This is a genomic window from Streptosporangium sp. NPDC048886, from assembly GCF_055586905.1.
The window spans coordinates 1-56,686 of sequence record NZ_JBVJHH010000042.1; the positions used below are offsets into that span (position 1 = coordinate 1).

At 72.9% G+C, this 56,686-nt stretch carries 46 protein-coding genes and 2 pseudogenes (1 of these 48 cut by a window edge); 24 read left to right on the forward strand and 24 right to left on the reverse strand.

From position 1 onward, the window contains the following. The first annotated feature begins 314 nt into the window (after window positions 1–314). Window positions 315–929, forward strand: coding sequence for a TetR/AcrR family transcriptional regulator (locus tag ACZ6R6_RS38310; protein ID WP_470101844.1), 615 nt, complete (start codon window positions 315–317; stop codon window positions 927–929). A gap of 116 nt (window positions 930–1,045) precedes the next feature. Continuing rightward, window positions 1,046–3,340 (forward strand): ATP-binding protein, encoded by a 2,295-nt coding sequence (locus tag ACZ6R6_RS38315; RefSeq protein ID WP_470101845.1) that lies wholly within the window; start codon window positions 1,046–1,048, stop codon window positions 3,338–3,340. Here ACZ6R6_RS38315 and ACZ6R6_RS38320 read toward each other — a convergent pair. After that, complete coding sequence (locus ACZ6R6_RS38320) at window positions 3,315–4,136, reverse strand: alpha/beta hydrolase (protein ID WP_470101846.1); 822 nt, start codon at window positions 4,134–4,136, stop codon at window positions 3,315–3,317. The genes ACZ6R6_RS38315 and ACZ6R6_RS38320 overlap by 26 nt on opposite strands. A gap of 85 nt (window positions 4,137–4,221) precedes the next feature. Then, complete coding sequence (locus ACZ6R6_RS38325; protein WP_470101847.1) at window positions 4,222–5,175, reverse strand: alpha/beta hydrolase; 954 nt, start codon at window positions 5,173–5,175, stop codon at window positions 4,222–4,224. 193 nt (window positions 5,176–5,368) lie between these two features. On the opposite strand from ACZ6R6_RS38325, the gene ACZ6R6_RS38330 reads away from it, so the two are divergent. After that, a complete protein-coding gene (locus ACZ6R6_RS38330; RefSeq protein ID WP_470101848.1) occupies window positions 5,369–6,094 on the forward strand; it encodes an alpha/beta fold hydrolase in 726 nt (241 codons plus the stop codon). Window positions 6,095–6,098: 4 nt separating this feature from the next. Here ACZ6R6_RS38330 and ACZ6R6_RS38335 read toward each other — a convergent pair whose 3' ends face one another. The 4 genes from ACZ6R6_RS38335 to ACZ6R6_RS38350 all read right to left on the reverse strand — a co-directional run bounded on the left by ACZ6R6_RS38335 (window position 6,099) and on the right by ACZ6R6_RS38350 (window position 8,796). Then, a complete protein-coding gene (locus ACZ6R6_RS38335) occupies window positions 6,099–6,275 on the reverse strand; it encodes a hypothetical protein (protein ID WP_470101849.1) in 177 nt (58 codons plus the stop codon). Window positions 6,276–6,365: 90 nt separating this feature from the next. Then, on the reverse strand, window positions 6,366–6,842 hold the full coding sequence (locus tag ACZ6R6_RS38340; protein WP_470101850.1) for a pyridoxamine 5'-phosphate oxidase family protein: 477 nt from the start codon (window positions 6,840–6,842) through the stop codon (window positions 6,366–6,368). Between the two features lie 13 nt (window positions 6,843–6,855). Then, the gene (locus tag ACZ6R6_RS38345) at window positions 6,856–8,241 is read right to left on the reverse strand and encodes an MFS transporter (RefSeq protein ID WP_470101851.1); all 1,386 of its coding nucleotides are present in this window, start codon (window positions 8,239–8,241) and stop codon (window positions 6,856–6,858) included. Window positions 8,242–8,349: 108 nt separating this feature from the next. Beyond that, window positions 8,350–8,796 (reverse strand): carboxymuconolactone decarboxylase family protein, encoded by a 447-nt coding sequence (locus tag ACZ6R6_RS38350; protein ID WP_470101852.1) that lies wholly within the window; start codon window positions 8,794–8,796, stop codon window positions 8,350–8,352. 116 nt (window positions 8,797–8,912) lie between these two features. On the opposite strand from ACZ6R6_RS38350, the gene ACZ6R6_RS38355 reads away from it, so the two are divergent. Further along, entirely contained in the window at window positions 8,913–9,293 is a 381-nt protein-coding gene (locus tag ACZ6R6_RS38355) for a LysR family transcriptional regulator (RefSeq protein WP_470101853.1), read from the forward strand. Here ACZ6R6_RS38355 and ACZ6R6_RS38360 read toward each other — a convergent pair. Beyond that, entirely contained in the window at window positions 9,227–9,868 is a 642-nt protein-coding gene (locus tag ACZ6R6_RS38360) for a hypothetical protein (RefSeq protein ID WP_470101854.1), read from the reverse strand. The two genes, ACZ6R6_RS38355 and ACZ6R6_RS38360, sit on opposite strands and share 67 nt — an antisense overlap. A gap of 98 nt (window positions 9,869–9,966) precedes the next feature. Continuing rightward, entirely contained in the window at window positions 9,967–10,911 is a 945-nt protein-coding gene (locus ACZ6R6_RS38365) for an aminoglycoside phosphotransferase family protein (RefSeq protein WP_470101855.1), read from the reverse strand. A gap of 184 nt (window positions 10,912–11,095) precedes the next feature. On the opposite strand from ACZ6R6_RS38365, the gene ACZ6R6_RS38370 reads away from it, so the two are divergent. After that, window positions 11,096–13,138, forward strand: coding sequence for a serine hydrolase domain-containing protein (locus tag ACZ6R6_RS38370; RefSeq protein WP_470101856.1), 2,043 nt, complete (start codon window positions 11,096–11,098; stop codon window positions 13,136–13,138). Window positions 13,139–13,207: 69 nt separating this feature from the next. Further along, complete coding sequence (locus tag ACZ6R6_RS38375; RefSeq protein WP_470101857.1) at window positions 13,208–13,390, forward strand: hypothetical protein; 183 nt, start codon at window positions 13,208–13,210, stop codon at window positions 13,388–13,390. Window positions 13,391–13,490: 100 nt separating this feature from the next. On the opposite strand, the gene ACZ6R6_RS38380 is transcribed toward ACZ6R6_RS38375, so the two are convergent. After that, window positions 13,491–13,949: a GbsR/MarR family transcriptional regulator gene (locus tag ACZ6R6_RS38380; RefSeq protein ID WP_470101858.1), complete on the reverse strand. Its 459-nt coding sequence runs from the start codon at window positions 13,947–13,949 to the stop codon at window positions 13,491–13,493. Window positions 13,950–14,212: 263 nt separating this feature from the next. Between ACZ6R6_RS38380 and ACZ6R6_RS38385 the strand changes: the two are divergent. The 6 genes and pseudogenes from ACZ6R6_RS38385 to ACZ6R6_RS38410 all read left to right on the forward strand — a co-directional run. Further along, window positions 14,213–14,452: pseudogene (locus tag ACZ6R6_RS38385) on the forward strand (CocE/NonD family hydrolase); the annotation flags it as partial. Between the two features lie 40 nt (window positions 14,453–14,492). Continuing rightward, on the forward strand, window positions 14,493–15,497 hold the full coding sequence (locus ACZ6R6_RS38390; protein ID WP_470101859.1) for an FAD-dependent monooxygenase: 1,005 nt from the start codon (window positions 14,493–14,495) through the stop codon (window positions 15,495–15,497). A 161-nt stretch (window positions 15,498–15,658) separates the two neighbouring features. After that, a pseudogene (locus tag ACZ6R6_RS38395) lies at window positions 15,659–15,758 on the forward strand (IS5/IS1182 family transposase); the annotation flags it as partial. Between the two features lie 74 nt (window positions 15,759–15,832). Then, window positions 15,833–16,378 carry a hypothetical protein gene (locus ACZ6R6_RS38400; RefSeq protein WP_470101910.1) on the forward strand — a complete coding sequence of 182 codons (546 nt, stop codon included), beginning with the start codon at window positions 15,833–15,835 and terminating at the stop codon, window positions 16,376–16,378. A 156-nt stretch (window positions 16,379–16,534) separates the two neighbouring features. Beyond that, the gene (locus tag ACZ6R6_RS38405) at window positions 16,535–17,887 is read left to right on the forward strand and encodes a PepSY-associated TM helix domain-containing protein (protein ID WP_470101860.1); all 1,353 of its coding nucleotides are present in this window, start codon (window positions 16,535–16,537) and stop codon (window positions 17,885–17,887) included. A gap of 146 nt (window positions 17,888–18,033) precedes the next feature. Beyond that, complete coding sequence (locus ACZ6R6_RS38410; RefSeq protein ID WP_470101861.1) at window positions 18,034–18,990, forward strand: NAD-dependent epimerase/dehydratase family protein; 957 nt, start codon at window positions 18,034–18,036, stop codon at window positions 18,988–18,990. A gap of 145 nt (window positions 18,991–19,135) precedes the next feature. Here ACZ6R6_RS38410 and ACZ6R6_RS38415 read toward each other — a convergent pair whose 3' ends face one another. Then, a complete protein-coding gene (locus tag ACZ6R6_RS38415; protein ID WP_470101862.1) occupies window positions 19,136–20,074 on the reverse strand; it encodes a GlxA family transcriptional regulator in 939 nt (312 codons plus the stop codon). Window positions 20,075–20,160: 86 nt separating this feature from the next. On the opposite strand from ACZ6R6_RS38415, the gene ACZ6R6_RS38420 reads away from it, so the two are divergent. Then, a complete protein-coding gene (locus tag ACZ6R6_RS38420; protein WP_470101863.1) occupies window positions 20,161–21,384 on the forward strand; it encodes an MFS transporter in 1,224 nt (407 codons plus the stop codon). Between the two features lie 52 nt (window positions 21,385–21,436). Here ACZ6R6_RS38420 and ACZ6R6_RS38425 read toward each other — a convergent pair whose 3' ends face one another. Continuing rightward, complete coding sequence (locus ACZ6R6_RS38425; protein ID WP_470101864.1) at window positions 21,437–22,342, reverse strand: phosphotriesterase family protein; 906 nt, start codon at window positions 22,340–22,342, stop codon at window positions 21,437–21,439. Then, window positions 22,339–22,488 carry a hypothetical protein gene (locus ACZ6R6_RS38430; protein WP_470101865.1) on the reverse strand — a complete coding sequence of 50 codons (150 nt, stop codon included), beginning with the start codon at window positions 22,486–22,488 and terminating at the stop codon, window positions 22,339–22,341. Before ACZ6R6_RS38430 ends, ACZ6R6_RS38425 begins: the two co-directional genes overlap by 4 nt. An 81-nt stretch (window positions 22,489–22,569) precedes the next feature. On the opposite strand from ACZ6R6_RS38430, the gene ACZ6R6_RS38435 reads away from it, so the two are divergent. Next, window positions 22,570–23,172, forward strand: a complete 603-nt coding sequence (locus ACZ6R6_RS38435; RefSeq protein ID WP_470101866.1) for a CGNR zinc finger domain-containing protein — start codon at window positions 22,570–22,572, stop codon at window positions 23,170–23,172. Window positions 23,173–23,374: 202 nt separating this feature from the next. Here ACZ6R6_RS38435 and ACZ6R6_RS38440 read toward each other — a convergent pair whose 3' ends face one another. The 3 genes from ACZ6R6_RS38440 to ACZ6R6_RS38450 form a co-directional block, all read right to left on the reverse strand. After that, entirely contained in the window at window positions 23,375–26,305 is a 2,931-nt protein-coding gene (locus ACZ6R6_RS38440) for a poly(A) polymerase (RefSeq protein WP_470101867.1), read from the reverse strand. Beyond that, the gene (locus tag ACZ6R6_RS38445; protein WP_470101868.1) at window positions 26,305–28,080 is read right to left on the reverse strand and encodes an RNA ligase family protein; all 1,776 of its coding nucleotides are present in this window, start codon (window positions 28,078–28,080) and stop codon (window positions 26,305–26,307) included. The genes ACZ6R6_RS38440 and ACZ6R6_RS38445 overlap by 1 nt, the downstream gene beginning before the upstream one ends. Window positions 28,081–28,303: 223 nt before the next feature. Beyond that, window positions 28,304–29,602 carry an alpha/beta hydrolase family protein gene (locus ACZ6R6_RS38450; protein ID WP_470101869.1) on the reverse strand — a complete coding sequence of 433 codons (1,299 nt, stop codon included), beginning with the start codon at window positions 29,600–29,602 and terminating at the stop codon, window positions 28,304–28,306. Between the two features lie 174 nt (window positions 29,603–29,776). Between ACZ6R6_RS38450 and ACZ6R6_RS38455 the strand changes: the two genes are divergently transcribed. From ACZ6R6_RS38455 to ACZ6R6_RS38465, 3 genes are all read left to right on the forward strand, one after another. Further along, complete coding sequence (locus ACZ6R6_RS38455) at window positions 29,777–30,952, forward strand: sensor histidine kinase (RefSeq protein ID WP_470101870.1); 1,176 nt, start codon at window positions 29,777–29,779, stop codon at window positions 30,950–30,952. Next, window positions 30,949–31,623, forward strand: coding sequence for a response regulator (locus ACZ6R6_RS38460; protein ID WP_470101871.1), 675 nt, complete (start codon window positions 30,949–30,951; stop codon window positions 31,621–31,623). Before ACZ6R6_RS38455 ends, ACZ6R6_RS38460 begins: the two co-directional genes overlap by 4 nt. Before the next feature lie 260 nt (window positions 31,624–31,883). Continuing rightward, on the forward strand, window positions 31,884–32,141 hold the full coding sequence (locus tag ACZ6R6_RS38465; protein ID WP_470101872.1) for a hypothetical protein: 258 nt from the start codon (window positions 31,884–31,886) through the stop codon (window positions 32,139–32,141). Between the two features lie 238 nt (window positions 32,142–32,379). Here the strand turns inward: ACZ6R6_RS38465 and ACZ6R6_RS38470 are convergent, their stop codons facing one another. Continuing rightward, window positions 32,380–32,844, reverse strand: a complete 465-nt coding sequence (locus tag ACZ6R6_RS38470; protein ID WP_470101873.1) for a MarR family winged helix-turn-helix transcriptional regulator — start codon at window positions 32,842–32,844, stop codon at window positions 32,380–32,382. A gap of 349 nt (window positions 32,845–33,193) precedes the next feature. Between ACZ6R6_RS38470 and ACZ6R6_RS38475 the strand changes: the two genes are divergently transcribed. Then, entirely contained in the window at window positions 33,194–34,099 is a 906-nt protein-coding gene (locus ACZ6R6_RS38475) for a pentapeptide repeat-containing protein (RefSeq protein WP_470101874.1), read from the forward strand. Between the two features lie 33 nt (window positions 34,100–34,132). On the opposite strand, the gene recD2 is transcribed toward ACZ6R6_RS38475, so the two are convergent. The 5 genes from recD2 to ACZ6R6_RS38500 form a co-directional block, all read right to left on the reverse strand. Beyond that, entirely contained in the window at window positions 34,133–36,334 is a 2,202-nt protein-coding gene (recD2, locus tag ACZ6R6_RS38480; RefSeq protein ID WP_470101875.1) for an SF1B family DNA helicase RecD2, read from the reverse strand. A gap of 121 nt (window positions 36,335–36,455) precedes the next feature. After that, the gene (locus tag ACZ6R6_RS38485; protein ID WP_470101876.1) at window positions 36,456–37,340 is read right to left on the reverse strand and encodes an aminoglycoside phosphotransferase family protein; all 885 of its coding nucleotides are present in this window, start codon (window positions 37,338–37,340) and stop codon (window positions 36,456–36,458) included. A 71-nt stretch (window positions 37,341–37,411) separates the two neighbouring features. After that, a complete protein-coding gene (gene soxR / locus ACZ6R6_RS38490; RefSeq protein ID WP_470101877.1) occupies window positions 37,412–37,858 on the reverse strand; it encodes a redox-sensitive transcriptional activator SoxR in 447 nt (148 codons plus the stop codon). A gap of 180 nt (window positions 37,859–38,038) precedes the next feature. Further along, window positions 38,039–38,269 carry a hypothetical protein gene (locus tag ACZ6R6_RS38495; RefSeq protein WP_470101878.1) on the reverse strand — a complete coding sequence of 77 codons (231 nt, stop codon included), beginning with the start codon at window positions 38,267–38,269 and terminating at the stop codon, window positions 38,039–38,041. A 224-nt stretch (window positions 38,270–38,493) separates the two neighbouring features. Continuing rightward, on the reverse strand, window positions 38,494–40,968 hold the full coding sequence (locus ACZ6R6_RS38500) for an AAA family ATPase (protein ID WP_470101879.1): 2,475 nt from the start codon (window positions 40,966–40,968) through the stop codon (window positions 38,494–38,496). Window positions 40,969–41,366: 398 nt separating this feature from the next. Between ACZ6R6_RS38500 and ACZ6R6_RS38505 the strand changes: the two genes are divergently transcribed. From ACZ6R6_RS38505 to ACZ6R6_RS38515, 3 genes are all read left to right on the forward strand, one after another. Next, the gene (locus ACZ6R6_RS38505) at window positions 41,367–41,813 is read left to right on the forward strand and encodes a hypothetical protein (protein WP_470101880.1); all 447 of its coding nucleotides are present in this window, start codon (window positions 41,367–41,369) and stop codon (window positions 41,811–41,813) included. A 197-nt stretch (window positions 41,814–42,010) separates the two neighbouring features. After that, the gene (locus ACZ6R6_RS38510; protein ID WP_470101881.1) at window positions 42,011–44,290 is read left to right on the forward strand and encodes a HelD family protein; all 2,280 of its coding nucleotides are present in this window, start codon (window positions 42,011–42,013) and stop codon (window positions 44,288–44,290) included. Between the two features lie 39 nt (window positions 44,291–44,329). Beyond that, on the forward strand, window positions 44,330–45,685 hold the full coding sequence (locus ACZ6R6_RS38515) for a serine hydrolase domain-containing protein (protein WP_470101882.1): 1,356 nt from the start codon (window positions 44,330–44,332) through the stop codon (window positions 45,683–45,685). A gap of 173 nt (window positions 45,686–45,858) precedes the next feature. Here ACZ6R6_RS38515 and ACZ6R6_RS38520 read toward each other — a convergent pair whose 3' ends face one another. Together ACZ6R6_RS38520 and ACZ6R6_RS38525 are read right to left on the reverse strand one after the other, a co-directional pair. Next, the gene (locus tag ACZ6R6_RS38520) at window positions 45,859–48,096 is read right to left on the reverse strand and encodes a discoidin domain-containing protein (protein ID WP_470101883.1); all 2,238 of its coding nucleotides are present in this window, start codon (window positions 48,094–48,096) and stop codon (window positions 45,859–45,861) included. A 100-nt stretch (window positions 48,097–48,196) separates the two neighbouring features. Next, window positions 48,197–51,235, reverse strand: coding sequence for a discoidin domain-containing protein (locus tag ACZ6R6_RS38525; protein ID WP_470101884.1), 3,039 nt, complete (start codon window positions 51,233–51,235; stop codon window positions 48,197–48,199). A 363-nt stretch (window positions 51,236–51,598) separates the two neighbouring features. Between ACZ6R6_RS38525 and ACZ6R6_RS38530 the strand changes: the two genes are divergently transcribed. The 3 genes from ACZ6R6_RS38530 (at window position 51,599) to ACZ6R6_RS38540 (ending at window position 56,246) form a co-directional block, all read left to right on the forward strand. Beyond that, complete coding sequence (locus ACZ6R6_RS38530) at window positions 51,599–52,948, forward strand: DUF1996 domain-containing protein (RefSeq protein ID WP_470101885.1); 1,350 nt, start codon at window positions 51,599–51,601, stop codon at window positions 52,946–52,948. Between the two features lie 89 nt (window positions 52,949–53,037). Then, on the forward strand, window positions 53,038–53,652 hold the full coding sequence (locus ACZ6R6_RS38535; protein ID WP_470101886.1) for a DUF305 domain-containing protein: 615 nt from the start codon (window positions 53,038–53,040) through the stop codon (window positions 53,650–53,652). A 110-nt stretch (window positions 53,653–53,762) separates the two neighbouring features. Next, on the forward strand, window positions 53,763–56,246 hold the full coding sequence (locus ACZ6R6_RS38540; RefSeq protein ID WP_470101887.1) for a glycoside hydrolase family 3 C-terminal domain-containing protein: 2,484 nt from the start codon (window positions 53,763–53,765) through the stop codon (window positions 56,244–56,246). A gap of 148 nt (window positions 56,247–56,394) precedes the next feature. On the opposite strand, the gene ACZ6R6_RS38545 is transcribed toward ACZ6R6_RS38540, so the two are convergent. Next, window positions 56,395–56,686 carry the 3' end of a TetR/AcrR family transcriptional regulator gene (locus tag ACZ6R6_RS38545; protein ID WP_470101888.1) on the reverse strand. The gene runs 344 nt beyond the window's last position, so 292 of the gene's 636 nt are visible here — the last part of the coding sequence; its start codon lies beyond the right edge, outside the window; its stop codon occupies window positions 56,395–56,397.

Genomic DNA, 56,686 nt, shown 5'->3' on the forward strand with positions numbered 1-56,686 from the left:
CCCTTGGGGCCGAGGGTCACCTTGACGGCGTCCGCGAGCTGGTTCATACCGCGCTCGAGACCGCGCCGGGCGTCCTCGTCAAACGCGATCATCTTCGAAGCCATTCCCGCTCCTGTTCTTGATGGGGGCCGGCCGGGACGGCGCCCGCGACGGACGGTCCGCCGGCAGGCCTGCCGGCGGAGCTCACCGTCCCGGCACACGCCCTGTTGTTGGCACTCTCCAGGTGTGAGTGCCAGGCATCCCGTCGCACTCTACCCACAACTTGCGTGACACGCATACAGTGCGCGGCGCGCAGTATCGGGTAGAGTCGTCCCATGAACGACGACGCCATGGACCTCCGGACGCGCAACAGACGGGCCACCCGGGAGGCGATCAGCCACGCCGCGCTGCGCCTGGCCATCGAGCAGGGCCCCAACGGGCTGGTCCGCGTCCGCGTCCACGACATCGCCACGGCCGCGGGAGTGTCACCCCGCACCTACAACAACTACTTCTCCAGCCGGGAGGAGGCGATCTGCGCCTTCCAGGCCGACCAGTCCAGGCGCGCCGGGGAGGCGTTGCGTTCCCGGCCCGCCGACGAGCCGCTCGACCAGGCCGTCATCGCGGCCGTGATCGAGCTCTACACCGACCCCGAGCCCGACAAGGCGGGCCTGCGCATGATCATGTCGACGCCCGAGCTGGAGGGCGAGGCGCTGAAGGCGTTCACCATGGCGGAGGGCCCGCTCGCCGAGGCGATCGCGGCACGCACCGGCACCGACGCCGGCCGCGATCTGTTCCCCTCCGTCACGGCCGCCGCGGTCACCGGCGCCGTCCGGGTGGCGGGGCGGCACTGGCTCGCGCCCGGCGCCGCCGAACCCTTCGCCGCCATCCTGCGCCGCGCCCTGTCCTGCGTCGTTCCCGCCGCACCGCCCAGAGGCCCGCAGGACCAGTGACGTCGACACGGGCCCGGCTGCGGGCCCGTGCGGCAGAACATCCGCCCTCAATGGGCGGATAGGGTGGATATGCGGCGTTTGTGGTGCTTCGCCGAAGGTAATCGTGAGGGGGACGGGTGGCGGAGTCGTTCGGCAGGTTGCTACGGAGCTTGCGACACGCCGCCGAGCTGACGATCGAGGAGCTCTCCCACGCGTCGGGCGTCAGCGTACGGGCCATCGGCGACATGGAGCGCGGGACCAGCCGCGGTCCGCAACGGCGCACCGTGGAGGCGCTGGCCGAAGGGCTGGGGCTCGACGACGCGCAGCGGGGGGCGCTGTCGGAGGCGGCACGGGCGGGACGACCGCGCCAGGAGGCCCTCGCGCCGGGCGCGTGCGAGCTGCCCCGCGGAGTGGGCGACTTCACCGGACGGGCACGGGAGCTGCGCGCGCTGCGCGAACTGGCGGCTCGCACGGGGGACGAGAGGGCCTCCGTCGTGGCCGCCGTCTCCGGCGCCGCCGGCATCGGCAAGACGGCGCTGGCCGTGCGGGCCGCCGGGCAGCTGGCCGACCTGTTCCCCGACGGCCGCTTCTATCTGGACCTGCGCGGCATGGATCCGGTCCCGCTGGACCCGGGGACGGCGCTGTCCCGGCTGCTCAAGGCCCTGGGGGTGGCCGAGCGGCGCATCCCCGCCGACGAGGAGGACCGCGCGGGCCATTACCGGGCCCTGCTCCGCGGACGGCGATGCCTGATCATCCTGGACAACGCGGCGCACGAAGGCCAGGTGCGTCCGCTGTTGCCCTCGGACGGTCCGGTGATGACACTGGTCACCAGCCGCCGGCCGCTGGCCGGACTGGAAGGCGTGCACCAGGTCCCGCTGGCGCACCTGGCCGCCGGCGAGGCGGCCGCGCTGCTGCGCGCGATCGTGGGCGCGGAGCGCGCCGGGGCCGATCCGGACGGGGTGGCGCAGGTGGCGAGCCTGTGCGGAAACTTGCCGCTGGCGCTGCGCATCGCCGGGAACCGGTTGCAGAGCAGGCCCGGCTGGACGGTCGGGCAGCTGGCCGCGCGCCTCGGCGACGAGGGGCGGCGGGTGGAATCCCTGGCCGCGGGAGACCTGTCGGTGGCCGCCGCCTTCGCGCTGTCGTACCGGCAGCTCTCCCCGCCGGCCCGGCAGAGCTTCCGGCGCCTGGCGCTGGCCGCGGCGCCGGACTTCGGGGCGCCGATGACGGCGGTCCTGGCCGAGCTCGACCCGGCCGAGGCCGAGGATGCGCTGGAGGAGCTGGTCGACCTCGGTCTGCTGCAGTCGCCGTACGCGGACCGCTACCGCTTCCACGACCTGGTGCGGCTGTTCGCCCGCGCCCGGCTGTCGGAGGAGGAGTCCATCGTGGCCCAGCGGCAGGCGCGGCGGCGTATGGACGACTGGCTGCTGAAGGTCGCCACGGTCGCCGGACGCTGGTTCGAGCCGGACTACGGCGCCCCGCCGCCGGACTGGAGCTCCCCCGTCGAGCTGAACAGCTCGCAGCAGGCGCACGAGTGGCTCCAGTCGGAGGGCGAGGCGTGGCTGGCGGCGTTGAGACAGGCGGCCCGCGTCGGCGAGCACGCGCGCGTCGTCGAGGTGGCCGAGGCCATGCACTGGTTCTCGGACCTGTGGATGCACTGGGGGCACTGGCCCGAGGTGTTCGGCCTGTCCGCCGGGGCCGCCCGCGCCATGGGCGAGCGCGGGCAGGAGGCGACGCATCTCAATTACCTGTCCTGGGCGCAGACCTACTGCCAGGCCCGCTACGACGAGGCGGAGGCGACCGCCCTGCGCGCGCTGGAGCTGGCCCGCGACATCGGCGACGTGCGTCAGCAGGGCTGGGCGCTGACCTACGCCACCTGGGCGCTGTGGGCTCGTGACGACCATCCGAGCAAGGAGACCGCGCTGAGCTACACGCGGCAGGCGGCGGAGTGCTTCCAGGAGGCCGGGGACACCGAGGGCTACGCCCAGGCCGTCGTCAGTATGGGAAACTGCCTGCGCCGGATCGGCCGGGTGGAGGAGTCCGTGCAGCACAACCTGGCCCTGGTGGAGCGGCTGCGCGATCCCGCCTTCGGCGGCTCGCCGGCCATCGTCAACCACGCCGTCGGCACGGCGCTGGACCTGGTGGGTGAGGGCTACCTCGCCCTCGGACGCTGGCGGGAGGCCGCCGACCATTACCGCCAGGCGTTGCGGGAGTTGCGCAGGCGCCCGATCACCCGGGCCTTGGCGCTGTCGTTGACCAACCTGGGCAAGGCGCTGGTCCAGCTGGAGGAGGTGGAGCAGGCCCGCGAGGCGTTCCGGGAGGCCGTGGAGCTGTATGAGGCCACCGGTGACACCGACCGGGCGGCCCAGGTGCTCAAGGAGCTCGACCAGGTCGCGCAGGCGGATCCTGTCACGGGTCCACGAAGCGCTGGATGAACGTCAGGGCGGTGCCGCAGACTTCGCGCCAGCCGCTGTCGACGGTCAGCGAGTGCCCGCGGCCGGGCATCTCGATGATCTCGGTCAGGTGGTGCTCGTTGCGGACCTGGTTCCGGTAGGAGGCGTGGACGACGGCCCATGGGACGGTGGAGTCCATCTCGCCGGAGATGAGCAGCAGCGGGCCCCGATCCTCCGCGGTGCCGTCGACCTCCGGCTCGCTCCACGGGTCGAAGGCCGCGGCGGACGCCTGGAGCGGCGGCACGCCCGGTGTGGGGACGGCGAACGTCTCGTACAACCGCTCGGCCTCCTCCTCGCCGACGGCGTTGGCGAAGGAGTGGCGGAACTGGTCGTAGGTGAGCGGGACGGCGGCGCGGCCGGCGGCCGGATCGGCCGACGCGCGGGCGGGGGCGCGCGGCGGGGAGATCGGCAGCGGCAGCGCACCCCGGAAGGGGGCCGGGCCGATGGCCACGCCGGCGCAGGCCAAGCCGCGCCCGGCGAGGACCTGTGTGAGCAGGCCGCCGGTGGAGTGGCCGACCACGGCGGGCCTGCGCTCCAGCCCGCCGATCAGGTCCGCGAAATGGTCGGCCACCTCGCCGGCCGTCCTGCCGGCCGCGGCTCCGGCCGGCGGTGTGCCGGGCCAGTCCGGAGTGACGGGAGCGAATCCCGCCTCGTCGAACACCCGGGCCCAGCGCTCCCAGCTCGTGGGCAGCAGCCACAGGCCGTGGATGAAGACGACCGGGACCCGGCCGGTGGCGTTGGCGTGGCGTATCCGGGCGAGGTCGGAGGTGGATGACATGGATCCGTCCTGGAGTCGGGGAGTCGGTCCGTACGAGGGCCGCCGGGCGTGGTAGCGGCCCCCCGTACGGCCCCGGGGGAGCGCCTCAGCTCTCGGCGAGGGCCCGGCGGAGCGTGCCGACGGCCAGCTCGATCGCCGACTCGGCCGCGTAGGTCCCGCGCAGCGCGTTGAGCATGACGAAGTCGTGGATGATCCCCAGATGGCGCACGGCGGTCACCGGCACCCCGGCCGCGCGGAGCTTGTTCGCGTACGCCTCGCCCTCGTCGCGCAGCACGTCCGCCTCGGCGGTGATGACCAGCGCCGGGGGCAGCCCGGTCAGCTGCTCGGTGGTGGCCCGCAGCGGGGAGGCGGTGATCTCCGCCCGCTGGGCCTCGTCGGTGGTGTACTGGTCCCAGAACCACTGCATGCCGTCCCGGCGCAGGAAGTAGCCCTCGGCGAACTGCTGGTAGGAGCCGGTGTCGAAGGACGCGTCGGTCACCGGGTAGAACAGCACCTGCTGCCGCAGCGGCACTCCCCCTCGCTCCTTGGCCATCAGCGTCAGCGCCGCGGTCATGTTGCCGCCGACGGAGTCGCCGGCCACCGCGATGCGCGTGGCGTCCAGGCCCCTGGACGCGCCCTCGGCGACGACCCACCGGGCCACCGTCCAGTTCTGCTCGATCGCCACCGGGTAGCGGTGCTCGGGCGACAGGTCGTACTCGGGGAAGACGACGGCGGCGCCGGCGCCCACCGCCAGCTCGCGCACCAGCCGGTCATGGGTGTGGGCGTTGCCGAAGACCCAGCCGGCGCCGTGGATGTAAATGATCACGGGAAGGTCGCCCGTGCTGCCCGCGGGCCTGACGACGCGGGCCCTGACCGCACCGGTGGGGCCACCGGTGATCGTCACCCACTCCTCGTCCACGGCGGGCTTGTCGATCGGACCGGACTGGACGTCGTCCACGGCCTTGCGGCCCTCGTCCGGCGAGATCTGGAAGAGGAACGGCGGCTGGGCCGTGGCCTCGGCGAAAGCTTGCGCGGCAGGTTCCAGGACAGGCTTGTTCATGATCGCTCCAAGTGGGAAAGGCGGGGGCTCCGGCACATGGGGGCTCCCGTTCGCCTCACATCCAAGCAAGCGGCGCCGGGAGAAGACGAGGCAGAAGCACAGGCAGAAGTACGCTTCCGCCTCGCTCTCCCCCGTCGTGGCCTGTTTGGATCGCCGCTGAACAACTGACACCTTGCCGACAAGGAGCGCTTCCATGACGGAGAACACCACCCCGACAGCCGTCCTCGTGCACGGCGCGTTCGCCGACGCGGCCAGCTGGTCCGGCGTCATCGCCGAACTGCAGCAGCACGGCGTCCCCGTGGTGGCCCCGCCCAACCCGCTGCGCGGCCTGGCCTCCGACGCGGCGTACGTCGCCTCCGTGGCGGCCCAGATCGACGGCCCTGTCGTGCTGGTCGGCCACTCCTACGGTGGTGCGATCATCACCGTGGCCGGCGCGACGGAGAACGTCGTCGGTCTCGTCTACGTCGCCGCCTACGTCCTCGAAGAGGGCGAGAGCCTCGCCGAGCTGCAGGGACGGTTCCCCGAGCCGCCGCTGGGGGCCAGCCTGCGGCAGGCCACGTACCCGGTGGAGGGCGCCGAGCCCGCCGTCGAGTTCACGATCGCCCCCGAGGCGTTCCCCCGGGTCTTCGCCGCCGACGTGCCCGTCGAGGTCACCGGGGTGCTGGCGGTGGCGCAGCGGCCGCTGGCCGCCGGGGCGTTCACCGAGACCGCGAGCACGGCGGCCTGGCGGACGAAGCCCTCGTGGGCGGTCATCGCCGACGCCGACCAGGCGATCAACCCCGAGGTCCAGCGGTTCGGAGCCAAGCGGGCGGGGGCGGCCGGCGTCGAGGTCGCGGGCGCTTCGCACGCGGTCGCGGTGTCCCGTCCGAAGGAGGTCGCCGACGTGATCCGTGAGGCGGTCCGGGCCACCTCGGCCTGACGCCTCACCGCGCGCCGCCGCGTTGGTACTGCCGGATCACTTCTTCGGCGTTGTCGGTCACCGGGTACTCCACCGGCCCGTCGGGATCGCGAGGATCGACCCGTCCGGCGAGTGCCGGGAACTCCCCGTAGACGGTCAGCCCGGCGTTGACGAGGTTCAGGAGGCTCTCCTCGGGGTTCACGCCGGCGCCGGGGCCGAGCCCCGCCCACGGTGCGGCACGTCACCCGATGAGCGGCCTGCCAGCCGGTCATCGGGTGACGTGGCCCCGGGGTCAGCCGCTCCGCCAGATCCTGCTACGCAGGTCCATGCCGCGGATGACCTGGATGCGCCAGGGTGTCAGGCGCAGGACGTGGAGCTTGGGGTCGGCCGGCGAGCGCCAGAAGTTGCCCAGATCGTAGCCGGCTCCGCGCGGGCTCGTCCGCTTGTACAGGTCCCACACGTGGCTCCTGGCCGGCAGGTCGTCGACCCATGCGGCGACCGCGTCGACGGCGACGGAGTTGTTGCCCTGGGTCCAGTAGGAGAAGCTGGTGTGCGGGTTGCCGGCGATGTGCGCCGCTTTGACGGGCGTCTTGTAGGTGGCGAGCCAGCCGAGCGGACGGCCGTCGACGTTCTCCCAGACGGGGATCAGAACCCTGGTCCTGGGCCGGTTCTCGGCGTCCACGGTGACCATCGTGGCGTAGACGATGGCGCCGACGAAGGCGTTGAACTCGCTCTCGATCTCGGCGAAGGACTTCACTTTCACAGTCATGGCGTCTCCAGGTTCACAGGTGCTGCTCGATCGGGGTCCTGCTACGGCGCAGCCCGGGGGCGATGACGAGGGCGCCCAGGGCGGCGGCGACGACGGGCACGACCAGTGCGACGTGGAAACCGTCGAGCACGCCCTGCGGCGAGATGTCGCCTCCGGTCGCGGCGAGACTGACGGCGGTCACGACTGCCAGTCCCAGTCCCGCGCCGAACTGGAAGGAGGTGTTCAGCAGCCCACCGGCGAGCCCCTGCTCCTCCTCGGCGATCCCGTCGGTGGCGGCGATGGTGAGCGGCCCGTAGACCAGCGCGAAGGCCGTCCCGAGCAGGATCATGGTGGGGAACATGGCCGCGTAGGTCCAGTCCAGGCCGATCGGCTGGAAGAGCACGTAGGCCAGCACGGCCAGCAGCAGGCCTCCGAAGATCACCCGCACGTTGCCGAAGCGGTTGACCAGCCAGGGGGTCAGCGTCGGTGCGAGGACGGCGTCGATGCCGATGGCCAGCAGGGCCAGTCCGGTCTCGAGCGGCGACCAGCCGCGCAGTTGCTGCAGGTAGAGCACGGCGATGAACTGGAAGGCGAAGAACGAGCCGGAGAACAGGATCGCACCCAGGTTGGCGCGGACCAGCGCTCCCGACCGGAAGATGCCCAGGCGCACCAGGGGGGAGCGCGACCGCCGCTCGATGGCCACGAAAGCGGCCAGCAGAGCCAGGCTCGCGGCCAGCAGCAGGAGCGTCTGCGCCCAGCCCACGTGAGCTGCCCTCTCGACGGCGAGGACGAGCAGCAGCACCGAGCCCGTGACGCTGATCGCGCCCGCGAAGTCGAAGCCCTGGGCGGGACGGTCGCTCCGCTCGTCCCTGGGCACCAGTGCGACGGCGGCGGCGAGAATCGCCGCGGTCAGCAGGACCGGGGCGAAGAACACCCACCGCCAGCTGATCGTCGTCAGCAGGCCGCCGACGACGAGCCCGAGGGAGAACCCGGCGGCAGCCGTGCCGGCATAGACGAGAAGCGCCTTGTTGCGCAGCTTGCCCTCAGGGAAGCTCGTGGTGATGATGGACAGGCCCGCGGGGGTGAGGAACGCTGCGGCTATGCCCTTGACCAGCCGGGACAGGATCAGGATCCAGCCCTCGCCGGCCAGTCCGCCCAGGCCGGAGAAGACGAGGAAGACCGCCAGCCAGAACAGGAACATGCGCCTGCGGCCGAGCAGGTCGGCGGCCCGGCCGCCCATGAGCATGAAGCCGCCGTAACCGAGCACGTAGGCGCTGACCACCCACTGCAGCTCACCGGTGGACATGGCCAGCTCCGCCTGGATCGACGGCAGGGCCACACCCATCATCGAGACGTCCACCCCCTCCAGGAAGATGGCGCCGCACAGGACGAGCAGCATGCCCCACGCTCGCCCGCTCATGCGGTCGGTCTGTTGAAACATCATTCTTATTCCGTTCTTGTCGCGTAGCCGGGCAGCGCGGATCGGCCTCGCGGCATCCGTGCCGCGAGGGGGTAGCACCGGGGAAGTTCAGCTCGGGGGATGCAGCCGAGCCGTCAGGCACATGCGATCCAGTGCGTTGCACAGGGAGATCGTCATGATGAGGTTGCCGAGGTTGTAGGGTCCGAGCAGCCGCTCGGCCTCGCCGTACTCCTCCTCGGACACGCCTTCGGGCCGCAGCCGGGTCATGGCCTCGGCCAGGGCCAGCGTGGCCCGTTCGGTCGCGGAGAACAGCCGGGAGTCGCGCCAGCCCGCCAGTTGGTGGAGCCGCTCCTGGGTGTCGCCCAGGCGCAGGAGCTCCGTGGAGCGCCTGCCGAGGAAGTACGCGCACCCGTTGATCTGGGAGACGCGGATCTTCACCAGCTCTCGCAGCCGGTCGTCGACCAGCGTCTCCCGCCGCAGCACGCAGTCGAGCTCGGCGATGATCTCGACGGCGCGCGGCGACACGGCACTCAGAGCGATCCGCTCGTGGTCCATCGAGCCCTCCTCTGACTCCCGCTGACTGGTCAAGCATCGATCACGCCGCGACCTGGAACAACAGCGAAATCCTCACCTATCGGTAAGGCAGCCTTACCGATAGGTGAGCATGCGAGATGTACTGGCAGGGACTTGAGGCGTTCCTGACGCCGGCCGAGGAGTTGCACTTCGGCCGCACCGCGGAACGGCTGCGCGTGTCACGGGCGCGGGTAAGCCAGATGATCAAAGTCCTGGAACGACGCATCGGCGGCCCGCCGTTCGACCGGACCGGTCGCCGGGTGACGCTGACGCCCGTCGGACGGCGGCTCCGCCAGGACCTGACACCTCATCACCGCGGTATTCACCAGGCGATCGCCAGAGCGGCCGACGCCACGCGCGGCATCGGCGGCGTCCTGTCCGGCGATCCGCCCGCCGCGGAAGCCGTCATGGCTCACCGCCCGGGTCGGCAGACTCCGGGCAGCGCGCATACCTTCGCCGCCATTTCGGCGGCGGTGTGACGCAGGGTCTTGACGGCTTGTTTCTGCGGGTGGCCGAGGGCGTCCGAATCGCCGGAGTAAATCATCAGCGCGCTCCCCTTGCGCGCCACGAGGCCCGACAGCAGGGGAGACCATTCCTTGTTGAGCCTGTCGTACATCATGATGCGCATCAGCGCGGCCTCGTCCGCGAGCCGCGTACGGTTCACCACCCACCGGGTTCTCCCGTCGTCGGCCCAGCTGTACGGCTTGCCGTACGACGCGGCCGCGCACCGCTTGGCGTCGGCGAACAGCTTCCTCATGGCCGTCCTGGCCGCCTCGGCGTTCCGATAGATCACGAGTTGTTCGCTGGAGTACGACGGCGCGCTGTCGGTGCGGACGATGGTGCGCGCGGCCGCCCGGTCTGCCGTCGTGGCGTGCTTGCGCCCGCAGGGGTTCAGCTCCAGGGGCCTGTTCGGCCTGTCGCTGATCTCCCACCAGATCTCGTCCTTCTCTATCTCCGACAGGGGCGTACGGGCGGCCCTCTCGCTCAGAAGGAAGTTCTTGGGGATCTGGGCGGGAGGTGAGGACCAGAGAGAGGCCGCGAGGATGATGATCATGCTGGGTTAGATGGACGGAACGCCCGTCAGGTTCGCGCGAGCACGGCGGCCGCCCGGGCCCCGCGCGCCGACCGAACTCGGACCGCTCAAGGTAGCGATCACCATCGGCAGCGCGCGCCCGGGACGCAACGGAGGCTGTGGCCCATTGGAGCGCCGTCTGCCAGGATGCGCTCCAGCGTGCGCCGGCCCATCCGGCTCATGGCCGGATCGGTTTCGAGGTAGTACCAGACGAGCCCCATCGCCTGCACGAAGGCCCAGGCTCTGCCTCGCTCCCACTCAAGATCGTCGCACCCGAGATCCAGGCGGAGCACCTGCCGCGGCCCGGCCTCGAGCAGATGCCAGGCGCTCACGAGATCCAGAGCGGGATCGGCCGGCCCGAAGCCGCCGACGTCGAGGATCCCGGCCAGCCGGCCGGCGGACACGAGCACGTTGCCGGGGATGAGGTCGCTGTGGGTCATCACGTCGGCCGCATGGCGCGGCAGGCCCCGAAGGTCTTTCCACATCCGGCGGAGCCGACGGACGTCCAGAAGTCGTTCGCTGTGCCTGAAACAGGTCTCCATCCACGCGTCGTGAGACCGAAGGTCGCCGCCTCGGCCTTTGCCGGCGAAGGTGCGGCCACGCGTGTCGACGGCACGCAGGTCGTTGATGAGATCGGCCATGTCGTGGGCGAACGCGACCGATCCGCCCGGATCCTCGTCGGTGGCCACGACGCCGGGCAGCCAGGTCTGCACCGACCACGGAAGCGGGTATCCCGCCCCGGGCTCACCGAGCGCGACCGGCTCGGGCGTGGGAAAGCGCGTGCGGCCCGCCAGCTCGCGCGCCGCCTCCGCCTCGGACTCCAGCCAGCGCCGCGCCGAGTCGACGTGCCGGGGTTGCAGAGGGAACCGGGCGGTGAAGCCGTCGCCGATGCGGAAGATGGCGTTGACCGTCCCACGGGCGGCGATGCCCGTGATGGGCATGTTCCGCCACTCGGGATATTGCTCGTCCACCAATGTGCGCACCGTCTCGGGTGACACCGTCAGCTGGTCGGGGTGCGTCTTCACGCCGGGATCGTCGCGCGTTCCGGCCTTTACCGCAATGTGTTTTCGGCTGCGGGAGGTGGCCGCGGGCCACGGCGCCGACTTCGGTGATCCGCCCGGCCCGCGGGGCCGGCGTCCGACGGATATTGAACAAGCGACCGCTTTGGTTGATCATGTCAGTTATCACTCGGAGAGAGGTGTGCGTCCTGTGAGCCGACGACTGCTGTCCCTGCTGGTGATACCCCTGTTCCTGCTCGCGCCGGCGGTGCCCGTCCGGGCCGCCTCCGGACCCCCGCCCGGCGTCGTCGTCGGGCAGCAGGACGGCCGGGTGGCGGGGGCGACGCCGAAGGTCCCCGCCGTCGGCGAGACCCGGTCGGGCGGGCACCTGGTGAAGACCACGACGGAGGCGCCGCGGCGCACCGCGGACGGCACGGGCGCCATGGCGCGGGCGACCGCGAGGGCCGGCACCGCCGCCGCGTTCAACGAGTCCTACGGGGACGACCAGTACCTCACCGCGCCGACGCAGTGGTGGACCGTCAACGGCTGGACGATCGAGCAGATCCACGACTACGCGCAGAGCCAGGGCGCGCGGGTCAGCGACATCGCCCACCAGCCCGGCACCCAGCTCACCTTCACCGCCACCCTCGTCAAGAACACGGGCGCCTACTGGGTGCGGTCCTGGGGGCTCTACTACGGGCTGACCGACCAGGGCGTGGTCGGCCTGGCGAACTACACCGGCACCCGGCCCGCCTCGGTCGCCCGCTACTGGACCGTGGACGGCTGGCGGTTCGCCGTCGCGCTGGTCGACAACACCGGTGACGGCGCCCGGCCCTGGTGGTGGTACTACGGCGACACCTCATTCGTTCTCGCGCAGCAGCAGGCCACCGGCGCCCGGCCCGTCAAGCTGCGGCCGTTCGACGCCGGCGGCGGCGCCCGCTGGTACGACCTGCTGCTGACGGGCTGGAGCTCGCAGCACTTCTGGTGGTGGCTGGGCGGTAGCGACGCCCAGGTCAACAACCTGGCGGAGCAGAACGGCGCGCGGCTGGTGGACGCCAGCCGCAATGCCGACGGCACCTTCAACGCGATCATGTTGCGCAACACCTCCGGTCCGGCGCCGGGCTGGTGGTACGACCTCGGCCACGATCAGCTCAACCTCAAGACACTACGCAAGGGCGCCCGGCTGATCAGCGCGCAGGGATACGTCGCGAACGGTCAGACGCTCTTCGTCGGCGTCATGACCCGGGAGATGACCGGCGCCGACCAGGCCCGTGCCATGGTGCAGAACACCACGCTGCACACCGCCTGGTTCAACGGCGCCTCGGCGGTCGCCGAACTGTCGGACGGCACGCTCGGCAAGTTCCAGGCGCACTACGGCGACGTCTCCGGCATGGACGCGCGGGTACGCATCGCGAGCGTCTCGAAGACCTTCGCCGCCGCCGAGCTGCTACGGCTCGCCGCCGCCGGGATGGTCTCGCCGGACGCGCGCGTCTCGCAGTACCTGCCCGGCGTCACCGGCGGCGACCAGATCACCCTGCGGAATCTCCTCCAGCACACCAGCGGGCTGTACAACTTCACCGACGACCTGCCCGGCTTCGGGACGACGATGACGCAGGGGTTCACCAACCAGCAGTTGCTGGACATCGTCAACCGGCACGCACGGCTGTTCACGCCGGGCTCCCGCTACTCCTATTCCAACAGCAACTACCTGGTCATCGGCATGATCATCGAACGGGTCACCGGCCGGTCCTACCCCGACCAGATGAGCCGTGACCTGATCGGCCCGTTCGGGCTGGCCGGCACCGCCGTCCCCACCGACACCGCGCTCTCGTCGGTGCGGCTGCGCGGTTACTGGTGGAACCCCGACACCTCCACCCGGGTCGAGACCACCGGCCAGAACGCCTCGCGCTGGGCGCCGGGCGGCCAGATGGTCTCGACCATCCCCGAACTCAACCTCTTCTACAAGTATCTGCTGGTCGGGTATGTGACCGGGACGAGCTGGCTCAACGAGATGAAGAGCAACCTCGTCTACACCGGCGAGGGCTCCAAATGGGCCGGAATGGGGATCTTCCGGACCACCCTGAGCTGCGGCAAGAATGTCTGGTGGCACGACGGCCGCATCCCGGGCTACCGGACGTGGTCGGTGCACTCGGAGAACGGGCAGCGCAGCCTGAGCTGGGCCTACTCGGAGGGATCAGCCAACCCGGTCAACTTCGACGACGAGTTCATCGACAACGTCTTCTGTCTCCTCTGATGAGGCGCGTCCTCGCGTACGGACGCCATCGGGACTCGACGTGCTCGCCGGCACGGCGAGGCGCCCGGCATGCACGCGATCGTGCGGGGAGTACTGCTGGAACTGCTCCCGCTGGACGAGGAGCGGCGCAACCGGCACCTGGTGTACGTCGCCTATTTCGTCCGCTTCCTGACCGACCCCGCGCTGGCCGAGGCCGCCCGGGCACGCGTCACCCCGCCGCTTCCGGCCGACCCCGGACGCGGTGGCCGCTGACGCGATCACCGCCAGGTGCCAGGCGGCATTATCCGGAAGATCCGCGAATTCCTCGCCGCAGGCTGAGCGCGGCTGCCGCTTCTCGACTCTCGGGCTGAAGTCAGCCGGTCTGCTGGTGCCAGCGGTGCAGCAGGGCGGGGAGCTCGCCGAGCAGGAATTCGTAGAAGGCGTGCATCTGCGCCAGGCGCTGACGGGCGGGATCGCCCTCATCGGTGGCGGCGATCCCGGCGGCCGCGGCCTGGAGCATGGCCTGGATGACGGTGTTCTGGCTGGTGAACAGGGTGGCCCAGGCATCGTCGCGGAGCCGGTAGTGCTCACGGCGGCTACCGGGCGATGGCAGGCGTTCGATCAGCCCGACTGTCAGCAGGGATTTGACCGCGCCCGAGACCGAGCCTGCGCTGGCCTCCAGCCGCATCGCGATCTCACCGGCGGTGACACTGTCCTGGTCGGTGAACAGGAAGACCGCCAGGGTACGCGCGGCCATGCGCTGCAGCCCGCCCTCGATCAGCGTCACGGCCAGCCGTTCCGCCGCCTGCCACTGCTCATACCGGTCATCCATGTGTCCGCCTCCTTGAGGAGAAACAGAATACCGAATATTCCGACTCTTCAGAAATTTCTGAAAAGTCGGAATGGTGCTGGCATCGGCCTCTCGCGAGAGGTTCGATGGTGTGCCGGGAAGTCTGGTCGGCGATGTGACATCTCATCAGCGTCGACAGGAAGTTGACCGGCCATGACCTGCTCAGCCGTCTGTACGGCGTGCGCCCCGCCCTTCGTCACCGGGTGCCCGTCCGGCGGAACGTGGAGATCCCAACCGCCGACGGTGTGCGGCTGCTGGCCACGCACTACTACCCGGCGGGTCAACGGCGGCCGCCACTCGTGCTGCTGGGCAGTCTGTACGGCCGCGACAACGCCCTGGACCGGCTCCCGGCGCCGCTGGCCGAGCGCGGCTACCGGGTGCTGTACCAGAACCTGCGCGGCACGGCCGGGTCCGGTGGCCGCTCCGACGGGTTCGTCATCGACCCGGCCGACGGCGACGGCACGCTGAGCTGGCTGCGCGCCCAGCCGTGGTTTGAACGTCGACCACTTCGCCCGGGTGTGAGAGGTGGACGCACGCGGCCGATCGGTCAACATGTGCGACGGCATCGTCCGGCTGCAAGAACCCGGCGCAATCCGGGCGGGCGACGTCCGGGTGGCCGGCATCGCCCTGTGGCCGGTGGCCCACCGCATCCGGCTGCAGGTCTCCAGCGGCGCCCACCCGCGCTTCGGCCGCGACCCCGGCACCGGCGGGACCGAACGCGGCCTGAGCGGCGCCTTCGCCACGACCGGCCCGCCGGGCGCGATCACCCTCGGCGGCCCGCTCACCACGGCGCTGAAAATCACCGGCTTCGACACCGAACTGGTGTGGGCGCCGCCGGAACTGCTCCTGCGGCACACGGCCACCCGCGCCCTGCTGTTCGGCCCGGAGGAGGACTTCCTGCTCGACCTGGAGCACAAGGTCGCCGTCTACATGCTCGACCGGCGGCCCACGGCCATAGCACCCGGCGCGACCGGCACCCTGTCATCGCGTGGCCGTACCGCGGCGGTCATCAGCGTCGGCGACGGCCGCAACGTCGCCTTCTTCGGCTACCGCGCCGACCACGCCCGTCCGGACGAGGACGTCACCACCCAACTGGAACGCGTGTACGGCGACCTCGGCTGGGTCATCCCCGAAGCCCTCGCCGGGCTCCATCGGGCCGATTCGGTCTACTCCGACACCATCAGCCAGGTCGTGGCACCGTGCTGGAGCAGCGGCCGGGTGGTGCTGCTGGGCGATGCCGCCTGGTGCGTCACCCTGTTCGCCGGGTACGGCTCAGCGCTGGCCGTTGGCGGCGCCGACCGGCTCGGCACCGAACTGGCCGCCCACCCCGGCGACATCCCCGCCGCACTGAGCGCTTGGGAGGCCGCCATCCGGCCCGAAGCCGAACGCAAACAGAAGCTCGGCCGCCGGGTCAAAGGCGTCTACGCCCCAGCCAACCCCGCGCTGCTCTGGCTGAGCCTGCTACCGCTGCGGCTGGCCTCCCTACCGCCTGTGCGCCGGTACATGACCCGTCGCTTCATCAAGGGCTGAGGTAGCGGCACACCTGGCCGGGCGGGCAGCCCGGTGTCACATTCCAGGCAACTGGAAGATCGCGCCCCTGGTGGGATGCGAGTATCGGTGAGCCGGGAAGCCGGGCCGGCCCGCGATCTTGGGATCGCGGAGCCGGGGCCCCTACGGAGTTGAGATCAGATATCAAGGTCCGCCTGCCCGTCGGTCGCCCGCGCACCCGCCCGGGCGCGGTGCCCGCCGACAAGGCGTACTCCTCCCAAGCCGACCGCAGCTATCGGACAGATCGCTTGTTCAATGCGGATTTCAAGGGATCAACAGACTCGGCATACTCGGCGATCTCTGTCACCATGAGGGGCATGCCCGCTCTGCGCCTGCTACGCGCCGTCGCGTTCGCGGTCGTGTGCGTGGCGATGTCACTGGGCATGCATGTGCTGGCCGGAGGCGCCGCCGTCGACGCGGCGGCGCCCGCCGGGGCGGCGGTGCTCGTGGCGGGCGGGGCCTTTGTGCTGGCCCGGCGGCAGCGGGGCCTGGGCGCCCTGCTCACGGCGGCCTTCGCCGCCCAGTACGGCCTGCACCACCTGTTCTCCGCGGCCGCGGTGCAGCCGCCGCCGGTTCCCGGTCACGGACACGGCGGCTTGGCCGCGGATGTGTCCATGTTGCTGGCCCACGTCGTGACAGCGCTGCTGTCGGCCTACTGGCTGGAGCGCGGCGAGACCGCCCTGGCCACGCTGCTGCGCCTGCTCGCAGCCTCGGTCCTCACCCTGCTGGTGTGCTGGGCGGCGCCCGCCGTACGGCGCCTCGTCCCGCAGCCCTCCGGGGAGAGCCGGGCCTCGTCCGTCACCCGGCTGCTCGCCGCGGCCGTCTCCCGGCGGGGGCCGCCGGTGGAGTTCTCCGTCATCTGATCCGGGCCGCCGCGCCCGGATGGCCGCACGCCCGCGTGCAGCGGGCCCGCATGCCGAACGCGTGCCGGCCCGCCGCGGCCTTTTCCGACCCGAACGGACCCCCTGCCGGGGGCGATACGCGCCTTCCGCGCGCGCCCCTGCGAACGGAGAACTCTCATGACGTCCGACGTCCGGACCCCGTCCGCCCTCCGACCACAACGGACCCCCGCCTGGCCGGCGCTGCGCGCGCTGCTGCTGCGCCTGCACTTCTACGCGGGCGTCCTCGTCGCGCCCTTCCTCCTGGTGGCCGCGGCGACCGGCCTGCTGTACGCCGCCTCCTTCCAGATCGAGAAGGTCGTCCACGCCGCCGAGCTCACCGCGGCCCCCGCATCCGCCGGGCAGGAGCGGCTCCCGCTGGTGCGGCAGATCGCCGCCGCCCGGGCCGCGCACCCGGAGGGCACGGTCGGCGCCGTACGGCCCGCCGCCGAGCCCGGCGCGACCACCCGGGTCCTGCTAGACGTGCCGGGCCTGCCGGAGAGCACCCGGCTGGCGGTCTTCGTCGACCCGCACACCGGCGAGGTCCGGGGTGCGCTGGAGAGCTACGGCAGCTCGGGTGCGCTCCCGGTGCGCGCCTGGATCTCCACTCTCCACCGCCACCTCCACCTGGGCGGACCCGGCCGCCTCTACAGCGAGCTGGCCGCGAGCTGGCTCTGGGTGGTCGCGCTCGGCGGCGTCGTGCTCTGGCTGAGCCACCGCCGCCGCGCGCTCCGGCCCGACCGCGGGGCCACGGGCCTGCGGCGGACCCTGTCGTGGCACGGCTCGGTGGGCCTGTGGATCACCGTCGGCCTGCTGTTCCTCTCGGCCACCGGGCTGACCTGGTCGGCGTACGCGGGCGCGAACGTCGACAAGCTCCAGAACGCGCTGGGCTGGACGACCCCGTCCCTGTCCGCCTCCGCCGGTGACCACGCCGACCACGCCGGGCACGGCGGCGGGCCCGTGGCCGAGGCCGACGCCGACCGGATCGTCGCGGCGGCGGAGGGCGCCGGGCTCTCCGGGCCGCTGGAGGTCGCCTGGCCCGCCGAGCCCGGCGCGGCCTTCACGGTCAAGGAGATGGACCGCGAGTGGCCTCAGCGCAACGACCAGGTCGCGATCGACCCGGCGACCGGCCAGGTCGTCGGCGAACTGCGCTTCGACGACTTCCCGCTGGTGGCCAAACTGATCCGCTGGGGCATCGACGGGCACATGGGGGTGCTGTTCGGCCTGCCCAACCAGATCCTGCTGATGGCGCTCGCCCTCGGGCTCATCTCCATGATCGTCTGGGGCTACCGGATGTGGTGGCAGCGCCGCCCGACCCGGGGCTTCGCCGCTCCCTACGGGCGCGGCGGCCGGCGCGCGGTGCCGCCGGCCGTACTCCTGCCCGTCGGAGCGGCGGCGGTCGCGGTGGGCGTCTTCGTCCCGCTGCTCGGGATCTCCCTGCTCGCCTTCCTGGTCGTCGACGCCGTGCTCGGCCGGATCAGGGCCGCCCGCTGACCCCGTACCGGCCACGACCGCCCGTGCCGGCCCGGTGCCGTCTCTCCGTCTCCCGCGCACCCGGCCGCCTGCGGGCGGCCGGACCGGTTTTGCGCTGGGAGTGAAGGGACGGAGTTCACTTGGGACAGGTGGGCCAGGATGGGGGGATGAGGACACTTGTTCTGGGTGGTACGAGGTTCCTGTCCAGGGAGATCGCGCGGCAGGCGCGCGATCGCGGGCACAAGGTGGTGTGCGCGGCGCGCGGGCTCGCGGGCGATCCGCCGCCGGATGTCGAGTTCGTCCGGGTCGACCGGAGCGAGGACGGCGGGCTGGCGCCGGTGGAGGGATCGTTCGATCTCGTCATCGACGTCGCCAGGCATCCGAGCTCGGTACGGCGGGCCGTCGCGGAGCTCGCTGGCCGTGCCGGTCACTGGACGTTCGTGTCGTCGTGCAGTGTCTACTCCGACTTCGGCGAGGCCAACCAGGTCATGCACGAGCCGCTGGCCGCCGATGCCGACGAGGCCGACCCGGAGAACTACGGGCCGGCCAAGGTGGCGTGCGAGCAGATCGTCGGCGACGGGGCGCTCCTCGTGCGGGCCGGGCTGATCGTGGGTCCGGAGGACCAGTCCGACCGGCTCACCTACTGGGTCGACCGGCTGGCGCGTGGCGGGCCCGTGCTGGCTCCCGGGTCGCCCGACGAGCTCGTCCAGCTCGTCGACGTGCGCGATCTGGCCGCCTGGACGCTCGACTCGGCGGAGAAGGGGCTCACCGGGCCGTACGACGCGGTCTCCATGCCCTTCGGCAGGGGCAGGCTGCTGGCGGAGATCGCCGAGGGCCTGGGGGTGGAGCCCGAGCTGGTCTGGGCCGGCCAGGAGTTCCTCGTCGAGCAGAAGGTGGAGCCGTGGATGGGGCCGCGGTCGCTGCCGATGTGGCTGCCGTTGCCCGAATACGCCGGCTTCATGACCCGCGATACCTCCGCCACGCTGGCCGCCGGCCTGCACATCCGCCCGATCGCCGATACGGCCCGCGACACGCTCGCCTGGCAGCGCGAGTCCGGCCACACGGTGAGCCGCTCCGGCCTCACGGCCGCCGAAGAGGCCGAGCTTCTCCGAATGCTTGCCTGACACGGCGGGGTGGTGTCGAAACTCATCGACACCAGCTCGCGATGGATCGCACTGACATCCACGTTCGCCGGCGTGTGGTGCCGGTCCCGGGTTCTGGCGGGCCGGGACTCCGGCCGGTCCGGGGCCGGGGCCGGATCCGGCCGTATCAGCGGAAGGAGCGCCGGTAGGCGGCGGGCGTGGTGTTCAGTGCGGCGTGGAAGCGGCGGCGCAGGTTCACCGCCGACGACAGGCCGACGCGCTGGGCGATCGTCTCGACGGGGAGATCGGTCTCCTCGAGAAGGGCGCGGGTGCTGGCTATGCGGCGGTTGAGCAGCCAGCGGCCGGGAGAGACACCGAGCTGGTCGGTGAAGTGACGGCTGAGAGTGCGGCGGGAAAGGCCGGAACGGGCCGCCATGGCCTCGACCGTCAGTGGCCGGTCCAGGTTGGCGGTGATCCAGTCGAGCAGCGGGGCCAGCGAGTCGGGGACCGGGCCGGCGGTCGGCAGCTCGGGGTACTGCCGCTGGCCGCCCTCCCGGTGCGGTGCGGCCGACAGCTGCCGGCCGATCCGCATCGCCAGGGCCGCGCCGTGGTCGCGCCGGACCTGGTTCAGGCAGAGGTCGACGGTCGTGGCCGTGGCGCCGGCCGTCGCCACGTCACCGTGATCCACATAGAGGACGGACGCGTCGGGCCGGATCCGGGGGAAGCGCGCGGCGAGATCGGCGGTCAGCTCCCAGTGGGTGGCGGCGGCGCGGCCGTCCAGGAGGCCGAGGCTCGCCGGAATGTAGATCCCCGAGCAGATGGCCATGATCCGCACGCCGCGGGCGTGGGCCGCGAGGACCGCCGCGCCGAGCTCGGGCGAGATCTCCGGGCCTGCGCACCAGCCGGCGACGAGGAGGGTGTCGGCCTCGTCGAGGGCCTCCAGCCCACGCTCGATGATCATGTCGACGCCCATGGTCGTCCGGACGGGCCCCGGGCGCTCGGCGCAGAGCGTGAAGTCGTAGTGCCCGGGGATGTCCGGGCCGTGGTAGCCGAAGACGGCGGAGGCGCTGGTCACCGGATACATCTCCTGGGGCGGGCTGACCAGGGTGACCACGCGGTGTTTCACGGCACGAATGTACCTAACGATGTCACCGTGGACGCCTGTGGCCGGCTTCAGGAGTGTCCAGGATGGGGGCTCATGGAGCCCAGGAAATGACCGCACTTCTCGACCGTGAACAGTCCTCCGCCGCCCCGGCCAGGCTCTGGACCAGGGACTTCACACTGTATTTCGGCGCCCGGGCGGTATCGCTGCTCGGTGACGCGATGATGCCCGTCGCGACGGCGCTGGCCGTCGGCGCGATCTACGGGGTGTCCGGCGTCGGCTATGTCCTGGCCGTCTGGACCGCCCCGTTCGTGATCTTCGTGCTGTTCGGCGGGGTGTTCGCCGACCGGGTGGGCGCCCGGAGCATGATGGTCGGCGCGGACGTCGTCCGGATCTTCACCCAGACCGCGGTGGCCGTCGCCTTCTTCACCGGGACCCCACCGTTCTGGCTGCTGCTGTCGGCCTCGTTCCTGTCCGGGACGGCCGCCGCGATGTTCCAGCCCGGCGTCAACGGCATGGTCCCCCTCGTCGCCGAGGATCCGCAGCGCGCCAACGGCACCCTGAAGATCGCCGACGCGGCCACCCAGCTCGGCGGGCCCGTCCTCGCGGGCCTGCTGATGACGCTGACCGGCGCGGGTGCCGTCTACGCCGTCGACGCGGGAACGTTCCTGCTCAGCGGCCTGTGCCTGGTCTTCATCCGGCTCGCCCCGGCCGCCGGGGCCAGGGAGCGCTCGACGGTCATGCTCGACCTGCGCCGCGGCTGGACGGAGTTCCGCTCCCGGAGCTGGATGTGGTCGGTGATCCTCATCTGGGTGTTCTTCGGCGTCCTGGTCTTCGGCCCCTACGTCCCGCTGGGCTCGCGCCTGATCGGTGACCGCCTCGGCGACGCCGCCTACGGCTGGGTGATGGCCGGCCTCGGCGCGGGCACCGTCCTCGGCGGGCTGATCGCGATCCGGTTCCGGCCGGCGCGGCCGCTCGCCGCCGGCGGCGTGGCCATGTTCGGATTCGCGTTCATCCCGCTGCCGGTGGCGCTGGAACTGCCGTTGCCGCTGCTGGTGGCGGGCCAGCTGCTGGGCGGGATGGCCTGGGCGTTCTGGTCGGTGATGTGGTCGACGAGCGTCCAGACGCAGGTCGTCCCCGACGTCCTCAACCGGGTCACCGCCTACGAGGTGGCCGGTTCGGTGGCCGGGGTCGCCGTCGGGCAGGCGCTGGTGGGGCCGGTCTCGGAGATCGTCAACCCTCGGGACCTGCTGTTCGTCTCCACCGGAGTCAGCTTCGCGGTCTGCGCGGCCCTGCTGCTGACGCCTCCGATCCGGCGGCTGCGCCGAGCCTGACCCCCTCGGGGCCGGCCAGTCCGGGGAGACCTCGCCCCCGTCAGGCGCCGGGTCATGGCTGTCGCCATCGCGCCGCAAACGCGCGGGCCGGATTCTCCGTGAAGATCGCGGATGCGATGTCGGAGCCCAGCTCGCGCTCGATCCGCGGGCGCAGGCCGCTCAGCAGGAACGGCATTCCCGGGCCGTCGGCACCGGACCTGGCCGCCGGGATGACCGTGTCACCGCCGAGCAGGATCTGCTGGGCGTGGCCGGCGTCGGCGAGGGCCGCGAAGCTGTCCAGCATGCGCCAGTCGGTGCCGTGGTGCGCGCGGGACGGACCGTCGAACGCCAGGAAGGCGCCGGCCTCGGCGGCCTGCCGGTGGATCCGCGTGTCCGGGAAACGGTGCAGGTGCCCGAGGATCACCCGGTGCGGAGCGACCCCGTGCGTCCGGCACAGCAGGTGGAGCACGTCCAGGGCGGCGGTTCCGGCCTCCAGGTGGATGCCGATGGGCGCGTCGGTGGCATGGTGCGCCTCGGCGGCGGCGGCCATGACGTGCCGGGCGTGGTCGTCGAGGCGGTGGTAGGCCCCGGCGACTTTGATCATCCCGGCCCGCACGGGGCCGCTGGTCAGTTCGTGGATGAACAGCTCGGCCAGCCTGTCGTGGACGCGCGTCAGCTCCTCCTGGTCGTAGTGCTTGGCCTGGTGCATTCCGGTGGCGGAGATGACATGGACGCCGGACCGCCGGGAAAGGCCGGGCAGTTCTTCGGTCCGGGGCCCCATCCCCCAGGGCGTCCATTGCACCACCGCGCGCCCGCCGAGCGCGGCGAAGGCGTTCAGCTCGGTGAGCGCGGCTCCGGCGTCGTCCAGTTCCTGGCCCGGCAGCGCCGGAGAGCTGATGAACAGATGGTCGTGGGCGTCGCAGATGCCCAGCTCTTCCGGCGGGATGTCCCCGAGCACGGTCCGGACCGCCGCCCTCATCGCGCGGCTCCCTGCTCCGGTCCCGGCAGGGTCTCCTGCTGGATGGCCTCGTCCTGGAGGAGGTCCGGCATCCGGTGCCCCTCACCGCGATCCAACCGCGCCCGTGTCATCTGCTCCGACAGTGCCTGACCCGTCGCCATGATCATGTGTCCGCCTCGGACTCTCGTAACGCTTTGAGCGTTACGAGAATCTAGCAGACGTAACGACCAAACCGTTACCCTGACCTCATGACCAAAGAGGACCGGTCCGCCTTCCGCTTCGACTGCGGCGCCACGTGGTTGAACCTGCTCGCCACCAGAGGCCGCACGTTCAGCGCGGACCCCGTGGAGCGGCTCGCCACGTCCGACCGCCTCGCCGAGTGGCTGGAGCGCTGCGAGCTGTCCCCCGCCCTGCCGCCCGATCAAGGCGACCTTCACCAGGCGCGGATGCTACGGGAGACGCTGCGCGTCCTCGCGCTGGCCACCGTCGACGAGCAGCCTCCACCCGCGGCCGCCGCGGCGGACCTGGCCGCGTTCCTGGCCGGACACGACGATCCCGTCCGGCTCGCTTCGGACGACCGGCTGCGACGCGAACCGCCGGCGACGACGGCGCACGCCCTGGCCCGGATCGCCCGCCAGGCGGTGGACCAGCTGACCGGCCCGGACCGGCTGGCCCTGAAGAGCTGCCCGGAACACGACTGCCGGGGCGTCTTCGTCGACCCGCCGGGGCGTCGACGCTGGTGCCCCTCCCCGGCGTGCGCGAGCCGAGGCAGGGTCCGCGCGCTCCGCGCCCGCCGCAAGGCGGCCACTCCCAACGCGGACGACGACCTCGCGGTCACCTCACGGCACTGAACCGCCGGGCCGTCGTCCGCGCAGGAACGCGCGCCTCCGCCCTGCCCTGCCCCCACGCGACAGTCGCAGGGCCATCCCTGCCCCGCCGGGCCTCCGGGCCGCCGGCCCGCCTCGGAGATCAGCGCGCGGGTGGCCGTGAGGACCGCCTGCCGCGAGCGTTCGCCGCGCCGCCTCCAGATCACCTCGGAGCACGCCCCTCCGGTCAGCGCAGCGTCGGCACCGCGCCGCACTCCGCCCATTCGATCCCGACGCCGGGCAGGCCCCTGACCCATCTGCCGGCGATCTCGGCGAGCCGGGCCGCGTCCGGCGGCGTACGGCCGAGCCCGATCGCGTACCGCGCCGCCCCCGGGCCGGTCCCGAACGGCCGGGGCCAGGCGTGCGCGTCCACCGATCCGGCGTGTTCCAGGGCGGTGAGCAGCGCCCGCATCCGGCCCCGGAGGCGGCCCAGGGTGGCCTCGAACTCCTCGCCCGGCCCTGTCCGTACGGTCAGCACCGCCCATGCCGCGTGCCGCCGGTGCAGTGGCGGGGGCGACAACAGCTCGGGCCAGGGATCACCACCGGTCTCCGCCGCCGCCTCCAGGATTTCCCACGCCTGGTAGAGCTCCTGGACGAGCAGGTCGCGCCCGCCGTGACCGACCTGCTCGGTGCAGAGCCGGACCGGCTCGGTCGGGGTCACGATCGACACCGCCGCCCCGGAGCCGCCACCTGTCGTCGTACCGGAGCCGGCCGGACGGGGTGCGGCGGCGCCGGCCCGAAGGCTGACCGGTTCCCGCCAGTTCCAGGCGGCCCAGGTGCCGAAGAAGTGCCGGAGCAGGTCACCGGCGGGAAGGTCGCCGGCCTCGCGCGCCGTCCGTGCCGCCAGCACGGTCCAGGCCAGACCCGGCAGCCCGCCGAACGGGGCTGAATCCAGCCCGCGCGCCCCCGCCCACGCCTTCACCTCCCTGGCCAACCTGGTGAAGGCGGCACGGTCGCCGCCGGTCGCGGCCAGCACCGCGTCCGCGTCGCTGACCGCGCTCAACGCCACCGCGGCCGCCTCACCCAGCTGGGCGCGGCGGGCCACGGCCTGGGCGGGCGGGAGCTGCCCGGTGGCGACCACCACCAGGTCGACGTCCAGGTCGTCGACGCGCATCCGCAGGCCCGGCACCCTGGCGCCGATCACCTGCCGGATCCCGGTGGCGCCTGCCGCCGCCACCCGCGCCTGGACGCGGGCCAGGTCGACGGCGCCCGGCAGCGCCGCCACCAGGTCCAGGTCCGCTCCGGCCAGCGCGCAACCCAGCCGTCGTGATCCGGCCACGTGCACGATTCCGTCGCCCAGCGCCTCCGACAGCCGCTGTGCGACCTGCGACGCCCGCGCGGTTGCGGGGCCGTCCTCCGCCGGCGGGCCGTCCCCGCCGGCGCGGGCCCGGGAATGCGGCCCGGCGGCGCGTGTCTCGCCGAGCCGGGCCCGCGCCTGCGCGTCGAGCGCCGGCAGCCACCGCACCTCGCCCGTTCCCAGGGTGATCGTCGCCCGTGGCCGCATCGGCTCCTCACCCCGGCGGGAGAGCAGGACCAACTCGCCGACCCGCGCCGACATGCCGCCCAGCCGGACGGCGTGATCGATGGCGAGCCGGTGCGGATCCGGGGTCCGTCCCAAGGTCAGGTGCGGGGTGAAGCCGTCGGCGCGGCCGCGGCAGCGGGGAAAGCGCTGCTCCAGCGCGTGGCGCAGCCCCGCCCACGGAGCCGGGTCGGCAGCCGCCGGATCGAGCCAGACAGTGGCGCCGTCCCGATGCTCGAAGGCGTGCACCCCTTCGAGCCGGGCGGTGAACGGTGCGATCCCGGCCGCCGCGGCGGCGAGCAGCGGGGCCGCCTGCGCGAAGTCGGACTCCGGCACGAAACCGAAGAGCAGGTTGACGTGCGGTGGCCAGCGGTGGATCTGCGGATCGTGTTCCCGGCGGATCCGCTGGATCGCCGGCCACAGCTCCGCCGGCGGGATCCAGGCCACCGCGGTGCGGGCCGTCGGCGGAACGTCGAGGACGTCGACCGGCTCGATCCGGCCGGCGGCCAGATCCACTTCCACGCCGTAGTGGTCCGACACGAACAGCCCCTCCGGGCCGGGCGAGTCACCCCGCAAGGCCGCCCCGGCCGCCCGCAGCCCGCCTGCGCGCAGCAGTACCCGGTCCAGCCGGGAGGCCCGGCCGGACAGTGAGGAGACCGCGGCCAACGGGTTGACTCGCGGATCGAACGTGGGCGTGCGGTCATCGGGTCCGTGCACCTCGGTCCAGGCATCCCGTAGTCCCAGCACGCCTGCTGGCCCGTCCCCGCCGTCGTTGAGGTCGCCCAGCAGGATCACCTCGCCGTCCACCCCGGCCAGCCCCTCGGCGATCCGGGCCAGCTCCTCCTGCCGCCGGACCGGACCGTCGGCGGAGTGGTCGCTGGTCAGGTGAGTGGTGGCCACCACCACCGGCCCGGAGGCGGACTCGACGGTGACGGCGGCGACGGCCTTGTGCGGGCCGAGGACGTGCCAGGCCGCCTCCCGTACGGGCACCCGGCTGAGCAGCAGCAGCCCGCTGTCCTCGACGTCCTTGCCGGCGGGGTCGGTGCCCAGGGCGTAGCCGGAGCGGACCCATCGCGCCCGCAGCAGCATGGCGAGCAGATCGGCCTCGACCTCCTGCAGCGCGATGACGTCCGCGTCGGCGTGTTCCAGCGCCGCCAGCAGCAGCGGCCTGCGCCGGGCGGTGTCGATCCGGTCGCTGTCGTAGCGGTCCCACAGCGTGTTCCAGGTCAGCACTCGCAGACCCGCGGCCGCCGGCACCGTCCGGGACGTGCGGTCCGCCGGGCGCCACCCGGCCTCCGGATCCCAGGCGTACGGTGTCCTGGCCGTGAAGAAGGGCGCCCGCAGCCGGCGCGGCTCCCGCACCCGGCCGGCCCCGGACGTGTCGATCCGGTCCACACCGGCGGACCGGTCCCAGAGCACCTCGCCGTCCGCCTCGACGAAAAGCACCCGGTGCCACGGGATATCGCCTCCGGGGACGAAGGCGGGCAGCGGCACCCGCTTGGGAGAGGCCCCGCGCACGTTGATGCCCAGCACGAACCGGGCCGGGTCGAACCGTGGATCCCAGCGGACCCGGTGGTAGATCTCCTCGCTCGTGCGCATCACTCCTCCTCACCGTCGAGTGCTCCGGCGACGTCCTCGACGGTTCCGGCCGGCCCGACGTACCACGTGCGGTGTGCCTGGCCGGGGTAGGGCGGGGAGAAGCGGCGGAGCTGCGCGGCGAGCACCTCCGGCGGCACCTGGTGTGTCCGGCCGGTGTTGCGCCGGGCCAGCGCGTCCTCATCGACCAGCAGGACCGCGTGTGTGATCAACGCGTCGCGGCGGTGCGCCACGGCGTGCACCGAGGAGCGCTGGTGCTGGCTGAGGGACGTGGCGTCCCAGACCACGGTACCGCCGCCGGCCAGGGCGGCGTCGAGCCGGTCCAGGCCCGCCCGGAAGACGGTCGCGTTGGCCCGCTGGTCCGACCGGGACCCCTGGGCCTGACGCAGATCGTCGAGGGAGACGATCTCGCCGACACCGGGGAGAGCGGCGGCGAAGCGGCTCTTCCCGCTGCCCGACGGGCCCACCATGTGGACGAGCCGGGGAAACTCCCCGGACCGCCACCGCCGGCTCAGCGCCACGGCCTCCTCGGCGGTGGCGATCCGGCCCAGGGCGTAGGCCTCCCGCGCCTGCGCCCAGCATCGGTCGGTCACGTCGGCGTCGCGCTCGCCCAGCGCCCGGCGCAGACCCGCCCGCAGCGGCTCCAACGGCGCCTCCCCGAGCAGCCCGGCGTCCTCGGCGTGCAGCGCGGACCAGTCGACCTGCTCGCGGGCGTCGGCGGACTCTCCGTCGGCGCGGCCGGCCAGGACCGCGCCGGCGACCGCGTGCAGGACGCCCAGGTCGGCGGCGGCGGCCAGCCGTACCAGGCCGGTCCGGCGCTGGTCGTCGGGGAACGGGCGGTGCAGACCGGGGTGGAGCCCGACCAGGTCCGCGACCCGCCGCGCCAGCGGCATGCCCAGCGGCGCCACCAGCCGGGGCGCCAGCCGGGTCCGGCGCGTGCCGTGCAGCAGCGTCGCCAGCACGCCCGCCAGCCGGGCGTCCCCCGACCGGCCCAGCAGATCGAGCCTCGCCGACACCTCGGACACCGCCGCCTCGGCCCGCTCGACGGCGGCGGGCACCGGCTCGGCCGGCCCGCCCAGGTCCGCCGGAGCCATCCCCGCCGCGGCCAGCAGCGACGGGACGTCGGCGGAGGCTCCCGAACGCACCGCCCACAGCGTGGCGGCCGGGCTCAGGCCGTTGACGACGACGGGGGCGAGCATCCAGTGCGTGTCGGTGCGGACGTGCCCCCGGCGCACCCATTTGGCCACCCGGCGGGCGAACTCCTCCCGGGCGAACCCCTCGACGGCACGCACGACGTATCCCTCGTGCCGCGAGGTGTCCAGGCGCAGCGCCCGCAGCGCCCGCTCGTCGAAGGCTCCGCGCCACAGCACCCGCGGGACCGGAATCCCCAGACGCCGGGTGAAGCGCACCGTACGGTCCCAGTCCAGGCAGCGGTCGCCGTCCCAGACCGAGAAGCCGTAGAACCAGCTCTCCAGGTCCTGGTACCCGATCGAGTGCCGCGCGTAGAGGTTCTCCCCGCACACCCGCCAATCGCGCGGGATCGAGGAGGCGATCCGCCCCTGCAACGCCTTGACCCAGGCCCGGGACGGGTGGTGCGCCGAGTCCGGCGAACGGGCATGCAGGCCGTCCGGGTAGAGGGTCGTGTTCTCCCCGTCGAGTTTCTCGGTGACCACGACCTCCTGGCCCACCAGCCCCGACAGGTCGCCGATCCGCACGTCGTCCGAGGACGCCCCTGGAGACCAGGGCAGGTGCGGAGTGCGAGGGTAGTGCGTCCGCATGATCCGCTCCCGGTGCCGCCGTCAGGTCCCGGTCACTGTAGGAGCCCGACGGCAGCGGGTCCATCGAATAAACGCCGGCTGCCCGGCCGGCACGGAGCGGCCATCCGGTCCTCCGCCGAGTCGGCCCCCCGGCTCCGAGTCGTGGTCCTCGCCCCGACGCTCCACCGGCTTCCTGAGACGGCCGGCCCACCGTACCCCCGGCCGGGCAGCGGGCGGTGGGCGGTCAGGGGATGAGGGAGACTTCGGGGAAGCGGGCGTCGGGGGTGTCGAAGAGCCGGCTGGGCTCCCTGTTCAGGTGCAGGTCGAAGAAGGCCGCGATGTAGGCGCGCTGGGCCGACACGGACCGGCCGGGGTCGACCGTGCCGACGAAGTCGGCGACGGGCACCTTCGGCACCGCCGCTGCGATCTGCGGCAGCATCACCTGCAGGTCGGTGAACGAGCCGTGCGCCGCGCCCGCGAGGCGCAGCTCCCGTTTCCAGCCGGTCGAGGCGTCCCAGAACGACTTCCAGCTCGGTTCGCTCGCCCGGGTGTGCGCCTCGGCTGCGATCTGCAGGAACGGCTTGGCGACGCCGGTCTTCGCCACCCGGCCGACGTAGCCGCCGTCGAGGTTCACACCCGCGTCCACGCGCCGGTCGTCGTGGACGAGCTGCGCGGCCACCGACCCGCCGAGGGACTGGCCGAGCACTCCCACCCGGGACAGGTCCGGGGCGCCACGCAGCCCGGCGGGCAACTGCCCGGCCTCCTCGCCGAGGCCGTGGCCGCGTCCCAGCGCGGTGATCTTGTCGAGGACGAACCGCATGTCCGCGAGGCGGGCCCGTGAATGCCGCGCGAGCAGCTTGGCGATGACGCGCGGAGTCAGCTCCGTCGGCAGGGGCACGGCCCGCACGACCCGCCCGCCCGGGAACTCCACCTGGTCGGCCTCGTAGGTGTGGTCCACGGTGACGACCAGGTGGCCGCGGGAGGCCAGGTCCTCCACCAGGGTGGTGCCGAGCGTGCGCGGGCCGCCGTCCCCGGAGCCGAAGAGCACGACCGGAAGCCTGCCCGCCCGACGGTCCACCGGCGCGCCGACGCGGGCATGGGTAGGGGTCGCGGCCCAGTCCACCGCGCCCGTCGCGATGCCCATGGGCGGCGCGGAGCGGCGGTCCCAGTCGGCCGCGGCCAGGGGCGCCATGTGGGGGGCGACGGGCAGGGCCCGGCCGGTCTCCTCCGCCGGGTACCACAGGCTGACCATCAGTTCCCGGTAGGGCTGCGAGCGGAGCAGGGGGTCGGGGCGCGAGCGGTCGACCAGGCGCACGGCGAGGGTGCCGACGGAGTACGGCCCGGTCGGCGCGGGCAGGGCCGTCGTGACGCGGTGCCCGGCCGGCGCCTGACGCGCCAGGACAGCGGGTGCCGCCGTGGCGAGCGCGGGGGCCGTCGCGGGGAGCGCGGGGGCCGTCGCGGCGAGCGCGGGGGCCGTGGCAGGCGCGGCGACCGTGGCCAGCGCCAGCCCGGCGACCGTCGCGGCGATCGTGGGGAAGGACATGTGAGGCTCCTTGCAAGCTGCGGATTCCGGTGCCCGACGAGGCTGGCAGCGGGGCCCGGCCCCGGGCCAGCGGCGTACGGCTGATCCACGCCTACGACTTCCGGCTGACATGCCCGGATGTTCATCCTGAAGGAGGATGGGGAGCGAATCCGCAGGACAACTAGGGTGAGCGGCATGAAACGAGGCGACCGTCCGGTGGCCTGTCCCGCAGCGCTCACTCGATGGTCGTCCATACCCGCCGACGCGCTGCTGGCGGCCGTGATCTTCCTTGTCACGCTCGGCCCCGGCCAGGTGCCGGCACGCGGCGAGCCGGGGCCGCTGCTGCTCCAGGTGGCCCTGGTGGTGCCCCTGGCGTGGCGGCGGCGCGCGCCGCTGACGGTGTTCTGCGCGATCGCGGCGGCGGCCGCGGTCCAGTGGGTCGCCGACGTGCAGCTCCCCGCCGACGCCGCGCTGCTGGTCGCTCTCTACACCGTCGCTACGCGCTGCACCTGGCGGCAGACGCTGGTGGCCGGGCTCACGCTGGAGGCCGGAGCGCTGCTGGCCGCGGCGCGATGGGCGCCGCCCGGCCAGTCGCCGTTCACGGTGGCCGCGCTGACCGCGATGACCGCCGCCGCCCTCACCACGGGCCTGTGGACGCGTGCCCGGCGGGCGTACGTCACCTCGCTGGAACACGACCGCGAGCAGCGGGCACGGCTCGCCGTCGCCGAGGAACGCGCCCGGATGACCCGCGACATGCACGACATCGTCACCCACAACCTGTCGGTCATGGTGGCGCTGGCCGACAGCGCGGCGTACGTACGGCACCGCGCGCCGGAGCGGGCGGCCACCGCCGTGGAGCAGATCGCGGCCACCGGACGGCAGGCCCTGGACGACATGCGACGCTCCCTCGGCGCCGAGCAGGACGCCGAGTCCTGCCGGCAGACCGGCGCGCGGCTGCGTCCGGCCCCCGGGATCGCCCAGCTCGGCCCGCTCACCGACAGGATGCGCGCGGTCGGGCTGCCGACCCGCCTGGAGGTGACCGGTGACCCGGACGCGGTCCCGGCCGTCGCCCAGCTCACCGTCTACCGGCTGGTCCAGGAGGCCCTGACGAACGCGCTCAGGCACGCTCCCGGGGCGACGGCCGAGGTCCGGGTCCGCCTGACGCCGCGGTGCGCCGCCGTGGAGGTCGTTGACGACGGCCGCCCGGGGCCCGCGCCAGGAGACGCCCACGGGCGGGGCCTGGTCGGCATGCGCGAGCGCGTCGCCGCCTACGGCGGTATCCTCCATGCCGGTCCGCTGTCCGGCGGCGGCTGGCGGGTGGCGGCCAGCCTCGACATCGGCGACGACACGATGGGGAAGGACACGGCGTGACGATCCGGCTGCTGATCGCCGATGACGAGTCGTTGCTGCGCATGGCGTTCCGCATGGTGTTCGAGGCCGAGCCGGACCTGGAGGTGGCCGGCGAGGCGGGCGACGGCGACGAGGCCGCCCGGATGGCCCGGCTGCTACGGCCCGACGTCGTGCTGATGGACGTACGCATGCCCGGCATGGACGGGATCGAGGCCACCCGCAGGATCGTCAGGGACTCCCCGCGCTCGCGCGTGCTCATCCTGACCACCTTCGACCTGGACGAGTACGCCTTCGCCGGGCTGAAGGCCGGGGCCTCGGGCTTCCTGCCGAAGAACACCCGGCCCGAGGAGCTGCTGGCCGCGATCCGCAGCGTGGCGGCGGGCGACGCCGCGGTCTCCCCGCGGGTCACCCGCCGCCTGCTGGAGAAGTTCGCCCCCCAGCTCATGCCCAGCGTGCCCGAGCGCGACGAGCGGCTGGCACCGCTCACCTCCCGCGAACGCGAGGTGCTGGTCCAGGTGGCGCGCGGGCTGTCCAACGCCGAGGTCGCCGCGGCGATGCACCTGGCCGAAGCCACCGTGAAGACGCACCTCAGCCGGGTCCTGCTGAAACTGGGGCTGCGGGACCGCGCACAGGTCGTGGTCTTCGCCTACGAGAGCGGTCTCATCCGCCCGGCGACAGCGCATGGCGGGTGAGCCAGGCGCACGGGCGGGGACGCCGATCACCGCGCCGCTCGGGGGCGCCTGGCGGGTCCGGCTGCGCGACGCGCGGATAATCGCCGTCCATCCGCGACAACCGCCTGCCGTCCCCGGCCGGATTTCCCAGTGGTCCGCAAGCGGTTTCCAAGTACGGCGGCGCATTCTGACGGCAGGAAATCATGTGTCCGAGACGCGATTACCGCCGGAGTCGCCGTTCATGGGCGCGTTCTTCAACTTCGACGAAGGACAGGAAAAGAATGAGAACTCGTCGTCTGGCCGCAGTGGCGTTGATGGCCGGTGGGCTTGCCTTCAGCACCGTCACCGTCTCCGCCACGGCCGCCTCCGCCGCAAGTCCCGCCGCGCAGGCCGCCCCCTCATGGCACCTCGCCGGTTACTATGACTACAACGACCAGTGCGTCAGGGCCGGCTTCAAGGCCATCACCAGTGGCGGCATCGTCCAGGATTTCAAGTGTGAGCGCGCCGGCTCTCGCGTTGCTCTTCACCTTTTCTATTAGAATTGATTAGGAGATCCGTCCCGGGCGGCGTCGATGTCGGCCCGGGGCGGATTTTTTCGCGGATTTTCTCCGTCTCGGGATGTTCTCCGTCCCGGGCGGTCCGCCAGGTCACCGGACGATCGAGAGTCCGGCGTCTCCCTCATGACACGGATGAGGCTCCCGGCAGACGGGTTGATCACCACAGCGGCCACCGGGCACGCGGGGCGAGGTGCCACGCGCAGGCCGGGATTCTCCGCGTTCAGCGGGCCGGCGTCCCGGAGTCGATCGGCAGGCGATGCAGGGCCTCGACCAGCGGCGCGAGCTCCGGGGTCTGCTCCGCCTCGGCCAGAGCCCTGGCCAGGACGTCGTCGTGGGTCGGGCGGGCCCTGGTCAGCAGCGCCCACCCCGGCTCGGTGAGCTCGGTGTAGATGCCGCGCCGGTCGTCCTGGCACAGGACCCGGGTCAGCAGTCCCCGGTCTTCGAGCCGGCTGACCAGCCGGGTGGTGGCACTGCCCGACAGCGCCGCGGCGCGGGCCAGCTGCTGCATGCGCATGTGCCAGCCGTCCTGGCGCGACAGCGCGTCCAGGACCGTGTATTCGACCACCGACAGGTCGTGGCCGGCCTGCAGCGCCCTCTCCAGTGCGGCCTCGATCAGCCCGTGCAGCGCGGCGAGCGTCCGCCAGCCCTGCGCGCGGACCTGCACCGCACCGTCGCCGATCCCCATGGCCGCCTCCTCTCGCGCCCCCCTCCAGGCGGGCCGTCATTGTCGCCCAGTCTACCCACGTTTTGAAATAAAGCGCGTGTGCAAGTAAGTGGTCGTGCGGCCCACGCCGGGCCCTCGCCCGCAGGCACGCCACGGCCGGCGGGACGCAGACACGGCGGGAGTGACCGTAACGCGACGGCGGGGCCGCCGTCCCGTCCGGCCGCCGTACGGCCCGCGACCGGGGCAGGGGCCGGGGCCGGGGCTTCCGCATCCGGCCGCCGGCCGGCTCCGCCGTAACCTCGGAGTGCTGAAGGGCCGTAACCTCAGAGCTGGGAAACGCCGTCCATGACGTAAGAGGAGACCACGCACGTTGTCCGAGACGCACGAACCCGCGCGCCCCGTCCCCGGCGCCGACCTGCTCAGCCTGCGAGCCGACTGCGAGAGCTGCTCGGGGCTGTGCTGTGTCGCGCTGCCCTTCTCGGCCTCGGCGGACTTCGCGGTCGACAAAGCGGCCGGGCAGCCGTGCGCCAACCTGCAGCCGGACTTCCGCTGTGGCATTCACTCACGCCTCCGGCAGCGGGGCTTCCCGGGCTGCACCGTTTACGACTGCTTCGGCGCGGGACAGAAGGTCACCCAGCTCACCTTCGGCGGACAGGACTGGCGCCGGGCCCCGCAGGCCGCACGGCAGATGTTCGAGGTGTTCCCGATCATGCGGCAGCTCCATGAGCTGCTCTGGTATCTGACCGAGGCGCTGACGTTGCGGCCGGCCCTCCCGCTCCACGAGGAGATCCGCCTCGCGCTCGACACGACCGAGCGTCTCACCCGCGACAGCCCCGACTCCCTCATGGAGCTGGACGTGGCAGCGCACCGGCAGGAGGTCAGCGCCCTGCTGCTGCGTACGAGCGAGCTCGTACGGGCCGGAGCCGGCCGCCAGAAGAAGGACCGCAGAGGCGCCGACCTCATCGGGGCCGACCTCAGGGGCGCCGACCTCAGAGGCGCCAACCTGAGAGGCGCCTACCTCATCGGGGCCGACCTCAGAGGCGCCGACCTCAGGGTGGCCGACCTCATCGGGGCCGACCTCAGAGGCGCCGACCTCAGGGGCGCCGACCTCACCGGGAGCATCTTCCTGACCCAGTCCCAGCTCAACGCGGCCAGGGGCGACGCCGCCACCGCGCTGCCGCCTACGCTCACCCGCCCGGCGCACTGGCAGTCCTCGGACACGCCGGCCCCGCCCTCCTCCTCCCGTCCCCGGAGGAGGAGTCCGCGCCGGAGGTGACGCCGGCCCGGGCAGGCCGGCGGGCGCCCCGGCTCACCCGTCCTGTCCCGGTCCGGCTCCCCCGGGCACGCTCGGGCCCGCGCAGCCGAGGGCGAGCCGGAGGGCCAGGCCGGTGTTCCTGCGCCGGCCGAGGCGGTGCACGGCCAGCTCCAGCGCCTCGCGCTGGCCGACGAGCACCACCCACGACTCCGCCCTGGTGACCAGGGTGTACAGCAGCTTGCGCTGCAGCATCACGCCTCCGGCCTCGGCCACGATCGGCGCCACCACGAACGGGTATTCGCTGCCCTGGGAGCGGTGCACGCTGATCGCGTAGGCGTGGGTCAGCTCGTCCAGCTCGCCGAAGGTGTATTCCACGCTCTCCCCGTCGTCGGTGCGGATCTCCACCAGCCGCTCCTGCGGGTTCACCGCGGTGACCGTGGCGCTCTCCCCGTTGAACACGCCTTTGTCGTAGTTGTTGCGGATCGGCATGACGCGGTCGCCCACCCTGAAGACCGACGGGCCCGACCAGTGCTCGGCCGTGCCCTCGCGCGCCGGGTTCAGCCGCTCCTGCAGCCTGCGGCCGAGCTCCGTGGCGCCCGTCGCGCCCTTGCGCATCGGGCACAGCACCTGAATCTGGTCCCTGCCGATGTTCTGCTTGCGGGGGATCGCCTCCGTCGCCAGATGGACCACCCGCGCGGCCACCTGCTCCGGGTCGTCGAGCTCCTCGAACCAGAAGCCGCCCCGGCCGGGCAGCGTGGGCAGCTCGCCCGCCCGGATCCGGTGGGCGGCCTGGACGATCCCGCTGTCCTGCGCCTGCCGGAAGACCTGGGTCAGCCGGATGCGCGGGATCTCCGCCACGCGCAGCAGATCGGCCAGCACGCTGCCGGGCCCGATGCTGGGGAGCTGGTCGCTGTCGCCGACCAGCAGCAGGTGGCTGCCCGCCGGGATCGCGGCCGTCAGCCGGGTGGCCAGCTGCAGATCCAGCATCGACGCCTCGTCGACGACGATCAGATCCGCCTGCGCGGGAGACTGCTGGAACAGCGTGCCCTCCTCCCGCTCCGGCTGCTGGGCCAGCATCCGGTGCACGGTCATCGCGGGCAGGCCGGTGAGCTCCGACAGGCGCTTGGCCGCCTTGCCCGTCGGCGCGGTCAGGGTCACCGTGCCGCCCATCGCCCGCACGGTCGCCGCGATCACCTTCACCGTGTGGCTCTTGCCGCAGCCGGGACCGCCGGTCAGGACGGACACGGTGCTGGTCAGCGCCAGGTTCACGGCCACCCGCTGGTCCTCCGCCAGCCCCTCGTCGTCGGCGAACGCGCGCAGCGGCAACGTCGAACGGGCCCGCAGGAGCCTGGTCAGCTGCGCCGCCAGCGCGACCTCGCGGCTGTGCTGCTCCTTGGCGTACGCCACCTGGCCGGGGCCGGCCGGCGACGCCTCGACGACCACCCGGTGCTCGGCGACCAGCGCGTCGACCGCCCGGCGGATCGGCCCCTCCTCCTGGCCGACCAGGTCGGCCACCGCGGCCAGGAGGGCGGGCAGCGGCAGGAAGCAGTGCCCGTCGCGGGCGGCCGCCACCTCCAGCCGGTCCAGGACCGCCGCCTTGATCCGCTGTGGGCTGTGCTCCGGCACCCCCGACCGCAGTGCGATCCGGTCGGCGGTGTGGAAGGCGATCCCCCTGACCTGGCCGATCAGCCGGTAGGGGTCGCGGGTGAGGATGTCGCACGAGTCGTTGCCGTAGACCTGGTAGATCTTGGCCGCGAGCAGCGGGCTGATCCCGAAGCCCTGCAGGGCGACCATCAGCGCGGCGACCGCCTTCTGCTCCGCCCACGCCTGGACGATCTGCGCCTGCCGCGCGGCGCCGATGTTGACGACTTCGGTGAGGCGCTCCGGCTCGGTGTCGATGACCGTGAGCGTCTCTTCGCCGAAGTGGCTGACGACGGCGTGGGCGAGCCGCGGCCCGATCCCGCGGATCAGGCCCGATCCGAGGTAGAGCGTGATGGCGCGCACGGTGGAGGGGACCACCCGCTCGCACTGCTTGACCACCAGGCGGCTGCCGTGGCGCGGGTGCTCCTCCCACTCCCCGGCCAGCCGCAGCGTCTCCCCCGGCTGCACCCCGGCCAGCGCCCGACCCGAGGCGACGAACCCGGCCAGGCTCTCGGCGCTCATCCGCGCGACCGTGTATTCGTCGTCACGGACGTATATCAGCTGCTCGACGGAGGCGTCCACGTCCGTCGGGTACGGCTTCGCGAGCACGGTCACCGTACGCTCCCCGGGATCATGTGCAGCATCTCACCTCAGGACACTAACCGGTGGGTGCGACAGTCCGGGCGGCACGGACGGGGCGGGGCCGCGGTGTCGGTCAGGGGAGAGCCGTGGGCGGCTACCGGTGGGTCGCCGAGCGTGCCGTGCGGTAGCCGCTCAGGCCGTCGTCCATCTCCTCCCGGTCACCGTCCCGTGCCGCGTAGAGAGCCTGCTGGAGCGCGAATGTGCCGCGGATCGCCGAGATCCGCGCGGTCAGGCCGGACCGCGCTCCGACGCGCGAGAGCACCTCCTCCAGCAACGCCGTGCCGTAGCTGGCCCCGACGGCCGCGAGGTCCTCGGCCTGATCCCCCAGGCAGACGTCGTCCCAGTCGACCACACCGCTCAACCGGGGCAGCCCGTCCCGCCTCTCCCACAGCACGTTCTCGCCGCCGAGGTCGCCGTGCACCACGGCGGAGGTGAGGTGGGGAAGGTCGCGCAGGGCCGCGAGCTCCCGCTCGGCCCGCTCACGGCCGGCGGCGGACATGAACGTGAACAGCTCCGCCCGCACCTCCCCGGCGAACACCCGCCACCTGTCTCGCGGCACGCGCGGCAGGGCCTCGCGCACCGCCCCCTCCGAGCCCGCCGCCGCGAGCCTGGTGAACAGGGCGGCGTACTGGGCGGCCACCGCGCCGGCGACCTCGCGGGAGCGGAGCTCCTCCGGAGCCAGCGGCGCACCGGGGATCCGGCTGAGCAGCAGGTACGGCGCGCCGGCGCCGGCCCGGGAGTCTCCGACGGCCAGCGGTTCGGGGGTGCGGACACCGAGGTCGAGGCCGGAGAGGGTCCGCAGCACGGCGGCCCGCTGGGGCAGCCGGCCGCCGGCCGCCCCGGTCCGGGCGAAGCAGACGACCCGCTCCGCGCCGATCACCACGTCGTGGAACTGCCCCCGGTGAACGGGGAGAGCCGCCAGATCGTCGTCCGGGAGCAGCCTGCCCAGCAGGCTCCGTCGGGTTTCGGTGACGTCCATGGGAGGTGAGCCTACTCCGCGACCGGCTCCCCCCGGCGCCCCGCCGCCCTGGCCGGTCCCGGCGCCTCTGATCAGAGGCGCCGGGGCCCGGGGCCCTGTTCGGCAAGGGTGTCACCGGGGTTGACCAGCCCGCACTGCTCGAAGGACAGGCAGCCGCAGCCGATGCACTCGGTGAAACGGTCGCGCATCCGCTCCATCTTCTCGATGCGGGCGTTGATCTCCTCGCTCCAGCACACCGACGCCCTGATCCAGAACTCCCGGGTGGGCGGGACGCCCTCCGGGAGGAATCCCAGCGCCTCGCCGATCACCGACAGGGGCATGCCGACGCTCTGCGAGGCGCGGATGAACGCCACCCGGCGCAGCGTGCTGCGGTGGTAGCGGCGCTGGTTGCCGGCCGTGCGACGGCTGGCGATGAGTCCCTGCCGCTCGTAGAAGCGCAGCGCGGAGGTGGGCACACCGCTGCGCGCCGACAGTTCCCCGATGGTCAGTTCGGTGGCGATCGTTTCGGAGTCCGGCATGCGCCCGACCCTAGCCTGACCTGAACCGTCGTCCGGGAACGAGGCCGTCCGCGCGGCGCCGGCGGCGCCTCCGTCGTCGCCCGGGTGGGACCTCCACCTGGGACGTCGGGCGCCGGCGGGCGCCCCGATATGGGCGACCGGGCCAGGCCGGGCGGCCTGGCCCGGCCCGGTCGCCCATGGTCAGGGCAGCACGTAACCGAGCCGCGACTCGTAGGTCCACCCCTCGCAGCCGGCCTGGTTGGTGATGAGGTGGTCACCGTTGACCGTGTTGCGGCAGCGGTAGAGCGGCACCGAGCCGCTCACCTGTGTGGTGTAGGCGTGGCCGACCGGCCCCATGGGGAACTGCCCCTCGCAGCCACCGTCGGTGGTGAGGAGGGTGTGGTCGCCGACCTTGCACTCGTACAGGGCCACGGTCCCGGAGTCCGGCAGGTGGGGTGCCGGAGCACGCCGGCGACGGCTTCAGGCCGGGCAACGTCTTCTCCGCGTAGGTCCGCGTCTACGGCCCGGACGGCGAGGCCGCCGAGGGCGTCTCAGGCAGGAGCACCGGGTCACCTTCCGGCTGCCGCCCGAGGCGGCCTACGTGCCGCCCGCCCGGCAGGCGGGTGGACGCCCGGCAGGCGGGTGGACGCCCGCGCTCAGCCCGTGACGAGGGGCCGCAGATACTCCGCGGTCACACCGGGGCCGGCCGCGATCGTCGCCGGAGGGCCCTGGTTGAGGATCCGCCCGCCCCTGTCGCCGGCGCCCGGCCCCATGTCGATGATCCAGTCGGCGCAGGCGGCGACGTGCAGGTCGTGCTCGGCGATGACGACCGAGCTGCCCGCCGCGAGCAGCGTGTCGAACGCGTCGACCATGCGCTGCACGTCGGACGGGTGCAGGCCGGTGACCGGTTCGTCGAGGATCACCAGGCCGCGGCCGCGGCCCCCGCCGCCCAGCAGGATCGCGTTGGCCAGCTTCAGGCGCTGCGCCTCACCGCCGGAGAGCTCGGTCGCGCTCTGGCCGAGCCGGAGATAGCCCAGACCCGCCTGCTGGGCGGCGCGCAACGTGGCGGCGAGGCCGGCCGATCCGCCGAAGAAGTCCGCCGCCTCGTCCACGGTCATCTCCAGCACCTGGTCGACGGCCTTGCCGCGATAGGTGACGGCGAGCAGCTCGGGGGTGAAGCGGCGCCCCTCGCAGACGTCGCACACGACCCACATGTCCGGCATGAAGTGCAGGTCCACCTGGCGCCTGCCGTATCCGGCGCACGTCTCGCAACGGCCACCGGAGGAGTTGAAGGAGAACGCCCCCGCGCCGAGCCCACGGCTCCTGGCCTCCGGAGTGGCGGCGTAGAGCTTGCGGATCGTGTCGAACGCCTTGATGTAGGTGGCCGGGCTGGAGCGCGGCGTGCGCCCGATCGGGTTCTGGTCCACCACCGTCACCCAGTCGAGCCGCCCGGCGCCTTCGATCCGGGCGACGGCCTCCGGGCGCTCGCCGCGGAGGACGGCGTCGAGGCCCGCGCCGAGCGCCTGGTGCAGCAGGCTGCTCTTGCCGCTGCCGCTGACCCCGGTGATGCAGGTGAGCACGTGAAGGGGGATCTCCACCCGGTCCAGGCGGACGTTGTGCGCATCGACGCCGATCAGGGCGAGCCGGGGCGCCGCGGCGGGGTCGGACCGCCGGGCCCGGCGGACCCGGGGACCGCGCCCGCCGAGGTAGGCGCCGGTGATCGACCGCCCGTCGCGGCTCAGCTCCCACGGCGGGGCGGACGCGACGAGCCTGCCGCCCTCGCGCCCGGCCCCGGGGCCGATGTCCACCACCCAGTCGGCCAGGGCGATCAGCTCAGGGTCGTGCTCCACGAGCAGGACGGTGTTGCCCGCGTCGCGCAGCTCGCGGAGGATCTCGCGGAACGGGCGCTTGTCGGCGGGGTGCAGGCCCGCGCTCGGCTCGTCGAGGACGAAGACGATCCCGGTCAGGTCCGTGTTCAGCTGGGCGGCGACCCGGGCCCGCTGCAGCTCTCCGCCCGACATCGACGGGGCGGTGCGGGTGACCTGGAGGTGCCCGAGGCCCAGCTCGACCAGCAGCCGCACGCGGCGGGCCAGGTCGGGCAGGACGGTGTCGGCCACCTCCCGCTGCATCGGGGTGAGCGTCGGACCGACCGCGTCCACCCATCCGCGCAGTTCCTCGACGGGGAGCCTGATCACCTCGGGATAGACCAGGCCGCCGAGCTTGATCGTGAGACCGACCTCGCCGAAGCCGGTGCCGCCGCACGCCGGGCACTCGATCCGGCGCATGAACCGGGCGTAGTGCTCCTTGGCCCTGTCGGTGCCCGCGGCGTCGTAGAGCCTGGAGACTTCGAGGACCGCTCCTTTCAGCGGCACGCTGCGCTCGAAGGTGATCTCGGCGCCCGTCTTCTTCTGCCTGGTGGTGATCTTGTAGGTGACCGGCACGTCGCCCGTGCCGTGGAGCACCGCCTGCCGGAACTCCTCGGGCAGCTCGCGCCAGGGCAGGCCGAGGTCCGCGCCGTACCGCTCGGCGAGGGCGGGCAGCGCCAGGGACTCCCCGGAGCCGGCCCGGCCGAACCACGTCCCGGCGCCCGCGAGCAGCGGGAGGTCGGGGCGGGTCACGATCCGGTCCTCGGCCGGGCTCACCGTGGCGCCCATGCCGCCGCACTCCCTGCAGCGGCCTTCCATGCTGTACCGGTCGAAATAAGCACTGGTCAGCCCGCGTAGCTCGGGGAACTCCCGGGCTTCGGGCCCCAGCGCCGGCAGCCGGGCGAACAGCAGGCCGAGGAAGTCGTTCAACCCGGTGATGCTGCCGAGGGTGGAGCGCGGGCTCCGGTTCAGCCGGCGCTGGTCCACCGCCAGGGTCGCGCCCAGCCCGGATATCCGGTCGACCTGCGGGCGGTCCTTGGGTGAGATGAACTGGCGGAAGAACGGCGAGATGCCGTTGAGGTATCTCAGCTGGGCCTCCGCGTGCACGGTGTCGATGGCGAGTGAGGTCTTGCCGCTGCCGCTGACGCCGGTGAAGGCGACGATCTTGTTCTTGGGGAAGACGACGCCGACGTCCTGCAGGTTGTGGGTGCGGGCCCCGACGACCTCGATCACGTCGCCGTCGACGGTGTCGTCCGGCCGGCTCACCGCCGCTCCTTCCGGGGTCGCCCTGGATTGCGGAGCTGTGCGATGCGGTTCCCGACGTCCAGAGGGGCGCCGGGGCGGATGTCGGAGGTGAAGGTCACCGCCCCACCTTAGACGACAATTTTGATGTCACTGTAATTTTGGATGGACACTACTGTTTTCGCGCGATCTCACGCACCCGAAGGGCGGCGCCCGGCCCGGCAGAGCGTGCCCGTATGCGCACCAACCGACGGCACGCCGTCAAACAGCGGCATTCAACGACATTCGGTTGCAAGATGACTACCATCAGTGATGATCGTTTGCGTCCTCAGACGCCATGGCAGGCGCTGCGCGCACCTGCGGACAGCGCCTCTCCGAGGTCATGACCGCCGAGGACTTGACTGAGAACCGAAGGAGAACACATGGCCATCGTGAGGTCCACGACCGTCGCCCTGTCCGCCGCCCTGGCGTTCGGCGCCGTCCTGGTGACAGGGGCGAGCGCGCACGCCGATGACCGCCCGGCCGCCAAACAGGTGGCGGCCGAGGTGACAGCGGCGGCGAAGACGAGCCAGCGGGTCGCGGCCGGGAAGACGACGCCCGGAGAGGGCTGGGAGTCCTACGGGAACAACACCGGTCTCTACATCGATGTCGACACCACCTCGGCGAACTTCACCGGCACCCCGGTCTACACGAGTTCCGTCGGCGGCACCGGCGACCACTGGGCGCTGACGGGCACCAGCGCCGTTTACAGCCCCACCACGACCGGATTCCGCCTCTACGTCCGCTGGAGCGACAGCAGCCCCATCACTCCCGCCGTCGCGCAGACCTTCCAGTGGCACGTCAACTGGATCGGCGTCGACAACCCGTGATCCCACCGCCGATCGCCCCCGCCGCCCGGCCGGGCGGCGGGGGCGATCGGCGCGGAGAGAGGCGAGCGGATCGCCGATGACCGTCCGACGGCCGGAAGGCGCGGCCGGACAGGGAGTGACGGGGAGCGGCGAGAGCGCTATGCTCAATCGCCCACAAAGCTTACAAAAATCCCATTAGACAGGAGTCTACCAAAGAGATGGAGTCCCGTCAACACGATTCCGCCCGCGCCGGAGCGCTGCGCGCCGAGCAGTCCTACGTCACCACCCTCTACGACCGCCTTGACGCCGTCAGGGAGCAGGTCCGCGCCGACCTCGGCCGGATATACGCGCGCGGCGAGCCCGGCGGGCTCCACCAGGCCAGAGTCGAGCGGGAGGTATCCGCCGGCGAGCACGCCCGCCGCCTGGCCCGGCTGTCGGGAGTCGAGCGCGGCCTGTGCTTCGGAAGGGTCAACGACACCGGCGGCGAGACCTGCTACATCGGCCGGATCGGCCTGCGCGGCGCCGACCACGACATCGTCCTCACCGACTGGCGCGCCCCGGCCGCCCGCGCCTTCTACACCGCCACCCCGGGTGACCCCGGCACGCTGGTGCGCCGCCGTCACCTGCACACCGACGGCCGCACCGTGGTCGACCTCGACGACGAGGTGTTCGACCTGGAGCGCCTCAGTGACGGCGACCGCCGCACGCTGGTCGGCGAGGCCGCGCTCATGGCCGCCCTGCGGCGCAGCCGTACCGGCCGGATGAACGAGGTCGTGGCCACCATACAGACCGAGCAGGACCGGGTGATCCGGTCCGGCCTGCCGGGCGCCCTGGTGGTCCAGGGCGGTCCCGGCACCGGCAAGACCGTCGCCGCGCTGCACCGGGCCGCCTTCCTGCTGTACGCCCACCGCGCCGTCCTGGAACGACGGGGCGTGCTGGTGGTGGGCCCCAACACGCTGTTCTCCCGATACATCGGCCAGGTGCTGCCCTCCCTCGGCGAGACCGACGTGGTGCTTTCGGCCGTCGGCGAGCTGTATCCCGGTGTGCGCGCCACCGCGACCGACGACCCGCCCACCGCCGTGGTCAAGGGCGACCTGCGGATGGCCGAGGTGATCGCCACGGCGCTCCGTGACCGCCAGCGCGTCCCCGACGGCGACCTTGAGGTCCCGGTCGTGCTGCGGACCTCGGTGCGCGGCGGGGTGGAGGTCGTGGTCGAGCGGATGACGCTGCGGGTGGACCACGCCGCCTGCGAGGCCGCCCGGGACCGGGCCAGGGCCGCCCGCCGCCCGCACAACGTGGCCCGCAAGCTGTTCCTCGTCTCCATGCTCGGCGCGCTCGCCCTGGACGAGGCCGCCCAGCTGGACCGGCCGATGGACGAGGAGGGTCTGCGCCACGCCCGCAAGGTCCTGTGGGCGCAGCCGTCCGTGCGCGAGGCACTGGACGCGCTGTGGCCGCGGCTCACCCCCGAGCGCCTGATCTCCGACCTGCTCACCGACGCCGGCGCGCTCGCCTCGGCCGCGCCCGGCCTGTCGCGGGCCGAGCGGGAGAGCCTGCTGCGGCCGTACGGCAGGCCGTGGACGGTCGGCGACGTCCCGCTGCTGGACGAGGCCGCCGAGCTCCTCGGCGAGGAGGAGACCGAGACCGGGGCGGCCCGGGAGCTCGCCGAGCAGGAGCGCGAGGCCGGGGAGCGGTACGCGCTGGGCGTGCTGGAGTTCACCGGCCTGCTGGAGGACCGGATGATGGAGGCCGCCGCGCTGGCCGCACGTCACGAGAGGCCCGAGCCGGCCATGACCACCGCCCAGCGGGCCGGAGCCGACCGGCGCTGGGCCTACGGGCACGTCATCGTGGACGAGGCGCAGGAACTGTCGGCGATGGCCTGGCGGACCGTGATGCGCCGGATCCCGTCCCGGTCGCTGACCGTCGTGGGCGACATCGCCCAGACCGGGTCGGCGGCCGGGGCGCGGTCCTGGGGCGAGATGCTCGACCGCTACGTCAGGGGCCGCTGGCGGGAGGAACGCCTGCTGGTCAACTACCGGACCCCGGCGGAGATCATGAAAGTGGCCGCCGACGTGCTCGCGGCGGTCGCGCCCGGCCGGCGGCCCCCGGAGTCGGTCCGCGAGGGCGGGAGCCCGCCGCGCGCCGTGCTCCTCGACCCCGACGCCCCGGGCGCCCTGGCGGCCCTGGTCGAGGGCGAGCTCGCGCGAATCGGTGAGGGCCGCCTGGCCGTCGTCGTCCCCGACGCCCGTCATCCCCGGATCGCCGCGCTCTTCCCCGGCCACGACGACATCCTGGACTCCTCCGTCGCGGTCCTGACCGTCACCGCCTCCAAGGGGCTGGAGTTCGACGCCGTGGTGGTCGTCGAGCCCGGCGAGATCCTGGCTCAGACACCGATGGGCGGCCATGATCTGTATGTGGCGATCACCCGTGCGACGCGGCGGCTGACCGTGACACACCGGCGGGAGCTGCCGGGGATGTTGGCCGGGCTCGCCCGGCACTAGCCTTGGGGGCGTCACGTCGTGTCGGGGAAGGGTCATCTGATGTCGCCGGTTCTGGAGAGTACGGCTCGCGCGCTGCTGCGGAGGATCGCGGTGGAGCAGGCCGGGTCGCGGCTGCCGTCCCTGGCGGCGGCCGTGGTGCGCGACGGGCGGATCGCCTGGTACGGCTCGCGCGGCCGGGTCGAGGGGACCGCGCCCACCGAGGCCACCCAGTACCGGATCGGCTCCATCACCAAGAGCATGGTGGCCACCGTGGTCATGCGGCTGCGCGACGAGGACCGCGTGGACCTGCTCGACCCGATCGGCAAGCACGTCCCCGGCACACCGGTCGGTGACGTGACCATCGCCCAGCTGCTGTCGCACACCGCCGGGCTGACCGCCGAGCCGCCCGGCCAGTGGTGGGAGCGGACGCCGGGCATGCCGCTGGAGGAGCTCATCGGGCTGCTCGGCCCGGCGACCGCCCGGCACCGGCCCGGCCGCCGCTTCCACTACTCCAACCTGGGCTTCGCCCTGCTGGGCGAGCTGGTCGCCCGGCACCGGGGCGTGACCTGGGCGCAGGCCGTGCAGGCGGAGATCCTGGAGCCGCTGGGCATGCGGCGGACCACGCCCCGGCCGCTCGCCCCGCACGCCACCGGCTACGCCGTGCACCCGTGGGCGGACGTGCTGCTGCCCGAGCCCGAGCACGACGCGGTCGCCATGGCCCCGGCCGGGCAGCTGTGGTCCACCCCCGGCGACCTCGCCCGGTGGGCGGCGTTCCTGGCCGGTGACACCGCCGGCGTCCTCGACCCGGCCACGCTGGCCGAGATGCGCGAGCCGGCGATCGTCGACGACGGCGACGCCTGGACCGGCGGGTTCGGCCTGGGCCTGCAGCTGGCCCGGGCGGGCGGGCGCCGCCTGGCCGGTCACTCCGGTTCCATGCCGGGCTTCCTGGCCACGGTGTGGGCCGACCCGGCCGACCGGGTGGGCGTGCTGTTCATGGCCAACACCACCTCCGGGGTGAGCCGCACCCTGCTGACCGAGCTGCTGGCCATCCTCGACGAGCACGAGCCGCGACTGCCGGCCGAGTGGGAGCCCGTCGCGGCGGACGCCGACCTGCTGGAGCTGACCGGCCCGTGGTACTGGGGGCCCAGCGCCTACACGCTGCGGCTGCTGCCGGAGCGCGGCATCTCCCTCGACCCGATCGGCGGCCCCGGCCGGGCCTCCCGGTTCGCCGCCCAGGCCGACGGCACCTGGCTCGGGCTGGACGGCTACTACGCCGGTGAGACGCTGCGCCTGGTCCGCCGGGCCGACGGCTCGCCCGGCCACCTCGACCTCAACACCTTCGTCTTCACCCGCACCCCCTACGATCCCACCGCCGAGGTCCCGGGCGGGGTGGACGGCGGCGGCTGGCGCGGCTGAGCCGGACCGGGAGACCGCCGTCTCGCCACGGCGGTCTCCCGGGGCCGTACCCCGCTCCCCCGGACCGGTGACAGCGGCGACCGTCCCCGGCCGGGGGCGGTCGCCGGAGCCCTCCGTGGGGACGGCACCGGGGGGTGGTGCCGCCCCGACGTGCGCGCGGCCGGAGGCGGAGATCAGGGATAGGCGGTGACCGTGGAGGGGATCGTCCCGGTGCCGTAAGCCGGGCCGCCGGTGTCGTTGACGACGTGGTTGTAGCGGCCCTTACCGCCGAGTGAGACGACCAGGAGGCTGTGGAACCTCACGCCGGGCCTCACCGGGACCTCGAAGCCGTGGTCCACCTCGACGGTCGGGTCGGAGGTGAAGACGCAGTAGCTGCCCAGGCCCCAGCCCTCGTGGACGTTCACCGAATCGGCGACCTTGTAGGCGGCCCAGCCCTTGATGTTCCCGTTCATGAACGCGGCCTGGTTGGGCGGGTCGTAGGGCAGCTCGTTCTGGAAGAAGATCGTCCGGCCTCGCTCGCCGGACCACTCCACGTTGTACTTCTTGAAGTGCTCGACGAACAGGCCCGTGGCCAGCACGTCGTCGCCGTAGACCCGCAGGCCGTAGTCGGCGGCGTTGACGTTCCAGCCGACGCCGTCGCCGTGGTCGGCCCGCCAGATCCAGGTGTGGTCGATGACCGTGTCGTCGCTGTGGACCACCACGCTGGTGGTCGCCTTCCCGGCGAACTGGCCGCCGATCCGGACGAACACGTCCTGCACCGTGATGGGGTTGCCGGCGTGGTCGGCGGCCGCGCCCTGGTGGCCGATCTCCAGGAGCGTCGGCGAGTTGACCGGGCCGGCGTCGATCAGGAAGCCGGCCAGCTTCACCCCGTCCACATCGGCCACCTTCATCGCGGTGACCCCGTTGTCCGGGACCAGCGTCGCCAGGCCGAGACCCATGACGACGGTGTCCGCCCTGGTCACGTTGAGCGTCTGGCCGAGGTGGTAGATGCCCGGCGTGAACAGCAGGTGCAGCCCCTGGGCGAGCGCCTGGTTCAGGGTCGCGGCCGTGACGCCCGGCTTGGCGACGTAGAACCGGGTGAGCGGGACGGAGGTGCCCGGGGTGGAGCCGCCCGCCCAGGTGGTGCCGCGCGCGTCCGTGCGCTTGCCCGGGACGAACACCTTGTAGTCGTTGCCGTCCAGATACAGGTACGGCTTCTCCCGGCTGACCGGGGTGGTGTTCAGCGTCGTGTAGCGCGGTTCGGGGAAGCTGTCGGCGGGAGCCCCCTCGACGCCGGAGAAGGTCATGTTCCAGACGCTGTTGGTCCAGCCGCCGATCGAGCTGTCACGGGTGTACCACTGCTGCTGCGAGTACGGGCCGACGGTGCCGTCGATCTTGCTGTCGGCGATGTAGCCGCCGCTGGCCCAGCCGTAGCCGGACGGCGCCAGGTTGAGCCCGCCGCGGACGTGCATGCGGCGGAACGGCGCGGCCTGGGCGACCGCCCACCGGTTGGTGCCGTCGTAGGGGGTGACCGACAGGTTCTCGGTGGAGCGCCAGAAGTTCTGGGTCGCGTTGCCGTTGAACCAGCCGGCGTCGACGCTCACGCCCCTGACGGTGACGTCGTCGGGGTTGCGCCCGAGACCGTGGACCGAGGTGTAGAAGCCGACGTCGACGTTGACGTCGTAGCTTCCGGGCTTGAACATCAGCGCGTACCGTCCGTTGCCGAACTGGGCCGACTCCTGCTGGGTGAAGATCTGCCTTATCTGGGCCTGGATGGCGGAGGCCGGCATGGACGGGTCGAAGACCTTCACGTTCGGGCCGAGGTCGCCGCCGCCGGGCGGCGGTCCGCCGTCGCCCCTGGTGTGCACACCGACCTCCCACAGTGAGTAGCCGTAGCCGGTGCCGCGGGCCGTCCCGTGGATGCGGAGGTAACGGCCCGAGCCCGTCACCTCGTAGGAGGCGGTGCCACCGGTGGCGCCGGTAACCGTCTTCAGATCGCTGAAGGCGGCGCCGTCGGCCGAGGCCTGGATCTTGAAGTCCCTGCCGTAGGCGGCCTCCCAGGACAGGTCTACCTTGCAGATCTCCTTGACCGAGCCGAGGTCGACCTGGAGCCACTGCGGGTCCGCGGCGGCGCTGGACCAGCGGGTCCCGGTGTCGCCGTCGAAGGCGTTCCCGGCGAGATAGCCGTCGCTCTGGACGGAGGAGGCGACGGCGGGCCCGTTCAGCGCGGCGTCGGCGGTCTCGCACTGGCCGCCGGTGTCGCCGTCCACCGCGTTGCCCGGCGCGGTGCCGTTGTTCTCCGTGGACGAGGCCGTCGTGCTCCTGCCCTGCGAGAGCAGGACGTCGGCGGCGTGCGCGGGGATGGTGAGTGCGGGTACGGCCAGCAGGCCGGCCAGGACCACGAGCGCGGTCCCGGTGGGTCTGAGTCTCATGTCTGTCCGCTTTCGGATCTCAGGGGGTGATAGAGGGCGGCAGTCGAGATGCGGGGGCGCCTCCGGTGTCCGCGGGTGTACGGGCCGGCGGCGGCCGGGGCTAGCGGTAGACGCCGAACTCGTAGAGCGAGTAGCCGTACGCCGTGCCGCGCTGGGTGAGGTTCAGGCGGAGGTATCTGGCCGAGACGTTGAGGTCGACGCTGTCGAACCCGCCGTCACCGGCCGTGGTCGAGTAGGCGGTGCTCCAGTCCGAGCCGCTGGCCGAGGTCTGGATCTGGTAGGCCTTGCCGTAGGCGCCCTCCCAGCCGAGCTGGACGTGCTTGACGGGCGTGAGCGCGCCGAGGTCCACCTGGATCCACTGGGGGTCGCTCCACTCGCTCGCCCAGCGGGTGCCGAAGTCTCCGTCGGTGGCCCTGGCGGGCAGGAACGGGGCGCCGTCGCCGGTGGCCTGGTAGGAGGAGGCGGTGGTCGCCTTGCCCGCCGCCACGTTGACGCCGTCGACCCTGGGCGGCACCACGCGGAAGGACCGCTGCTCGATGCCGGCGTTGCCGTGCCCGTCGAAGGCGTAGACGTAGACCTTCCAGACGCCCATCCGCTCCGGGGCGGTCACCGAGAACTTCCCGGGACCGGTCTGGGTGAAGGTGACGTTGCGCAAGCCCCGGTCGCCGGTGACGTGCTTGTCGCTGAACATCAGGTTGTAGCGGATCCGGTCGCCGTCCGGGTCGGAGACGGCGGCCTCGACGGTGAACGTGCCGCCGGCCGGCACGGCGGTCTGCGAGCCGACCGTCATGGAGGTGATCTCCGGCGGCGTGTTCGCCGACGGCTGCCCGGAGTAGGCCTGATTGAGCGCGTGGTAGCCGTGCCGCCGCCAGCCGCCGGTGAAGGTGTTGAGCCACACGCCGCCGAAGTCGTTCTCCAGGCCGTAGTGGAACTCGGTGGCTCCGAGCGCGACGCCGGGGTGGCTCTTGATCGCGTTCCAGCCGGCGGTGTACTGCGCCCGCTTCTGGAGGTCGGTGGGCTCGGCGGGGACGCCGTTGACGTCGTCGGGGACCTCCCACTCGCCGTCCGGGCCGGCCTCGGTGACAATGTACGGCCTGCCGTACCCGCCGGAGATCCAGTCCTGCTTGACGGTGTGGATGGCGCCGTAGGAGTTGACCGCGAGCAGGTCCAGGGCCGGCGAGTGCGCCTTGTAGTAGGTCCAGGCGTGGGTGTAGGCGTCGGTGGAGGTGACCGGATGGTCGGGGTCGGCGGCGTGGATGGCCTGGGCGAGCTCGTCGACGAACTTCGCGTAGGCGACGCGCCGCCGCTCGACCACGTCGGCCGGCAGGCCGTGGTCCTGCATGGTGAGGATGACCTCGTTGCCCACGTCCCACATGAGCACGCCCTGGCGGCCCTTGAGGGCGTTGACCCGGGCGACGATCTCGTTCTTGACGTTCGTCTTGTAGGCGGTGTCGCCCGCGTAGTCGGCGCCCTGGTTGAGCCAGTGCCCGACGATCACCTTGATGCCGTGCCGCGCGGCGGTGTCCAGCAGCGCCGGGGTGTTGGCGTCGTCCACGCCCCAGATGCGGATGGTGTTGACGCCCATCGCCTTCAGGTCGCGCATGTAGCCGTCGGCGGCGGCCTGGGGCGGGCCGTAGGTGAGGCCCCTGATCTCGAACGGCTGGCCGTTCACCTGGAGCTGCCAGCTGCCCTGCGAGCCGGTCACCCGGACCTTGCTCGGCCCGGCCGGCACGGCCGGGTCGGTCATGGCCGCGGGGACCGTGCCGGTGCTCCTGGAGACCGAGACCGAGTCCACGCTCAGGACGCCGCCCGAGGTGGTGGCCGGGGTGGGGGTGGTGAGGCCGGCGATCGCGTTGGGGAGCGACCCGCCGATGGCGAGGTCGAAGCGGAGGTAGAAGCCGTGGTGGACGGCGGCCCGCCAGGCGGTGACGCCGACCTGACTCTGGCGGACCACCCAGGTCTGCACACCGTCGAGGTAGAAGCGGACCTCCTCGTCGGTCTTGGTGCGGTCGATGATCTGGGTGTACTCGTGGTAGCCGCTCTGGCAGCCCTCGCAGGTGGCCAGGCCGCTGGTGCGGCCTCCGTACTCGTTGCACACGCCGTCGGGGGCGGTGCCGCAGTGCAGCGTGTTAGACAGCTGGCTGCGGCCGTTGACGTCGGTCATGATGTCGGTCTCGCCGACGCTCGGCCAGTTGTTGTAGTCGCCCCGGTAGGCGGCGCCGGTCGCCCGGAAGCCGGGCCAGTAGCCCGTCGCGTTGGCCACGTCGGGCTGCTTGAGCCGGGCGGTGAACCTCAGCCGCTCGCCGGGCTGCGGGGCGAAGTCGGTGCGCTGGGTCTCCACGCGTCCCGAGGTCCACTTGCCGGCGCCGTCCCTGACGGCCTTGATGTTGAGCTTGCCGGTGCCGTCGAGATAGACGTTGGCGGTGGAGGCGCTCATGGTCTCGACCTCGCCGGTGCCCCAGTTCGCGGCGCCGCCGGGATACCGGGTGCCGGTGCGGAGGATCCAGTCGGCGGCAGACGGCGAGGTGCCCGCCGGTCCGGTGAAGTCGTCCTTCCAGACCTCGCTCCAGTCACCGGGATCGGGGCCGGGGCCGGTGGTGCCGTAGATCTGGAACTCCCACAGGGAGTAGCCGTAGCCGGTGCCGCGCGCGGTGCCGTACATGCGCACGTACCGGCCCGTGCCGCTGACCTCCAGCGTCTGCGTGCCGCCGGTGCCGGTCGTGGTGGAGTAGACGTCGCTCCAGTCCGTGCCGTTGTCGGAGGTCTGCAGCTTGAACGCCCTGCCGTGGGCGCCCTCCCAGACCAGGACCACCCGGCAGATCGGCTGGGCGGAGCCGAGGTCCACCTGGAGCCACTGCGGGTCGCTGAAGGCGCTGGACCAGCGGGTGGTGGTCGCGTTGCCGTCGAAGGCGGCCGAGGCCGGGGTGCCGGCGTTCTCCGTCGACGAGGCCGAGGCGGGCCTGCCCTGTGCCGCGTTCTCCGTCCCGCACGTCCCGGGAGCGGCCGACGGGCTGCCCAGCGAGAGCAGCCCGTCGGCCGCCGCCGGGTTGATGAGCGCCAGGCCGGAAAGGACCAGTCCCGCCAGGGCGGCGATGACCAGGCCTGACCGGAACCGGCCCGAGCTACGAGCTGGATACACGATCTCTCCTCGGAGTGGGGGGAGCCTGCCGTATCAGGACGGCGGATGGGAGAGCGCTCTCCTGGCTGAGAGTCCCCCGGGGGGCGGGCCGTGTCAAGGTTCTTCTCTTCACGGGTTCGAAACCCGCCGCTCATGCGCCAGAAACCTTGCTGAAGCGGATATATACCTACAAAATCTGTCTTCTTGCAGGACAGCCCACGGATCCGCCCCATCTGACACAAGATTGTCCACGTCAAGGGCATGAACAGCGGATTTCAGATCGGTGGCACCCGCGCCTTGACAATTCATGTCACGGAGCACACTCTCATCGGAGAGCGCTCTCCCTCCTGCCGTCCAACGGCACCCCCCACCGAAGGAGAGGCCATGCACTCATCCCGAAGTCCGGTCGGATTCCGGCTAGGACTGGCCGTCGCGTCCCTGGTCGCGCTGGTCGCGGCCGGTCTGGCGATCATCACGCCCGCCACCGCGGCCGACACCCTGCTCTCGCAGGGCAGGCCGGCCACGGCGTCCTCCGTCGAGAACGGCGGGTACGGTGCCGGGGCCGCCTTCGACGGCCTCGGCGGCACCCGCTGGGCCAGCGCGTTCAGCGACCCCCAGTGGCTCCAGGTCGACCTCGGCGCCACGGCGACGCTCTCCCAGGTCGTCCTGGACTGGGAGGGCGCCCACGCCAGGGCGTTCAAGATCCAGACCTCGGCCGACGGCACGTCGTGGACCGACATCTACTCCACCACCACCGGCACCGGCGGCGACCAGACCCTCAGCGTCTCCGGCAGCGGCCGCTACGTCCGCATGTACGGCACCGCCCGCTCCGGTGGCTACGGCTACTCGCTGTGGGAGTTCAAGGTGTACGGCACCGGCGGCACCGGCTCCACCCCGGTCCCGAGCCCCACGTTCACCGACCAGGTGACGCACCACGAGTTCCAGGCCAACTGCTCGTGGACGGCGGACCGGCCCGACGACCCGATCATCTACCCCGGCCTGCCCGGCGCCTCGCACATGCACACCTTCGTCGGCAACACCACGACCGACGCGGGCAGCACCTCGGCCTCGCTCCTGGGCGGCGGCACCTCGTGCACCAACCCGCACGACAGGTCGGCCTACTGGTTCCCGAGCTTCTACAAGGGCAACCAGCTGATCCAGCCGACCGGCAACCAGGTCGTCTACTACAAGTCGGGCATCCTCGAATACTGGCGGGTGCGGTCCTTCCCGCAGGGCCTGCGGTACGTCGTGGGCAGCCCGACCGCCACGCTGGAGCAGTTCCGTGACGCGCCCGGCGCGGTCGAGGGCTTCGAGTGCGGCGACATCTCCCACAGCTGGGACATCCCGGCCTCGTGCCCGGCGGGCAGCCAGGTGAACGTCCGCTACCAGGCCCCGAGCTGCTGGGACGGGGTCAACCTCGACAGCGCCGACCACAAGAGCCACATGGCCTACCCCGCCGCCGGCTACTGCCCCGCCACCAACCCCGTGCCGGTGCCGATGCTCGAATTCAAGATCGCCTTCCCGGCGTCCGGCGATCTGTCCCAGGCGCGGCTGGCCAGCGGGCGCGGCTACACCTGGCACTACGACTTCTTCAACGCCTGGGACAACCCCGCCATCCTCAACGCCCTGGTCACCCACTGCATCAACGGTGGGCTCCAGTGCAACCCGCGCGGTTACGACCTGTACAAGCCGCACCGCGGCGCCGCTCTCACGGAGAACTTCGAACTCCCCTGACCGCACGTGCCCGGCCCGGCCCCGGGTGCCCGGACCCCGGCCCCGCCGACCGGGGCCGGGCACGTGCCCCCGACACGGGAAAGGCCCGCATGAGACGCGCCGACGTGGTCGTCCTGCTCCTCGTGTCCGCCCTGACGGCCGGCCTGGTGACCAGCTGCGTCGCCCACTCCACGGCGGCCGTCCCGGGCCACCGGCACGGACCGGAGGCCCGGACCGCCGCCGCCCCCGCCACCGCCGCCGTCCCGGCCGGCTTCAACGCCACCGACACGGCGTGGCTGCAGTTGATGATCCCGATGGACGAGCGGACGCTGCCCCTGCTCGACCTCGGCGCCGAGCGCGGGCACGACCCGGCCGTCCGGCGGCTGGCCGTCCGGACCAGGGGCGATCACCTGGCCGAGCTCGGACGGCTCCGGGAGGCGCTGGCCCGGTCCGGAGTGCCGCCGACGGACGTGCACGCCGGCCACGACATGCCCGGCACGGTCACCGCCGCCGACCTGGCGGCCATGCGAGCGGCCGGCGGCGCCGCGTTCGACCGGCTCTTCCTCGGCCATCTGCGTGAGTACCTGGAGCAGTCGGCCATGGTCTCCCGCTCCGAGCAGGTCTCCGGCGCCGACCGTGGCACCAGGGCCCTGGCCGCCGCCGTCGAGCGGGCCCGTGCCGCCCAGCGCGACCTGCTGGCCGGCATCCGGCCACCGGGCCGCTGACCGGGCCCGCCATCATCGCCCCCTCATCCCGCGGCATTGACAGCACCCATCGGGACGGTGACGCTGTGAGACGTATCGGAGAGCGCTCTCCAAGGATGAAGGGAAACCGTGTGACCATCGACGAGCTCGACCGCCTGGTGGAGAAGCTGGACCTGGAGCGGAAGGTACGGCTGCTCACCGGGGCGACCGTGTGGCGCACCCACGCCGAGCCGGACATCAGGCTGTCGGCCATGGTGACCTCCGACGGCCCGGTGGGCGTGCGCGGCGAGGGCTGGGACGAGCGGAGCACCTCCCTGACCCTGCCCTCGGCGACCGCGCTGGCCGCGACCTGGGACGAGAAGCTCGTCGGGCTGCTGGGCGGGCTGCTGGCGGCCGAGGCGCGGCGCAAGGGCGTGCACGTCCTGCTCGCCCCGACCCTCAACCTGCACCGGTCGCCGCTCGGCGGCCGGCACTTCGAGTGCTACTCCGAGGATCCCCTGCTGACCGGCCGCGTCGGCGCCGCCTACATCGGCGGCGTGCAGGCCGGCGGCGTGGCGGCCACCGCCAAGCACTACGTCGCCAACGACTCCGAGACCGAACGGCTGACCCTCGACGCCCGCGTCGACGAGCGGACCCTGCGCGAGCTGTATCTGGCGCCCTTCGAGGCGGCGGTGGCGGCGGGCGTCTGGGTCGTCATGTCGGCCTACAACGGGGTGAACGGGAGCACCATGTCGGAGAACCCGCTGCTGGCCGACCCGCTCAAGCAGGAGTGGGGGTTCGACGGGGTGGTGGTGTCGGACTGGGGAGGCGTGCGCTCCACCGCCGCGGCGGCCCGCGCCGCGCAGGACCTGGCGATGCCGGGGCCGCAGGGCCCGTGGGGGGAGGCGCTGGTCGCCGCGGTGCGCGCGGGTGAGGTGCCGGAAGCCGCGATCGACGACAAGGTCCGGCGGCTGCTCCGGCTGGCCGCCCGGGTCGGCGCGCTGGACCTCGATCTCCCGGCCGGCGGCCCCGCCGCTCCCCCGGCCCCCGCGGGAGGGCGGGATCACCGCGCCGCCCGCGCGCTGCTGCGCCGGGCCGTCGCCGCGAGCGCCGTGCTCCTGCGCAACGACGGCCCGCTGCTCCCCCTGGACCCCGCGCGCCTGCGCAGGGTCGCCGTGCTCGGGCCGAACGCCGCCACCGCCCGGATCCAGGGCGGCGGCAGCGCGGGGGTGTACCCCCAGGCCGTCGTGTCGCCCCTGGACGGCATCCGCGCCGCGCTGTCCGGCACGGCGGAGGTGTTCCACTCCCCCGGCGTGCACCTCGACGCCCGGCCCACCCCGCTGGGCACCGACAACGCCCGCAACCCCCGGACCGGCGGACCCGGCGTCCTGGTCCGGCTGCTGGACGCCGCCGGCGCGGAAGTCCACGCCGAGCACCGGCTGACCGGCCACATCCCGGAGCCGGCGCGGAACGACTCCGCCGCCACCGTCGAGATCCGCGCCCTCCTGAGGCCGGGCGCCGACGGCCTCTGGGACCTGGCCGTCGCCGGATGGGGCCATGTCCTGCTGGAGGCCGACGGCCGGGTCCTGATCGACGAGGAGGTGGAGCGGGACACCGACGACCCCGCCACCGTGCACCTGTCCCCGCCGTACCGGCGCGCCCGGCTCACGATGGCCGCGGGCCGGGAGGTGGAGCTCGTCTTCCGGCGGCGGCTCGACCCCGGCACCGGGATCGCCTCGTTCCTGGCCGCCGACCCGCCCCGGCGCGGCGACGAGGTGGAGCTGGCCGCCGCGGTCGAGCTCGCGCGCTCCTGCGACCTGGCCGTCGTCGTGGTGGGGACCACCGACGAGGTCGAGAGCGAGGGGATCGACCGCAGGTGCCTGGACCTGCCCGGCCGCCAGGACGACCTGGTCCGCGCGGTGGCGGCGGCCAACCTGGCCACCGTCGTGATCGTCAACTCGGGTGGCCCCGTCGCCCTGCCGTGGCATGAGCGGGTGCCGGCCGTGCTGCTGAGCTGGTTCCCCGGGCAGGAGGCCGGGCACGGGCTCGCCGACGTCCTGTTCGGCCACGCCGAGCCCGGCGGCCGGCTGCCCACCACCTGGGCCGGCCGGGCGCTGGTCTCCACCGTCCCCGAGGACGGGACGCTCGCCTACGCCGAGGGCCTGGACATCGGCTACCGCGCCTGGCTGCGGCAGCCCACGCCGCCCGCGTACTGGTTCGGGCACGGACTCGGCTACACCTCCTGGTCCTACGAGGGCCTCTCCGTGCCGGGAGACGCCGCCCCCGGCAGCCCGCTCCCGGTCCGGGTACGGCTGCGCAACACCGGCGGGCGGGCCGGGCGCGAGATCGTCCAGGTCTACCTGTCCCGGCCGGAGACGGCCGTGGCCCGGCCCGAGCGCTGGCTGGCCGGCTACGCCCCGGCCGAGGCGGGACCGGGCGAGACCGTCGAGATCGAGGTCGACCTCCCGGCACGGGCCTTCCAGCACTGGTCGGCCGGGCGGCACGCCTGGCATGCCGAGGAGGGCGCCTTCACGGTGCTCGCCGGACGCTCGGCCGCCGACCTGCCGTTGAGCGCCACCGTGCGCCTCGCCGCGCGGGCGCCGATCCGGCCCGAGCCGCTCGGGCAGCGGCTGTAGGACTCTCCGCGGCCCGAGGCTCCCGTGGCTGCCGGGGGCCTCCCACCGCGGGGGACGCGGCGCGGATGGCGGGAGTCCCCACGCCGCCGGCGGAGGTGCCGGCTCCGATCGGGTGAACGGTGGCCGGCCTGCCCGGCGCGCGTCCCGCTCACCGCCGGCCCGCGTCGACGCGGTAGAGCGTGGTGAACAGCGGCCAGGTCAGGGCGGCCATCTCGGCCGGAGACCGTGGGCATCCGCGCTGCAGCCAGTCGGCGGCCACGCCGATGAGCGCCCCGGCGGTGAACGCGGCCGGAACGTCGTGCGGGATGTCCAACGGCGGGCCGGTCCGCTCCGGGAGATCGCCGCCGGCGGTGGCCCGGAGCAGGTGGTCGTGGACGGTCGCGGCGATACGGCGGCGGATGTGGTCGACGACGCGCGCGCTGCCCTGCGGGCCCAGCAGG

Bases quoted from the DNA above. Each gene is read 5' to 3' on its own strand.
- ACZ6R6_RS38310 (WP_470101844.1), top strand. From the start codon at position 315: ATGAACGACGACGCCATGGACCTCCGGACGCGCAACAGACGGGCCACC.
- ACZ6R6_RS38320 (WP_470101846.1), bottom strand. From the start codon at position 4,136: ATGTCATCCACCTCCGACCTCGCCCGGATACGCCACGCCAACGCCACC.
- ACZ6R6_RS38325 (WP_470101847.1), bottom strand. From the start codon at position 5,175: ATGAACAAGCCTGTCCTGGAACCTGCCGCGCAAGCTTTCGCCGAGGCC.
- ACZ6R6_RS38330 (WP_470101848.1), top strand. From the start codon at position 5,369: ATGACGGAGAACACCACCCCGACAGCCGTCCTCGTGCACGGCGCGTTC.
- ACZ6R6_RS38340 (WP_470101850.1), bottom strand. From the start codon at position 6,842: ATGACTGTGAAAGTGAAGTCCTTCGCCGAGATCGAGAGCGAGTTCAAC.
- ACZ6R6_RS38345 (WP_470101851.1), bottom strand. From the start codon at position 8,241: ATGAGCGGGCGAGCGTGGGGCATGCTGCTCGTCCTGTGCGGCGCCATC.
- ACZ6R6_RS38350 (WP_470101852.1), bottom strand. From the start codon at position 8,796: ATGGACCACGAGCGGATCGCTCTGAGTGCCGTGTCGCCGCGCGCCGTC.
- ACZ6R6_RS38355 (WP_470101853.1), top strand. From the start codon at position 8,913: ATGTACTGGCAGGGACTTGAGGCGTTCCTGACGCCGGCCGAGGAGTTG.
- ACZ6R6_RS38360 (WP_470101854.1), bottom strand. From the start codon at position 9,868: ATGATCATCATCCTCGCGGCCTCTCTCTGGTCCTCACCTCCCGCCCAG.
- ACZ6R6_RS38375 (WP_470101857.1), top strand. From the start codon at position 13,208: ATGCACGCGATCGTGCGGGGAGTACTGCTGGAACTGCTCCCGCTGGAC.
- ACZ6R6_RS38380 (WP_470101858.1), bottom strand. From the start codon at position 13,949: ATGGATGACCGGTATGAGCAGTGGCAGGCGGCGGAACGGCTGGCCGTG.
- ACZ6R6_RS38400 (WP_470101910.1), top strand. From the start codon at position 15,833: ATGCCCGCTCTGCGCCTGCTACGCGCCGTCGCGTTCGCGGTCGTGTGC.
- ACZ6R6_RS38405 (WP_470101860.1), top strand. From the start codon at position 16,535: ATGACGTCCGACGTCCGGACCCCGTCCGCCCTCCGACCACAACGGACC.
- ACZ6R6_RS38410 (WP_470101861.1), top strand. From the start codon at position 18,034: ATGAGGACACTTGTTCTGGGTGGTACGAGGTTCCTGTCCAGGGAGATC.
- ACZ6R6_RS38420 (WP_470101863.1), top strand. From the start codon at position 20,161: ATGACCGCACTTCTCGACCGTGAACAGTCCTCCGCCGCCCCGGCCAGG.
- ACZ6R6_RS38425 (WP_470101864.1), bottom strand. From the start codon at position 22,342: ATGAGGGCGGCGGTCCGGACCGTGCTCGGGGACATCCCGCCGGAAGAG.
- ACZ6R6_RS38430 (WP_470101865.1), bottom strand. From the start codon at position 22,488: ATGATCATGGCGACGGGTCAGGCACTGTCGGAGCAGATGACACGGGCG.
- ACZ6R6_RS38435 (WP_470101866.1), top strand. From the start codon at position 22,570: ATGACCAAAGAGGACCGGTCCGCCTTCCGCTTCGACTGCGGCGCCACG.
- ACZ6R6_RS38440 (WP_470101867.1), bottom strand. From the start codon at position 26,305: ATGCGCACGAGCGAGGAGATCTACCACCGGGTCCGCTGGGATCCACGG.
- ACZ6R6_RS38445 (WP_470101868.1), bottom strand. From the start codon at position 28,080: ATGCGGACGCACTACCCTCGCACTCCGCACCTGCCCTGGTCTCCAGGG.
- ACZ6R6_RS38450 (WP_470101869.1), bottom strand. From the start codon at position 29,602: ATGTCCTTCCCCACGATCGCCGCGACGGTCGCCGGGCTGGCGCTGGCC.
- ACZ6R6_RS38455 (WP_470101870.1), top strand. From the start codon at position 29,777: ATGAAACGAGGCGACCGTCCGGTGGCCTGTCCCGCAGCGCTCACTCGA.
- ACZ6R6_RS38465 (WP_470101872.1), top strand. From the start codon at position 31,884: ATGAGAACTCGTCGTCTGGCCGCAGTGGCGTTGATGGCCGGTGGGCTT.
- ACZ6R6_RS38470 (WP_470101873.1), bottom strand. From the start codon at position 32,844: ATGGGGATCGGCGACGGTGCGGTGCAGGTCCGCGCGCAGGGCTGGCGG.
- ACZ6R6_RS38485 (WP_470101876.1), bottom strand. From the start codon at position 37,340: ATGGACGTCACCGAAACCCGACGGAGCCTGCTGGGCAGGCTGCTCCCG.
- soxR (WP_470101877.1), bottom strand. From the start codon at position 37,858: ATGCCGGACTCCGAAACGATCGCCACCGAACTGACCATCGGGGAACTG.
- ACZ6R6_RS38505 (WP_470101880.1), top strand. From the start codon at position 41,367: ATGGCCATCGTGAGGTCCACGACCGTCGCCCTGTCCGCCGCCCTGGCG.
- ACZ6R6_RS38510 (WP_470101881.1), top strand. From the start codon at position 42,011: ATGGAGTCCCGTCAACACGATTCCGCCCGCGCCGGAGCGCTGCGCGCC.
- ACZ6R6_RS38515 (WP_470101882.1), top strand. From the start codon at position 44,330: ATGTCGCCGGTTCTGGAGAGTACGGCTCGCGCGCTGCTGCGGAGGATC.
- ACZ6R6_RS38520 (WP_470101883.1), bottom strand. From the start codon at position 48,096: ATGAGACTCAGACCCACCGGGACCGCGCTCGTGGTCCTGGCCGGCCTG.
- ACZ6R6_RS38530 (WP_470101885.1), top strand. From the start codon at position 51,599: ATGCACTCATCCCGAAGTCCGGTCGGATTCCGGCTAGGACTGGCCGTC.
- ACZ6R6_RS38535 (WP_470101886.1), top strand. From the start codon at position 53,038: ATGAGACGCGCCGACGTGGTCGTCCTGCTCCTCGTGTCCGCCCTGACG.